The 57,671-nt window shown below is 65.6% G+C and carries 49 protein-coding genes and 1 pseudogene (1 of these 50 running past the window's edge); 23 read left to right on the top strand and 27 right to left on the bottom strand.

Translation table 11 applies throughout. From position 1 onward, the window contains the following. On the bottom strand, positions 1 to 1,240 hold the 5' portion of the coding sequence (locus A5785_RS06715; protein WP_064865634.1) for a dihydrolipoyl dehydrogenase family protein. Its footprint begins 218 nt before the window's first position; the window shows 1,240 of its 1,458 coding nt (coding positions 1–1,240); it begins with the start codon at positions 1,238 to 1,240; its stop codon lies off the left edge, out of view. A 101-nt stretch (positions 1,241 to 1,341) separates the two neighbouring features. Between A5785_RS06715 and A5785_RS06710 the strand changes: the two genes are divergently transcribed. The 3 genes from A5785_RS06710 to A5785_RS06700 all read left to right on the top strand — a co-directional run bounded on the left by A5785_RS06710 (position 1,342) and on the right by A5785_RS06700 (position 4,945). Beyond that, positions 1,342 to 2,841, top strand: coding sequence for an alpha/beta hydrolase (locus A5785_RS06710; RefSeq protein WP_064865405.1), 1,500 nt, complete (start codon positions 1,342 to 1,344; stop codon positions 2,839 to 2,841). A gap of 86 nt (positions 2,842 to 2,927) precedes the next feature. Then, positions 2,928 to 3,152: a hypothetical protein gene (locus tag A5785_RS06705; protein WP_005202113.1), complete on the top strand. Its 225-nt coding sequence runs from the start codon at positions 2,928 to 2,930 to the stop codon at positions 3,150 to 3,152. A gap of 251 nt (positions 3,153 to 3,403) precedes the next feature. Further along, positions 3,404 to 4,945, top strand: coding sequence for an alkaline phosphatase family protein (locus A5785_RS06700; protein ID WP_064865402.1), 1,542 nt, complete (start codon positions 3,404 to 3,406; stop codon positions 4,943 to 4,945). 7 nt (positions 4,946 to 4,952) lie between these two features. Here A5785_RS06700 and A5785_RS06695 read toward each other — a convergent pair whose 3' ends face one another. Both A5785_RS06695 and A5785_RS06690 read right to left on the bottom strand, forming a co-directional pair. Continuing rightward, entirely contained in the window at positions 4,953 to 6,104 is a 1,152-nt protein-coding gene (locus A5785_RS06695; protein ID WP_064865633.1) for a TDT family transporter, read from the bottom strand. Between the two features lie 244 nt (positions 6,105 to 6,348). Then, positions 6,349 to 6,669, bottom strand: a complete 321-nt coding sequence (locus A5785_RS06690; protein WP_064863761.1) for a putative quinol monooxygenase — start codon at positions 6,667 to 6,669, stop codon at positions 6,349 to 6,351. A gap of 155 nt (positions 6,670 to 6,824) precedes the next feature. Here A5785_RS06690 and A5785_RS06685 point away from each other — a divergent pair. After that, a pseudogene (locus A5785_RS06685) lies at positions 6,825 to 8,246 on the top strand (aldehyde dehydrogenase family protein); the annotation flags it as partial. Between the two features lie 105 nt (positions 8,247 to 8,351). Next, positions 8,352 to 9,584, top strand: a complete 1,233-nt coding sequence (locus tag A5785_RS06680; RefSeq protein WP_064865400.1) for an SAM-dependent methyltransferase — start codon at positions 8,352 to 8,354, stop codon at positions 9,582 to 9,584. Here the strand turns inward: A5785_RS06680 and A5785_RS06675 are convergent. The 3 genes from A5785_RS06675 to A5785_RS06665 form a co-directional block, all read right to left on the bottom strand. After that, positions 9,581 to 10,450, bottom strand: coding sequence for an alpha/beta hydrolase (locus A5785_RS06675; RefSeq protein WP_064865398.1), 870 nt, complete (start codon positions 10,448 to 10,450; stop codon positions 9,581 to 9,583). The genes A5785_RS06680 and A5785_RS06675 overlap by 4 nt on opposite strands. An 81-nt stretch (positions 10,451 to 10,531) precedes the next feature. Continuing rightward, positions 10,532 to 11,365, bottom strand: coding sequence for an SDR family NAD(P)-dependent oxidoreductase (locus tag A5785_RS06670; protein ID WP_064863757.1), 834 nt, complete (start codon positions 11,363 to 11,365; stop codon positions 10,532 to 10,534). Between the two features lie 123 nt (positions 11,366 to 11,488). After that, positions 11,489 to 12,163: a GntR family transcriptional regulator gene (locus tag A5785_RS06665; protein WP_064863756.1), complete on the bottom strand. Its 675-nt coding sequence runs from the start codon at positions 12,161 to 12,163 to the stop codon at positions 11,489 to 11,491. A gap of 142 nt (positions 12,164 to 12,305) precedes the next feature. On the opposite strand from A5785_RS06665, the gene A5785_RS06660 reads away from it, so the two are divergent. From A5785_RS06660 to A5785_RS06635, 6 genes are all read left to right on the top strand, one after another. Then, on the top strand, positions 12,306 to 13,487 hold the full coding sequence (locus tag A5785_RS06660) for an acyl-CoA dehydrogenase family protein (RefSeq protein WP_064863755.1): 1,182 nt from the start codon (positions 12,306 to 12,308) through the stop codon (positions 13,485 to 13,487). A 52-nt stretch (positions 13,488 to 13,539) separates the two neighbouring features. Next, positions 13,540 to 14,286: a 3-oxoacyl-ACP reductase FabG gene (gene fabG, locus A5785_RS06655; RefSeq protein WP_064865396.1), complete on the top strand. Its 747-nt coding sequence runs from the start codon at positions 13,540 to 13,542 to the stop codon at positions 14,284 to 14,286. Next, positions 14,283 to 15,461, top strand: a complete 1,179-nt coding sequence (locus A5785_RS06650; protein ID WP_005202135.1) for a CoA transferase — start codon at positions 14,283 to 14,285, stop codon at positions 15,459 to 15,461. Before fabG ends, A5785_RS06650 begins: the two co-directional genes overlap by 4 nt. 112 nt (positions 15,462 to 15,573) lie before the next feature. Continuing rightward, positions 15,574 to 16,548: a pirin family protein gene (locus A5785_RS06645; RefSeq protein WP_005202136.1), complete on the top strand. Its 975-nt coding sequence runs from the start codon at positions 15,574 to 15,576 to the stop codon at positions 16,546 to 16,548. Further along, a complete protein-coding gene (locus tag A5785_RS06640; protein ID WP_005202137.1) occupies positions 16,545 to 17,051 on the top strand; it encodes a MarR family winged helix-turn-helix transcriptional regulator in 507 nt (168 codons plus the stop codon). The genes A5785_RS06645 and A5785_RS06640 overlap by 4 nt, the downstream gene beginning before the upstream one ends. A gap of 7 nt (positions 17,052 to 17,058) precedes the next feature. Next, on the top strand, positions 17,059 to 17,865 hold the full coding sequence (locus tag A5785_RS06635) for a pirin family protein (RefSeq protein ID WP_005202138.1): 807 nt from the start codon (positions 17,059 to 17,061) through the stop codon (positions 17,863 to 17,865). Positions 17,866 to 17,882: 17 nt separating this feature from the next. Here the strand turns inward: A5785_RS06635 and A5785_RS06630 are convergent, their stop codons facing one another. From A5785_RS06630 to A5785_RS06615, 4 genes are all read right to left on the bottom strand, one after another. Continuing rightward, the gene (locus A5785_RS06630; RefSeq protein ID WP_064863753.1) at positions 17,883 to 18,809 is read right to left on the bottom strand and encodes an LLM class F420-dependent oxidoreductase; all 927 of its coding nucleotides are present in this window, start codon (positions 18,807 to 18,809) and stop codon (positions 17,883 to 17,885) included. 69 nt (positions 18,810 to 18,878) lie between these two features. Then, entirely contained in the window at positions 18,879 to 19,874 is a 996-nt protein-coding gene (locus A5785_RS06625) for a cation diffusion facilitator family transporter (RefSeq protein ID WP_064863752.1), read from the bottom strand. Between the two features lie 130 nt (positions 19,875 to 20,004). Then, a complete protein-coding gene (locus A5785_RS06620; protein ID WP_064863751.1) occupies positions 20,005 to 20,691 on the bottom strand; it encodes an MspA family porin in 687 nt (228 codons plus the stop codon). A gap of 36 nt (positions 20,692 to 20,727) precedes the next feature. Next, positions 20,728 to 21,417 carry an MspA family porin gene (locus A5785_RS06615; RefSeq protein WP_005202142.1) on the bottom strand — a complete coding sequence of 230 codons (690 nt, stop codon included), beginning with the start codon at positions 21,415 to 21,417 and terminating at the stop codon, positions 20,728 to 20,730. 379 nt (positions 21,418 to 21,796) lie between these two features. On the opposite strand from A5785_RS06615, the gene A5785_RS06610 reads away from it, so the two are divergent. The 6 genes from A5785_RS06610 to A5785_RS06585 all read left to right on the top strand — a co-directional run bounded on the left by A5785_RS06610 (position 21,797) and on the right by A5785_RS06585 (position 27,972). After that, positions 21,797 to 23,668 (top strand): amino acid transporter, encoded by a 1,872-nt coding sequence (locus A5785_RS06610; protein ID WP_156528011.1) that lies wholly within the window; start codon positions 21,797 to 21,799, stop codon positions 23,666 to 23,668. Positions 23,669 to 23,773: 105 nt separating this feature from the next. Beyond that, positions 23,774 to 24,718 (top strand): ABC transporter ATP-binding protein, encoded by a 945-nt coding sequence (locus A5785_RS06605; RefSeq protein WP_064863750.1) that lies wholly within the window; start codon positions 23,774 to 23,776, stop codon positions 24,716 to 24,718. A 52-nt stretch (positions 24,719 to 24,770) separates the two neighbouring features. Then, positions 24,771 to 25,577 carry an ABC transporter permease gene (locus A5785_RS06600; RefSeq protein ID WP_064865393.1) on the top strand — a complete coding sequence of 269 codons (807 nt, stop codon included), beginning with the start codon at positions 24,771 to 24,773 and terminating at the stop codon, positions 25,575 to 25,577. Between the two features lie 84 nt (positions 25,578 to 25,661). Beyond that, the gene (locus tag A5785_RS06595; protein ID WP_064863748.1) at positions 25,662 to 26,765 is read left to right on the top strand and encodes a sensor histidine kinase; all 1,104 of its coding nucleotides are present in this window, start codon (positions 25,662 to 25,664) and stop codon (positions 26,763 to 26,765) included. After that, entirely contained in the window at positions 26,762 to 27,376 is a 615-nt protein-coding gene (locus A5785_RS06590) for a response regulator transcription factor (RefSeq protein ID WP_064863747.1), read from the top strand. Before A5785_RS06595 ends, A5785_RS06590 begins: the two co-directional genes overlap by 4 nt. A 176-nt stretch (positions 27,377 to 27,552) precedes the next feature. Next, complete coding sequence (locus A5785_RS06585; protein ID WP_064863746.1) at positions 27,553 to 27,972, top strand: DUF6764 family protein; 420 nt, start codon at positions 27,553 to 27,555, stop codon at positions 27,970 to 27,972. A 46-nt stretch (positions 27,973 to 28,018) separates the two neighbouring features. Here A5785_RS06585 and A5785_RS06580 read toward each other — a convergent pair whose 3' ends face one another. Further along, positions 28,019 to 28,519: a mycothiol transferase gene (locus tag A5785_RS06580; RefSeq protein ID WP_064865391.1), complete on the bottom strand. Its 501-nt coding sequence runs from the start codon at positions 28,517 to 28,519 to the stop codon at positions 28,019 to 28,021. A 78-nt stretch (positions 28,520 to 28,597) separates the two neighbouring features. Between A5785_RS06580 and A5785_RS06575 the strand changes: the two genes are divergently transcribed. Next, a complete protein-coding gene (locus A5785_RS06575; RefSeq protein WP_267625813.1) occupies positions 28,598 to 30,085 on the top strand; it encodes an LLM class flavin-dependent oxidoreductase in 1,488 nt (495 codons plus the stop codon). Between the two features lie 21 nt (positions 30,086 to 30,106). Beyond that, a complete protein-coding gene (locus A5785_RS06570; RefSeq protein ID WP_082946538.1) occupies positions 30,107 to 31,774 on the top strand; it encodes a YibE/F family protein in 1,668 nt (555 codons plus the stop codon). A gap of 84 nt (positions 31,775 to 31,858) precedes the next feature. Here A5785_RS06570 and A5785_RS06565 read toward each other — a convergent pair whose 3' ends face one another. Further along, positions 31,859 to 32,761: a hypothetical protein gene (locus tag A5785_RS06565; RefSeq protein ID WP_197500805.1), complete on the bottom strand. Its 903-nt coding sequence runs from the start codon at positions 32,759 to 32,761 to the stop codon at positions 31,859 to 31,861. A 134-nt stretch (positions 32,762 to 32,895) separates the two neighbouring features. Beyond that, positions 32,896 to 34,746 (bottom strand): fatty acyl-AMP ligase, encoded by a 1,851-nt coding sequence (locus tag A5785_RS06560; protein ID WP_064865383.1) that lies wholly within the window; start codon positions 34,744 to 34,746, stop codon positions 32,896 to 32,898. A 389-nt stretch (positions 34,747 to 35,135) separates the two neighbouring features. Here A5785_RS06560 and gjpA point away from each other — a divergent pair, with 389 nt between their 5' ends. Next, the gene (gjpA, locus tag A5785_RS06555) at positions 35,136 to 36,806 is read left to right on the top strand and encodes an outer membrane porin GjpA (RefSeq protein ID WP_064865382.1); all 1,671 of its coding nucleotides are present in this window, start codon (positions 35,136 to 35,138) and stop codon (positions 36,804 to 36,806) included. A gap of 116 nt (positions 36,807 to 36,922) precedes the next feature. Here gjpA and A5785_RS06550 read toward each other — a convergent pair whose 3' ends face one another. The 11 genes from A5785_RS06550 to A5785_RS06500 all read right to left on the bottom strand — a co-directional run bounded on the left by A5785_RS06550 (position 36,923) and on the right by A5785_RS06500 (position 48,508). Continuing rightward, on the bottom strand, positions 36,923 to 37,819 hold the full coding sequence (locus A5785_RS06550; protein WP_064865381.1) for a hypothetical protein: 897 nt from the start codon (positions 37,817 to 37,819) through the stop codon (positions 36,923 to 36,925). After that, positions 37,809 to 38,597: a hypothetical protein gene (locus A5785_RS06545; protein WP_064865627.1), complete on the bottom strand. Its 789-nt coding sequence runs from the start codon at positions 38,595 to 38,597 to the stop codon at positions 37,809 to 37,811. The genes A5785_RS06550 and A5785_RS06545 overlap by 11 nt, the downstream gene beginning before the upstream one ends. Before the next feature lie 118 nt (positions 38,598 to 38,715). Continuing rightward, on the bottom strand, positions 38,716 to 39,948 hold the full coding sequence (locus A5785_RS06540; RefSeq protein WP_064862709.1) for an SfnB family sulfur acquisition oxidoreductase: 1,233 nt from the start codon (positions 39,946 to 39,948) through the stop codon (positions 38,716 to 38,718). Positions 39,949 to 40,079: 131 nt separating this feature from the next. Then, a complete protein-coding gene (gene sfnG / locus A5785_RS06535; RefSeq protein WP_064862711.1) occupies positions 40,080 to 41,189 on the bottom strand; it encodes a dimethylsulfone monooxygenase SfnG in 1,110 nt (369 codons plus the stop codon). A 161-nt stretch (positions 41,190 to 41,350) separates the two neighbouring features. After that, positions 41,351 to 42,034, bottom strand: a complete 684-nt coding sequence (locus tag A5785_RS06530; RefSeq protein ID WP_064865625.1) for a TetR family transcriptional regulator — start codon at positions 42,032 to 42,034, stop codon at positions 41,351 to 41,353. An 83-nt stretch (positions 42,035 to 42,117) separates the two neighbouring features. Beyond that, positions 42,118 to 43,320: an acetyl-CoA C-acyltransferase gene (locus A5785_RS06525; protein WP_064865374.1), complete on the bottom strand. Its 1,203-nt coding sequence runs from the start codon at positions 43,318 to 43,320 to the stop codon at positions 42,118 to 42,120. A gap of 69 nt (positions 43,321 to 43,389) precedes the next feature. After that, on the bottom strand, positions 43,390 to 44,373 hold the full coding sequence (locus tag A5785_RS06520) for an NADPH:quinone oxidoreductase family protein (RefSeq protein WP_064865371.1): 984 nt from the start codon (positions 44,371 to 44,373) through the stop codon (positions 43,390 to 43,392). 79 nt (positions 44,374 to 44,452) lie between these two features. Continuing rightward, entirely contained in the window at positions 44,453 to 45,577 is a 1,125-nt protein-coding gene (locus A5785_RS06515; RefSeq protein ID WP_064865367.1) for an acyl-CoA dehydrogenase family protein, read from the bottom strand. Between the two features lie 62 nt (positions 45,578 to 45,639). After that, a complete protein-coding gene (locus A5785_RS06510) occupies positions 45,640 to 46,848 on the bottom strand; it encodes an acyl-CoA dehydrogenase family protein (protein ID WP_064865364.1) in 1,209 nt (402 codons plus the stop codon). 52 nt (positions 46,849 to 46,900) lie between these two features. Next, a complete protein-coding gene (locus A5785_RS06505) occupies positions 46,901 to 47,653 on the bottom strand; it encodes an SDR family oxidoreductase (protein ID WP_064865361.1) in 753 nt (250 codons plus the stop codon). Positions 47,654 to 47,746: 93 nt separating this feature from the next. Then, on the bottom strand, positions 47,747 to 48,508 hold the full coding sequence (locus A5785_RS06500) for an SDR family oxidoreductase (RefSeq protein ID WP_064862705.1): 762 nt from the start codon (positions 48,506 to 48,508) through the stop codon (positions 47,747 to 47,749). A gap of 201 nt (positions 48,509 to 48,709) precedes the next feature. Here A5785_RS06500 and A5785_RS06495 point away from each other — a divergent pair, with 201 nt between their 5' ends. From A5785_RS06495 to A5785_RS06485, 3 genes are read left to right on the top strand one after another with little or no spacing between them, the layout of a single operon-like run. Continuing rightward, positions 48,710 to 49,186, top strand: a complete 477-nt coding sequence (locus A5785_RS06495; protein WP_064862710.1) for a MaoC family dehydratase — start codon at positions 48,710 to 48,712, stop codon at positions 49,184 to 49,186. A gap of 47 nt (positions 49,187 to 49,233) precedes the next feature. Next, positions 49,234 to 50,745, top strand: a complete 1,512-nt coding sequence (locus A5785_RS06490; RefSeq protein ID WP_064865357.1) for an AMP-binding protein — start codon at positions 49,234 to 49,236, stop codon at positions 50,743 to 50,745. Continuing rightward, entirely contained in the window at positions 50,742 to 51,749 is a 1,008-nt protein-coding gene (locus tag A5785_RS06485) for an NADP-dependent oxidoreductase (protein WP_064865354.1), read from the top strand. The genes A5785_RS06490 and A5785_RS06485 overlap by 4 nt, the downstream gene beginning before the upstream one ends. A 106-nt stretch (positions 51,750 to 51,855) precedes the next feature. Here A5785_RS06485 and A5785_RS06480 read toward each other — a convergent pair whose 3' ends face one another. The 3 genes from A5785_RS06480 to A5785_RS06470 are packed head-to-tail and all read right to left on the bottom strand — an operon-like array spanning position 51,856 to position 57,578. Beyond that, positions 51,856 to 55,140, bottom strand: a complete 3,285-nt coding sequence (locus A5785_RS06480) for an acetyl-CoA carboxylase family protein (RefSeq protein ID WP_064865351.1) — start codon at positions 55,138 to 55,140, stop codon at positions 51,856 to 51,858. Beyond that, positions 55,137 to 56,879 (bottom strand): AMP-binding protein, encoded by a 1,743-nt coding sequence (locus tag A5785_RS06475; RefSeq protein WP_005208361.1) that lies wholly within the window; start codon positions 56,877 to 56,879, stop codon positions 55,137 to 55,139. The genes A5785_RS06480 and A5785_RS06475 overlap by 4 nt, the downstream gene beginning before the upstream one ends. Before the next feature lie 60 nt (positions 56,880 to 56,939). Further along, positions 56,940 to 57,578: an HAD family hydrolase gene (locus A5785_RS06470; RefSeq protein WP_039856765.1), complete on the bottom strand. Its 639-nt coding sequence runs from the start codon at positions 57,576 to 57,578 to the stop codon at positions 56,940 to 56,942. Between the last annotated feature and the right edge of the window lie 93 nt (positions 57,579 to 57,671).

Below are 57,671 nucleotides of genomic sequence, written 5' to 3'. Positions count from 1 at the left end.
AGTTCTCGCGTGCCAGCGCCGACCCTGCGACCTCGATGTCGAGTTCGGAGGTGACAACGTCGATGCCCGCGTCGCGGGCGGCAACCTCGGTCAGCCCGACCGACCCGACCTGCGGCTCGGTGAACACCACCTGCGGCACCGCCGCGTGGTCGGCAGTGGCCAGATAGCGCTCGCCGTCGAGTGAACGACCTTCTGCGCGTGCGGCGATCACGTCACCGGCGACCCGCGCCTGATACTTGCCCATGTGCGTGAGTGACGCGCGACCGTTGACATCGCCGACCGCATACAGCCAGTCGTGCCCGCCGACATTCAGGTGATCGTCGACGTCGAGCTTGTGCTTGGGGTCGATGCCGAGTGTCTCGAGTCCGACGCCGACGGTGCGCGGTCGTCGACCTGCGGCGACAAGGATCTCGTCGACCTCGAGTCGATCGACGACGTCGCCGTCGCGGTTGGCGAGTTCGACGACGGCCGGCCCGCCGTGCACTCGCCCGTAGCCGGTGTCGTCGACCTCCGGTCGCGCCACCGACCCAAACGTCGTGCCGAAGCGGATGTCGACTCCCCTGTCTCGCAGACCCGACAAGACTCGTTCCCCGACAAAGGGTTCCATCGACGGAAGCAGCGCGTTGCCCCGCACGACCATCGTGACCACACTCCCGAGCTCCGCGAGCCACGTCGCCGCCTCGCAGGCAACGACACCCCCGCCGAGGACCGCGATGCGTGCGGGAACCTCGACGAGATTCGTCGCATCACGCGACGTCCACGGCGCAGCATCGGCGAGACCCGGGATCGGCGGGATCGACGCGTCGCTCCCCGTCGCCAGCACCACCGCCTCGGTGGCGCGCAGGCGTCGACCCTCCACCTCGACCTCCCGCTCGCCCACCAGCCTGCCGACGCCGCGCACGACGTCGATGCCCGCGCCCCGCGCCCAATCGACCTGCGACGAGTCGTCGCGGTTGTGGGTGAACGAGTCGCGCCACGCCAGCAGACGGCCGGGTTCGGGCTGATCGTCGACGATTCGCGTCCGCGAACCGGGCAGCCCCGTCGCGGCCTCGAGTGCGGCGCCCGCCCCCAACAACGCCTTGCTCGGCATGCACGCCCAGTACGAGCATTCGCCGCCGACGAGTTGACTCTCGACGAGCACTGCGCGACGAGAACTTCCGCGGATCGCGTAGTCGGCTGCGTTCTCGCCCGCCGGTCCGGCGCCGAGCACGATGACGTCGTAGGTGTCGGTGTCTGCCATGAAATCCACGGTAGCCGCGCCTGATGTTGCGGACCGGCTGTAACGCTCGCTGTCCGCGGAGCGACCACTAACACATCGGGTCCGCTCACCGCAGGAGAACCATGCCAATTTCACCCGAATCCGCTGCCGGCGATCCTCGCGATCAGTGGATTACCTACGACGCCCCCGTCGCCGACGAGTCGACGGCCCCGGGTAACCGAACTCCCGGTCCACGCCGAATGCGGCGCAGGCTCATCGGTCTCGCCACGGTGCTCACCCTGACCGCAGCCCTGCTGGGCCTGAGCGCGGTGATCGGCAAGGACGACCGCGCTTCAGCACTCGTTGGACATCCCGAGGTCCTGCGCAACGGCTGCACGTGGGACTCGTCGGGAAACTACGTCCAGAACTGCAAAGTGTGGTCGCCGTCACAAAACAAGTGGGTCGTCGTGCAGATCCGAGCGTCGAGCGGCAGCGACAAGGGCGTGTACCTCCTCGACGGCATGCGTGCCCGCGACGACCGCTCCGCGTGGACCACCGACGTGCAGGCCGCCAAGGTCTACGACGGTAAGAGCGACACGACACTGGTCATGCCCGCGGGCGGAGCGTCGTCGTTCTACACCGACTGGGACGCCGGAGCCGGCGACAAGAACGTCAAGATCAAGCAGGAGACCTTCCTGACCGACGAACTGCCCGCATACCTCGCGACCAATTTCGGTGTGAGCCGATCGAACAACGCGATCGTCGGGCTGTCGATGTCGGCCGGGCCCGCTGTCACGCTTGCCGAGCGGCATCCCGAGCAGTTCAAGGTTGTGCAGGCGATGTCGGGCTACTACCAAACCGACAATCCGATCGGCGCGCTCGGAGTGTTGGCAACACAGACACTCGTCTCCAACTACACCAACGGGATCGTCAACATGTGGGGCGCGCCGGGAAGCGCACGGTGGACCGCGAACGATCCGTCGAAGAACATCGACAAGCTCAAGCAGAACGGGCAGACGCTGATCATCTCGTCCGGGAGCGGCTTTCCGAGTCCCGCCGATATGGCGAAGCTCTCGCAGTCGGATCTGATCAACGCCATCGCGTTGGAAGTCCTGTCGGCGGTATCGACGGTGCTCATGCAGTTGCAGCTCGCACAGTCCGGGGTATCGGTGATCTCGCTTCCGAACTACGGGGTCCACGACTGGGCCAACTGGGATCGCAGCCTGGGCGCAGGCAAGAACGACGTGTTGGGCGCACTCAACAAGACACCTGCGGTGACCGCGAAGACACAGCTCGTCAGTGCTGCGGGATCGCCCGAACCCGACGGCGTGGCCAAGGCAACTGCTGCCGCGCGTGTTGCGGCGTCGCAGCAGGTGCAGACCCCGGCGGTACTCGCAGCGGTGGCGGCAGACAAGGCGTCGAGTACATCGAGCACTACGTCGACCTCGCCGTCGGAATCCGCCCGATCTGCCGGCTCCACAACCGAATCGACGACCAGCGCTCCCTCCGAGGAGACCACGACAACCACAACCCCTGCCCCGACGGGCTCCAGCACATCGAGCCCGAGCAACTCGACGCCGCCGCAGTCGACGACTTCCGACTCGACGACGACAACAACAACGACGACCACACCGTCGCCGTAACCCTGCAGGCTGGGGAAAGCCGCTATGCGCCCAGCATCGTCGTGCCCGTCCGCTGACGGATCGGCTCGAATGATCTACTCGAGGGCATGACGCCTTCACCGAGCGCCCTGGTCCTCGCCGCGGATCAGGGCGAGGTCGCAGTACTCACGCTTGCCATCGCGCTCTACTCGGCGGCCATACTCATCGCTATCGGCGTGGGTATCAACGCCGTCAACCGCAAGCGTCGACGCCTCGCCATCGCGATGGCGATATGCGTCGGGGTGCTGGTGGTTGCCGGCGTCGTCGTCGCGGTGATGAGCAGTATCCACTGACGGCTCTGCCGTCCCAATCCAACTAACGGCTCTGCCGTCCCAATCCAACTAACGGCTCTGCCGTCCCATCCAACTGACGACTCGCCGTTCACCTGCACCGACGGCCTGCCGTCCACCTCCTCGACGCCCCGCGTATGCGCGAACGCTCAACGGTATTCACTGAGGGGGCTTAGACTTCGGCGGTTACGCTCTGCCGCGGGGGGACGCAGCCCGTAGTCCCGACGGTGGAATCGATCTGATCAGGGGTGTGTATGTCAGAGATGCCGTTCGGTGGTTTAAGTCGTCGCGAGTTCTTGTCGAGAGTTGCCGCGGTCGGCGGGGGCGCACTGCTCACGTCGTGGGCCACGCCGATCATCGACAAGGCCTACGCCCAGGCCGACCCTGGGGGCACCGGGTCACTCGACGACATCGAGCACATCGTGCTGTTCATGCAGGAGAACCGCAGCTTCGATCACTACTTCGGCACCTACTCGGGTGTGCGAGGATTCGGCGAGTCGACGCCGCTGTGGCGCCAGCACGGCTGGGCACCCGGCGTCGGACCGACCAAGTCGGGATACACGATGCCGTTCCGCCTCGACACCGAGAACGACGCCAACCTCGACGGGGAGTGCATCAACGACCCCGACCACTCGTGGGCCGGGCTCCATCACGCGTGGAACGGCGGCCGCAACGACGGTTGGCTCCCCATGTCGATCGATTCGGTCGGCCCCGCCAACGCGCCTGCACTCATGGGCTACTACGAGCGTGAGGACATCCCTGTCCACCGGACGCTCGCCGAGGCATTCACCATCTGCGACGCCTACCACTGCTCGGTGCTCGGCCCCACCGACCCCAATCGCCTGTACTGGATGAGCGCAACGCTCGACCCCGAGGGCAAGCACGGTGGGCCGCTTCTCGAAACACCAACGCTCATACCCAAATTCGCCTATAGCTGGCGCACCATGCCGGAGAACCTCAGCGAGGCGGGCGTGAGTTGGAAGATCTACAACAACAAAGACCTCGGCCCGGTCTCGTCGGTTGTCCTCGACGGCATGATGGGCTGTTTCAAGCAGGCGCAGAATCCCAACTCGGAGTTGGCTCGACGCGGTATCGACCCGACCTACCCGAACGACTTCCGCGCCGACGTCGCCGCCAACCGGCTGCCCAAGGTGTCGTGGGTCGTCCCACCGGCGATATGGTGCGAACATCCCGCGTTGCCTGCGGCTTTGGGCGCTGTCGGCATCGTGCAACTCCTCGACATCCTGACGTCGAATCCCGCGGTCTGGGAGAAGACGGCTCTGATCATCAGCTACGACGAGAACGGCGGCTTCTTCGACCACGTCGTTCCCCCGACCGCACCGCCCGGCACCAAGGGCGAGTACGTCAGCGTGCCGAACATCAACAAGGTCTCGTCGTCAAAAGGCATCCGCGGGCCGATCGGACTGGGCTACCGCGTGCCGTGCTTCGTGATCTCGCCGTACAGTCGTGGCGGACTCGTCGCGCGCGAAACCTTCGACCACACTTCGCAATTGCGACTCATCGAGAAGCGCTTCGGCGTCGACGTCCCGAACCTCACCGCGTGGCGCAGGCAGACCGTCGGCGACATGACGACGGCGTTCGATTTCGCGCACCGCCCCAACTCAGCGCGGCCACGCCTCGGCGACCCGAATCCCAAGGCACAGAACGCCCTATTGAAGTGCGGCCCCAACATTGCGGCGGGCACGGCCGGGTATGGCAAGCCGTATCCGGTGCCGCCCAACAGTATGCCGCGTCAGCAGCCCGGCACGCGTAGGTCGCCGAGCGGCGTCGTCTGACCCGTTCTCACGCCGCGGCGGGCAGACGTCCGTCGAGAACCGCCGCGGCTGTGCGCGTGAACACGGTCGTCCATGCGGCGACGAGAACACCCAAGAGCATCGCCGCGGCAACGCGAAACATGGTGGCGTCCAATGCCGTTGCCAGCGCGGCCAAGCCCGTCACGCAGGTGCCGATCGGAAATGTGAAGCTCCACCATGTCAGCGCGAACGGCATGGAGCGTCGGATGTTGTGCACGGTGACAGCGGTGGCGAGCGCGAACATCACTACGCCCACGCCGGTCGCCGCGACCCCGTAACCGACACCGAAGGTCCGCAAACCCGTTACGATGGTGTGGGACTCGGAGGTGTAGCCGGCGAGCGCGGAGTCGGCATGCGCGGCAAGCGAATTCGCTGCCGTGATGGACTGGCCGATGATGCCGAGCGTGATCCAGATGGTCGGCGCGGCACACCCGGTGGGCACGGTCCCGTGAACCAGCCGGCCATAGATCATCGAGAGTGTGATCAGGCCCAGGAACAAGCTGAGTCCAAACAGCAAGTAGCACAACAGCAGAAAGCTCACTCGCCACTGCCCTGCCGGAACGTGGTCGACCAGCAGCGCACCGGCCGTCGCCGACACCATCGGCGGGACGACCGGCATCAGCCATGCTGGCAGCGCGACGAGGTCGGAGCGTCGACGATGGCGCGTCATCATGAGAAATGGCACCCCGATCGCCGTGCCGAGTCCCAGGAGGGTCCCGACCGACCACAGAGCCGCGTCGACGACAACCGCCGCGTCAGTCCCGAGGATCGACGCCCCAAGGGTGATGGTGCCCGCTCCGACGGTCAACAGCGCCATCGGGATCGCGCCGTAGAACTGAACCATCACGGGGTCGGCGGCGTAGCGTCGTGCCTGCATCGGATGCCTCACCCAATGCACACCGAACGCCGCGGTGACCACCACAAGCAGCACGGCCGCGAGCAACCAGATCGCGGTCGCGAAGCCGCGGACCGCCGACAGGCCTCCCGCAACGCTGATCGCCGACGTCGCCACGATCCCGGTACCCATCACCGCCGCAAACCAGTTGGGTGTGATGTGGGCGAACGCCTCGGCGCGACGCCTCACCGACGACCCGCTCGACGGAACGTCGGAGGCCAGCGGACGGTCGAGGATCTCGGTCATGGTCCCCAGCATCGGCCGCCGGCCGACCCGCCGGAAGACGGCTCAGCCTTGCGGGGTCACAAGCACTGTTTGTGACTGAGCACGCCCACTCGACGCGACGAAGCGCCCACTCGACGGAATACAGCGCCCACTCGGCCGCACTCCCTGCCGAGTGGGCGCTTCGTTCAGCCGACTGGGCGCTTCGTTCAGCCGACTGGGCGCCTGGTTCAGCCCACTGGGGGCTTGGCTCAGTCCACCGTGCAGGTCAGTCGACGGCCATCTCGCCGAGCTCCGACCAGCCGTCGGCGTCGACGGTGGTGTTGATGATTTCCGGTGTCGCGACGAGGAACTGCGGCAGGTCGGCGGTCGCCTTCTTGAAGTGATCGCTCGAGACGTGAGCGACGGCGGCGTCGTCGTCGAACGCCTCGATGAGGACGTATTCGTTGGGGTCGTCGAGGCTGCGTGACCACGTGAACCATTTGTTGCCGGGCTCCGACCGTGTTGCCTCGGTGAATTCGGCGACCAGGTCGGGCCACTGATCTGCGTACTCGGGCTTGATCTGCCATTTGGCGACGATGTGGATCATGCACCCAGCCTAGGTCGCCGCCACGACAACGTGGAACGGTTGCCGTGTCTCATTGTGAGAACACCGATCGTGCAAACACCGAGTGTGAGGCGGCGTGCATCACCTAACCCAAGCGGGCGTAACTTGGGTCACACAGCACCACAGGAGGAGAAGCGATGCGCGAGATCACCAAGTTCTACGTCGACGGTCAGTGGGTGGAGCCCACCGAGTTGAATCTCATCGACGTGATCAATCCGGCCACCGAGAAGGCCGCTGGCCACGTCGCCCTGGGCACCGCCGCAGACGTCGACGCCGCCGTGAACGCAGCGCGACGCGCCTTCGCCTCGTGGGGGCGCAGCTCCGTCGACGACAGGCTCGCCGTGCTCAACGCCATCATCGCGGAGTATCAGAAACGCGCAGACGACCTCGCCGACGCCGTCACCGAGGAGATGGGTGCCCCCGCGGGACTGGCGCAGGCCGCCCAGGTACCGATCGGCCTCGGACACCTCATGACCGCCGCTGCGGCGCTGCCCGAGTACCGCTTCGCGGAGGATCGCCGAACCTCTCGAATCGTCAAGGAGCCCATCGGTGTCTGCGGATTCATCACGCCCTGGAACTGGCCGCTCAATCAGGTCATGTGCAAGGTGGCACCCGCGTTGGCCACCGGCTGCACGATGGTGTTGAAGCCGTCGGAGGTCGCTCCGTTCTCGGCCGCGATCGTCGCCGAGATCTTCGACGCCGCAGGCGTTCCCGCAGGCGTCTTCAATCTGGTCAACGGTGACGGACCCGGCGTCGGGTCGGCGTTGGCGGCCCACCCCGGCATCGACATGATCTCCTTCACCGGCAGCACCCGCGCGGGCATCGAGGTCGCGCGCACCGCAGCCCCGACCGTCAAGCGCGTCGCACAGGAACTCGGCGGCAAGAGCCCCAACATCATCCTCGACGACGACGACCTCGCACAGAACGTCGCCGGTGGCGTCGCATCGGTCATGCTCAACTCCGGACAGTCGTGCAACGCACCCACCCGCATGCTCGTCCCCAACTCGCGAATCGACGACGTCGTCGAGGCCGTGAAATCGGTCGAACCCTCACTGACAGTGGGAGATCCGACCAGCAAGGTGCGTCTCGGCCCGGTCGTCTCGGAACCGCAGTTCGAGAAGATCCAGGGCCTCATCGAGCGCGCGATCGACGACGGCGCCACCCCGGTCATCGGCGGTGCCGGCAGGCCTGACGATCTGCCGACCGGCTACTACGTGCGTCCGACCGTCTTCTCCGGCGTCACCAACGACATGGAGATCGCGCGGACCGAGGTGTTCGGGCCCGTGCTGGTCGTCATCGGCTACGACGACATCGACGAAGCACTCGAGATCGCCAACGACACCGAGTACGGTCTCGCGGGCTACGTGTCGGGCAAGGATCTCGACGAGGTGCGTCGGATCGGCGAGCGTATCCGCGCCGGATCGATCTCCCTCAACGGGGCGCAACTCGATCCGTCGGCACCGTTCGGCGGCTACAAGCAGAGCGGCAACGGCCGCGAGTGGAGCGACTACGCATTCGACGAGTTCCTCGAGGTGAAGTCGCTCCTGGGCTACGACGCCCGAGCCTGCGTATCCGGATGGGTCACACGTGCCCATCCGGATACACTGCGGGCAACGAAGACTCGGTGACAGTCGCAGAGTAGGTCGACCCCGCGAGGAGCCCAGATGACCGTTGCCCGTGACATCGCCGACGTGATCGAACACCATATCGGCGGTGAGATCCCCGTGCATCTCACCGCATGGGACGGCAGCGTCGTCGGCCCGGACGACGCCCCGCACGTCGCCATCTACAGCCCCGACGCGCTGCGCCGAATCATCTGGCATCCAGGCGAACTCGGCGCAGCTCAGGCGTACGTCACCGGCGAGCTCGACGTTGTCGACGACCTCGACGACGCCCTCACCCATGTGTGGGAGGTCGCCGCCGCTCGCGGGCTCTCCGGTATCCGCCCATCACCGCGCGTACTTTTCGACGTCGCGCAACTGGCCCTCCGCTACCGACTTCTCGGCCTCCCCACAGCCCCGCCTGCCAGCCAGGCACGCGTGCGGGGACGCCTGCATTCCCGCGCTCGCGACCGCGCCGCGATCAGTCACCACTACGACCTGTCGAACGACTTCTACGAACTGATCCTCGACGAGCACATGGCGTACTCGAGCGCCTACTGGACGTCGGATCGCCCCGACTACACGCTGGCCGACGCACAGGCGGACAAACTCGATCGCGTCTGCCGCAAGGTGGGTCTGGATTCGGTTGCCGGACAGCGATTCCTGGACATCGGGTGCGGATGGGGATCGCTATCCCTGTATGCGGCAGAACATTTCGACGCACGAGTGGTCGGCGTGACCATCTCACGCGAACAGAAGGCGTTCATCGACGAGCGCATCGCGCAGCGTGGTCTGGCCGACCGCGTCGAGATCCGCGTGCAGGACTACCGCGAGATCCCCGACCCTCCGTTCGACGCCGTGGCGTCGTTGGAGATGGGCGAGCACGTCGGCGAGCAGAACTATGCGACATACGCACAGGTGTTGCGCGACAAGGTCATTCCCGGTGGACGTGTGTGCATTCAGCAGATGTCAAGGCCCGAGGGCAAGCATCCCGGCGGCGGCCCGTTCATCGAGTCGTTCATCGCACCCGACATGTACATGCGCCCCGTCGACCGAACCGTGCAGTACCTGGTCGATGCCGGACTCCGCGTCGACGACGTCGAGGAGATGGCCGAGCATTACGTTCGGACCGTCGACGTCTGGTACGACACCTTCGAGAAGAACTGGGCACGCGCCGTCGACCTGGTCGGCGATGAGATGGCCCGCGTGTGGCGGCTCTACCTCGTCGGCGGACGCATGGCCTTCCGCGACGGCCGCATGGGCGTCGAGCAGATCACGGCAACAAGGCCACGTTAGCCCTGTGCTTGCGTGACGTGCCCCTCGAGCCACCCGAGCGTCGTCGAGAGCACTTTATCCTGCTCTGGCTCGTTGAAGATCTCGTGGTAGAGATCGTCGAAGATGACGAGCGTCTTGTCGTCGGAGCCCGCGAGGCGTTCGACCATCTCGCTGCCTGCCGGGTTGGTCAGCCGGTCGGCTGAACCGTGCATCACGAGAAGTGGGATCGTCAGCGAGCCCACGCGGTCGGGGAAGCTCTGCATCGTCGACAGCATCTCCGCACCCAGCCGCGCCGGAATACGAGCGCGCGTCACGAGCGGATCGGCTTGGTACGCGGCAACGACATCGGGATCGCGAGAGACGGCCGTCGAATCCAGCGCGATGGTCGGCAGCCAGGGCGCGACCTTGCCGAGAACCTGGGAGACGGCGATGACCGGGCCCGGCATGTCGTCGCCGGGCATCACGGCGGCACCGGAGAGGATCAGTCCGTCGAGCTTGCCCTGATGGTCGAGTGCGTAGTCGAGCGCGATGCAGCCGCCCATGCTGTGTCCGAGCAGATAGGTGGGCAGTCCGTCGATCGCGGTCTGCGTGACAACGGTGTCGAGGTCGTCACTGAATTGCTTGAATGACTTGATACGCAACCGTTTTCCGCCGGACCGGCCGTGCCCGAGGTGGTCGGGTATCGCAACGGAGAAACCGGCGTCGGTGAACACCTTCGCGACGTGCGAGTACCGCCCGCCGTGCTCGCCGAGGCCATGTGCGATGACGACGAGAGCGCGCGGGTTCGCGGGCGTGAGGGTTGTGTAGAAGATCTGCTCGCCGTGCTTGCCGGAGAAGGTGCGCTCTTCGGTCGTGACGCCAGGTGTGCCGTCTACGCTGTCAGCCATTGGGCCATTATGGCTTACCGCGCGGCCGGATCAGCAAGTTCGGGCCAAGCTCCACCCGGGCACGTCAACCACCGATCCGCGTCAGACGCCGACCCCGACGAACTTCTCCGATGCCGTCCAGAGCCCGTCGATGAGGTCTTGCCGGTGTGCCTGCTTGTTCTCCCGACCGTTGGGCTTGAGCCGGTCGAAGTAGACGCCGTTGATCTCCGGGTCCGCACCACGACGTGCCAGAGCGACGAGTGGCTGCGCGCCCTGCTCAGGGGTGATGGTGCCGAACCGCTTGAGGGGTGTGCGGTAGAACAGTCCGACGAAGGCAGAGTCGCGACCGAAGCTGCTGGCGACCACACCGGGGTGTACGGCAGCCGAGACGATCCCGTCGTCACGCCACCGATCGGCGATACCCCTGGTGAACATGATGTTCTCCAATTTGCTTGTCCCGTAACACCGTAACTCGATCGTGCGTCGTCGCTCGAAGTCCAGGTCGGTGAGATCCACGCTGCCCGCAAGGTTGCCGAAGCTCGAGGTGTTGACCACCAGCGCGCCACCATCGGCGGCCAACTGCTCCTTGAGCAGGTTCGTCAGGAGAAACCCGCTGAGGTGATTGATCTGGAAGTTCGGCTCGTGTCCGTCCGCCGTCTTCTGTGCCGGCGCGAACGTGCCGCCCGCGTTGTTGAGCAGCACATCGATGGAATCGACCCGAGCGGCGATGTCGCCGGCCAGAGCGCGTACCTCGTCGAAGCGCGCATAGTCGGCGGTGAACGCGGTCGCACCCACCTCTGCCGCCACAGCCTTCGTCTTCTCCTCCGACCTCCCGACGATGATCAGGTCGACGTCGGGTCCGGCGAGCTCGCGTGCGGCGACAGCTCCTATTCCGTCGCTGGCGCCGGTGATCACGATCGTCCGTGTGTCTGCCACTGAGGTCCCCCGCTTCGTGTCATCGGGCGTCGTGCCCGAACCGTTCTCATCAGGTCTACACGGTGTCGGGTCAAGACGGCGTCGGGCCTGGTCCCCTCGCCCGCGGGGCACGCCGAGCACGCATCACTCGCGCCAGAACCCCGCTTCTTCCAGCAACTCGACGGCGCGATGACCCCCGCGCAGGAAGTGCCCCTCGATCAGCGTGCGAACGATGCCCGGCGAACGGCCACGCAGAGCGTCGAGGATCTCGCGATGATCACGCATCGACGAGGCCACCGCGTCGGGGTGCGAGTCGAAGAACCCCGACGGAATTGCCCTGCTGAGCAGCCGAAGCTCCGCGATCAGCCGCCGTGATGAGGACGCCTTGTTGATCACCCGATGGAAGTGCGAGTTCAAAGCTTCGAGTTCGATGAGATCGGCGGTCGATTCCATCTGTGCGGCAAGGTTGTCGAGAGTCTCGAAGTCGTCGACGGAGAGGTTCATCGCAGCGCGCTCGGCGGCAAGGCCCGAGATCACGCCGAGCATCCAGTAGTGGTCGCGGATGTCCTCGCGAGACAGATCGGCGACGAACGCCCCGCGCCGCGGGATCGTCTCGATGATGCCTTCGCCCGCCAACGAGATCAGCGCCTCCCGGACGGGCAGTTTGCTCATACCCAAGTGGTCGGCGAGCGCATCCTGGTCGATCTTGGCGCCCCGACGTAACTCACCGGCGAAGACGAGGCCCCTGATCGCACGGGCCGCCGCCTCCTTGCGCACCGACGTCGCCACGTCGGACTTCTCGGCGGAGTTCACGGTCATTCGTCGATGCTATCGCCCAGTCGACGTCGCAAGCGCCTCGAATTATCATCTTCGACGCTCCGCGCGGACGTAGAAAGTGTCTTAGCTGTCGATATGCAAGACCTCTTGGTGCGATCTGCTTGTATTTGATAATTTTCACCCCATGACCACCGCAACCGATCAACCGACGCCCGAGGTCGACGCCGACGATTTCGAGCAGATCCGCCAACTGGTCCACGACTTCATCCGCACCAGGGTCGTGCCCCGCGAAACCGAGATCATGCAGTCCAACGAGGTACCGGCCGATCTGCGTGCACAAGCCGCGGAGATGGGATTGTTCGGATATGCGATTCCGCAGGAATGGGGTGGCCTCGGACTCGACCTGACCCAAGATGTCGAGCTGGCAATGGAGTTCGGGTACACCAGCTTGGCGTTGCGGTCGATGTTCGGCACCAACAACGGCATCGCAGGTCAGGTGCTCGTCAACTTCGGCACCGACGAACAGAAGAAGCAATGGCTCGAGCGCATCGCGTCGGGTGAGGTGGTCGCGTCCTTCGCACTGACAGAACCGGGGGCGGGCTCCAATCCGGCGGGGTTGCGCACCAAGGCAACGCGCGACGGGCAGGAATGGGTGATCGACGGCCAGAAGCGCTTCATCACCAATGCGCCGATCGCCGACCTCTTTGTCGTCTTCGCGCGCACCCGCCCCGCCGACGAGTCGGGCACCGGGATAGCCGTATTCCTCGTTCCCGCAGACACTCCCGGCGTCGAGGTCGGTACCAAGGACGCCAAGATGGGCCAGGAGGGCGCGTGGACGGCCGACGTCACCTTCGACGGGGTGCGCGTACCTTCGTCGGCGCTTGTCGGTGGCGATGAGGAGAAGGGCTACAAGGCTGCGATGACGTCGCTGGCCCGCGGTCGTGTGCACATCGCCGCACTGTCGGTGGGGCAGGCGCAGCGCGCACTCGACGAATCGGTTGCCTATGCCGCGAACGCCACACAGGGCGGAAAGGCCATCGGCTCTTTCCAATTGGTGCAGGCGATGCTCGCAGACCAGCAGACCGGAGTGATGGCCGGACGGGCGCTGGTCCGCGAGGCCGCCGCCAAGTACGTCTCCGGAGAGGATCGACGCATCGGACCGTCGGCGGCAAAACTGTTCTGCACGGAGATGGTGGGCAAGGTCGCCGATCTCGCCGTGCAGATCCACGGCGGAACCGGCTACATGCGCGAGGTACCTGTCGAACGTATCTACCGCGACGTGCGCCTGCTCCGCCTGTACGAGGGCACCAGTGAGATCCAACGACTCATCATCGGCGGCAACCTGATTCGCGCCGCAACGACGTAAACGCGGCCACCAACCACACATCCACCCGTCCCGAGAACAGGACAACTTCGCCATGCCAGGACCGCTCCTGAACGATCAGACCGCCGTGATCACCGGCGCCGCACAGGGAATCGGCTTCGCCATCGCGCAGCTCTTCGTCGACGAAGGTGCCCGCGTCGTGATCGGCGACGTCAATGCGGAAGCCGCCGACAAGGCAGCCGCACAACTCGGCGGCTCCGAGCGTGCGATCGGCGTGCGGTGCGATGTCACCGACAGCGACGACGTCGACGCGTTACTCGCCGCAGCCGCAGACGCTTTCGGCCCCGTCGACGTCATGGTGAACAATGCCGGGATCACTCGCGACGCCACCATGCGCACCATGACCGAAGACCAGTTCGACCAGGTCATCAACGTGCATCTGAAGGGCACCTGGAACGGCACGCGCAAAGCCGCGGCGATCATGCGCGAACGCAAGAGCGGCGCCATCGTCAACCTGTCGTCGCTGTCGGGCAAGGTCGGCATTGTCGGGCAGACCAACTACTCCGCGGCCAAGGCCGGCATCGTCGGGATGACCAAGGCCGCCGCGAAAGAGATGGCGCACCACGGGGTTCGAGTCAACGCCGTCGCGCCGGGCCTCATCCGCTCGGCCATGACCGAAGCCATGCCACAGAAGGCATGGGATCAGAAGATGGCCGAGATCCCGATGGGACGCGCGGGCGAGGTCAGCGAAGTCGCCACTGTGGCACTGTTTCTCGCGAGCCACCTCTCGTCGTATATGACCGGCACCGTCATGGAGGTCACCGGCGGGCGGTTCATGTGACCACCGGGCGCAGTCAGGTGTCTCGTCCGCTGGCAGGCGTTCGCGTCGTCGAGGTGTCGAGCTTCGTCGCATCGCCCCTGTGCGGCTTGACACTTGCGCAACTCGGCGCCGAGGTGATCCGGGTCGATCCGACCGGCGGTGCCGCCGACGTCCACCGCTGGCCGCTGACCGATGACGGCACCACCTCCATCTACTGGACCGGCCTCAACCGCGGCAAGAAGTCGATCACCGCCGACCTGCGATCACCCGACGGCCAGGAGTTGATTCGACGACTCGTCGTCGAATCAGGTTGTGGCGGTGGGATTCTGGTGACCAATGCGGCAGGCCGGGACTGGATGAGCCACGAGACGCTGGCAGCGCTGCGCAGCGACGTGATCACCGTGGAGCTGTGCGGACTTTCCGACGGCTCCCCCGCAGTCGACTACACGGTCAACGCGGGCATCGGCTTTCCGATGATCACCGGTCCGCTCGATCATGCGGGTCCGGTCAACCATGTACTCCCCGCGTGGGATGTGATCTGCGGACTCTATGCCGCCGTGTCACTCACCGCCGCGGTACGCAAACGCGAACACAGCGGCGACGGTAGCCGTATTCGGCTGGCGCTCGAGGACACCGCGTTGTCGATCGCCGGAACGCTTGGCTATCTGACCGAACCGCAGGTGAATTCGACGTCGCGGCCCGCCACGGGGAACGACGTCTACGGGACGTACGGCACCGACGTCACGACCGCGGACGGAGATCGATTCATGATCGTCGCCCTCACCGCACGCCACTTTCGCGACCTGGTGCGCATCACCGGAACCGACGGCGTCGTCGGCGCACTCGAACGCTCACTCGACGTCGACTTCACCACCGAGGCCGACCGCTTCACCCATCGCGACGTGTTGAACGCGCTGTTCCGCACGTGGTTTGCCAACCAGCCGACCGAGAGAGTCGCCGAGCTCCTCGAGGAGTCGTCGGTGCTCGCACAGCGCTACCGAACATTCGACGAGGTGGTGGCGTCCGGCGCGCTCGCGGCGAACCCACTGTTCACCGATCTCGACCAGCCCGGCGTCGGCACCTACCTCGCCGCGGGACTACCTGCAGGCTTCGACGGCGAACACTTCGCGGCAGGGCCCGCGCCAACACTCGGCGCCGACACGCCCACGTGGGCCGACGACCCCGACACCCCGTGACGCCGACAACCCCGTGACACCACCGACGACGTCTCCGGAATAACACCGCACCTCGGCAGGTTGACTGAACCAGTTGCTCAGATTTGAGCAAACAGCCGACCAGGAGGTTCCGATGCCCGCCATCACCGCCGACACCACAACACTGCCCCGCCTCACCGCGCCGGCACTCGAGGCAACCGAACGACCCGTGAAGTCACTGACCCGTGGCCCACGCGGATACGAGGGCGAAGGGTTTCCCGTGGTCAGAGCCTTCGCAGGCGTTCCGGCAGCGGTCCTCGACCCATTCATCCACATGGATCAGATGGGCGAGGTCGACTACGAGCCGGGCGAACCGAAGGGCACCGACTGGCATCCGCACCGCGGCTTCGAGACCGTCACCTACATCATCGACGGCCGCTTCCAGCACCAGGACTCCACCGGTGGCGGCGGGTTGATCGAGAACGGCGCCACGCAGTGGATGACTGCCGGTGCCGGCATCCTGCACATCGAGACCCCACCGGCCGAGTTGGTCGAGTCCGGCGGCCTGTTCCACGGCATCCAGCTCTGGGTGAACCTGCCGGCCAAGGACAAGTTCCTCACACCGCGCTACCAGAACCTCGAAGCCGGGAACGTCGCGCTCGTCGCCTCGCCCGACGGTGGCGCACTCGTCCGCATCATCGCCGGTGAGCTCGACGGCCACGCCGGGCCGGGTGCCACACACACGCCGATCACGGTGGCGCACGCGACCGTCGCGCCGGGTGCATCCGTGTCGGTGCCGTGGCGTGAGGACTTCAACGCCCTCGCCTACGTCCTGTCCGGACGTGGCACCGTCGGCCCAGATGCGCGTCCGATCGAGCAGGGTCAACTCGCCGTATTCGGCAAGGGTGACCGTCTGACTGTCGCCGCCGATGCCGGACAGGACAGCAACCGCCCCGCCCTCGAGGTCCTCCTTCTCGGCGGGCAACCGATTCGCGAACCCGTCGCACACTACGGTCCGTTCGTGATGAACACCCGCGAGCAACTGATCGAAGCCATCGAAGACTTCCAGGCCGGTCGTCTCGGCGTCATTCCGCCGGATGCGATCATGCCGCACACCAGCACTCGATGACCGCCAACCCCTCGATCCAGAAGGTCGCCGCGTCGAAATCCCAGGCGTGGCGGCTCTTCATCGAGACCAGCGCCCGACTCCAGACCACGCTCGACGACGAACTCCGTGCTCACTGCCGAATGTCGTTGGCGGACTATCACGTTCTGTTGATCCTCCACGAATGCCCCGGTGGCCGTGCACGAATGCGCGACCTCTCCCACCGCATGGTGTTCTCGACGTCGCGTCTGTCCTACCAGATCGACGCGATGGTCCGACGCGGCTGGCTTCGTCGCGAGGCGGCCCCGGAGGACAAACGCGGCAGCTACGCGGTACTGACCGACGACGGACGCACGGCGTTCGCGGCGGCGGCACGCGACCACGGTGCGGCCGTCGACAGGTTGTTCACCTCCGCGCTGTCGGATTCCGAGGCAAGCGGACTCGCCGACCTCATGGAGACACTGACCAGTCACCTCGACGCCGAAACTCCCCTCACCCCAAGCACATCCGCGAACCGAGCGAAATGACGACATCATGACCGACACGCAGACCCCACAGATCACCGACGTCGCCCGCTGCCGCCTCATCCGCGCAGCCGACCGCCACATGTGGAACGACGAGGCCATCGACTCGCGGCAATCCTTTCCTGCCACGGGCAGTTTCGACCTGGCGGCCAACGCGCACGGAATGCTGCTGGTCCACAACGACGACATCGTCGACGCGGGCGCAGGCTTCGACACCCATCAGCATCGCGACGCAGAGATCGTCACGTGGGTCGTCGAAGGCGCTCTGCACCACAGAGACTCGCAGGGTAGCGAAGGTGTTCTCACACCCGGCGTCGTGCAGAGCATGTCTGCCGGATCGGGAATCCGGCATTCCGAACGCAACGCGTCGACGCGCGCCGAGAACCAGCGGCTGCGCGTCGTGCAGATGTGGATCGCACCCGAGTATTCGGGCGGCACACCGAGTTACGCGGAAGCGAGCGTCAACGAGGCGCTAGCCGACGGCGGGCTGGTCACCATCGTGTCGGGACTCGACCGCGACGCGGGCGGGCAGGCGTTGTCGGTCGGCAACAGCTACGTCGCGCTGCATGCGGCGCGCCTACTCCCCGACCGCCCGGTCACCCTGCCGTCTGCACCGTTCGGGCACCTGTTCGTGGTCTCCGGCACCGTCACGGTGTCGGGCCTGCCGAGCGACGAGACAGCCGACGACCACCTCACGCTCGATGAGGGCGACGCGCTGCGTACCGCGGGCACCGCCGCACTGACCGTCGCCGCAGACGCGCCGGCCGAGATCCTCTTCTGGGAAATGCACACGTCGTTCGACGCCGCGCGCGCCTGACCGCTCGACGAACGCGATCAGAGTTGTGGCGCAACCGCTGTGGAGATCAGCTCGAGATGCTCGAGATCGTCAAGGTCGAGCATCTGCAGATACAACCTGGTGACTCCGATGGCCCGGTAGGACTCGATCTTCTCGACGACCTGATCGGGCGTACCAGCGAGTCCGTTCTCCCGGAGCTCGCCGACCTCGCGCCCGATTGCGTCGGCACGTCGTGTGACGTCTGCATCGCTTTTGCCCACGCAGATCGTCAACGCTGCCGAATACGTGAGTTCGTCGGGTCCGCGACCCGCCGCCGTGCACGCATCGCGCACGACGTCGAATTGCGCTGCGACGACGTCGGTCTTCGCGAACGGCACGTTGAACTCGTCGGCAAACTGCGCGGCCAACGCGGGGGTGCGCTTCTTGCCCATACCGCCGATGATGATCGGGGGTCGCGGTGACTGCACCGGCTTCGGCAACGCGGGTGAGTTGCTGACCTGAAAGTGCTTGCCGCGGTAGTCGAAGAGATCGCCTACCGGCGTCGACCACAGCCCGGTGATGATCTCGAGGTTCTCGGTCAGCTTCTCGAAGCGTTCTCCGAGCGGCGGGAACGGAATCGCATACGCCTCATGCTCCTCGGCGAACCATCCTGCCCCTAGTCCGAATTCGATTCGGCCACCGCTCATTTCATCGGCCTGCGCAACCTGGATCGCAAGCTGACCGGGGTGGCGGAACGTCGCCGACGTCACCAGGGTGCCGAGACGGATCGTCGAGGTCTCCCGACCGAGCGCCGCCAACGTGAGCCACGCATCGGTCGGCCCCGGGAGCCCCTCGGTGTTCATCGCCAGGTAGTGATCGGATCGGAAGAATGCGTCGTAGCCGAGGTCTTCGCTCGCCCGCGCGACGCGGAGCAGCGTCTCGTATGTGGCGCCCTGCTGAGGTTCGGTGAAGATTCGCAAGTCCATGGAATTCAACCTACGCGTCGCGAACTCGGGTCTGTCCGGCGTGCCGTCCGCTCTGGGGACGCGTCACGCCTACGGCGTGATCTGGCCCGCGGGCACCAGCGACGGCTCGTCGACGGTCGACAGCGTGAGGACGGCCTCGACGATCGCGTCCTGCGTCTCGATCTGCGCTTCGAGCCTTCGCAACCGGAATGCGACGTCGTGCTCGGCGAGGTCGCCGGTGATATCGACGGCTGCCACCAGGTAGAACTCCATCGGGCCGACGTACTCCGCATGCAGATAGGTGACCCGATCGATGTCGGCCATGTCGAGCAGACGAACGAGGATGGCGTCGCGAATCGGCGCCATGGCCTCCTGGCCGAGGAGAAACTCGCTGTTGCGTCGGATCAGGAAGATGGCGATGAAGCCCAACAGCAGACCGACGAGGATCGATCCGAGCGCATCCCAGACTGCGTTGCCGGTGATCTGATGCAGCGCCATGCCCGCAGCAGCGATCGCGAGTCCGACGAGTGCCGCGGAGTCTTCGGCGAACACTGCTCGCAGAGTGGTATTCGACGTCCGGCTGACAAATCGAAGCGGGTGCATCGACATCCGACGTCCGCCCGCCTTGGCCTGGCGAACCGACTGTACGAACGAAATACCTTCCAGCACTGCCGAGATCGCAAGGACTATGTAGCCGACGAGATAGTTGGTGTCTTCTTCCGGGTGGACGAGCGCGGTGATGCCGTTGACCACCGACACGGCAGCGCCGACTGCGAACAATCCGAACGCCGCGAACATCGACCAGATGTAGGTTTCCCTGCCGTGCCCGAACGGGTGACTTCTTGTCCTGCCACGATTTCCGCGGCGCTCGGCGATGAGCAGAAAGATCTCGTTTCCCGAGTCCGCCCAGGAGTGCATGGCCTCAGCCGTCATCGACGCCGATCCCGTGACGATCGCAGCAATCGTCTTGGCAATGGCGACCGCAACATTCGCGACGAATGCGATGACGACGGTCGTCATCGAATCCTGATCGTTGATGGGGGTGACGAGTTGCTCATCGGTCCGCGGCACTTCCGTGTCAGCCATGATCCGATCGTCTCACGGCATGCGGGTGCCGACACTCGATCCGGACACGCCCTCGCCGAGAAAATGACCGCGCGGCGCACCCAGCCGAAGGTGCACCGCGCGGTCGTCGAATCCAGACTCGGGTGAGAGGTTATCCGAGGCTGAAGGGCTTTCCGTAGAACGTCACGATCTGTTCTGCGTTGGGTGTGTTTACATACACGTCGGCAAACGAGCGAGCCTGCGCATAGCCTGCGCAGCCGTTGATCCCGATCTGCTCGTCGGTGTAGCTGAGCTTCGCGTGGTTGGTGGCCTTGTACCCGACCTTGTTGCTCAGCTTCTGGTTGCCGAAGTCGTCGGCGGACTCGACCGTGTTCACGTAGTAGGCGATCGCCTGGCCCGGACCGACCGACAGCGAGGTTCCGGCACCGGCCGTTGCCGAAGTGATTGAGGGCGGGCTATCGATATTCGCACCCGGCTTGCCGGATGCAGCACCGTTGCCGCTACCACTGACACCGGAGATGTTGACCTGGCAGCCAACGATGTAACCCGCCCTGATCTTGATGTTCTTGGCGTCCTTGCTGGTCTTGACTGCGTAGGTAGCCGACACCCATGCGTTGCGGTGTAGCGGAGTTCCGCCGAGGGACGGGTTGATGTTGGCCCTCTCGTTACTCCTCGTCACCGACACGACGGTGCCGTCGCCCAGGGTCTGCTGGTCGGTCTGCGAAGGGAGCGCGACGTGGACGTCCGCGTGTGCGATGGCCGGTGCCATCAGTGCGGCGACTGTTGTCAATGCCGCGGGCGCGCCGATCGTGACGAGCCGCTTCAAGCTGATATTCATTTCTTCCTCGTATGTCGTCAGTCGTTCAGGGAGGTGTCAGCCGATGGAGAAGGGCTTGCCATAGAGATTGATCTTCTGATGATCGCTACCCGTGGTCTCGACGACCACGTACGAGCGAGCCTGCGCGTAGCCTGCGCAGTTGTTGATGTTCAGCTGCGTGCGGTCCCAGTTGAAGTAGTACGTGCCCTTTTTCTCGATGTCCTTGTAATCGAGCTGAGCGAACACCACCTGGCCGGGCGTCAGCGGAATGCTGAGGCTGCCCGAACCCGATACCGCGCCGGCGCTGAGCAGGTTGAGTGTTCCGGTGGCGCCGACCGTCATCGATCCGACGTTCACCTGGCAACCGACGATGTAGCCCACCGAGAGCGTCGCCGCGGCGCCGTCCGTCGACACGCCGCCGGTGCCCGGGTAGGTGGCCTCGCCGTTCGAACCGACACCGTTGTTCGGCCCAGCCTTGGAGTCCTTCAAGCCCGGCGCCTTGAGAACAACGCTTCCGCTCACCCACGCGGTGCGGCCAAGGCCGTTTGCCGCAAGAGACGGCGAGATCTGTGCAGATTCAGAGGTGCGGGTCAGTGTCAGCCCGTCGCCGTTGGCCGTTCCTCCCGGCAAACGAACGAAGGCGTCGCCGTGTGCGGGAGCCGCGGCCAGGCCGACGGCGGTCGCGACGGCACCGATGGCCAGTGCGCCGACGGCACCCCGTCGCATCCGTGACTCGTTGGTGGTCATGTAGTCCCCTCAAGATGAATTCATTGCTCGGCTCGCTCGCTCCGCGCGCTGCGCCGGTCGTCGCCCCAGCGGCAACTCCGCGCGAACTGTACTGAGATGACGGAGAACAAAACGTGAACAAAGTGCGGCCACACGGCGGCGCGTTGACCAATTTGTGATCTTCGAATCCGTTGCACGACAGGATGTTTCGTTTTGTACCGTTTGCACTGCCAAATATCGGACATAAGCGACGCTTGCTGATCGTCCTCAAATGAGTGCAAGCTTCGCGATACCAAATCGAGGTTCGTCCGGTTAGTGTTTGCGAGTGAGCTCCGACGTTTCCGACCACCGAATGCGGCAGTGGCTGCTCTCCGATATCTCACCGGAGCCCGCAGGCCTCATGGGACCGCACCGCATTCCGAGCGAAGAATCGCACACACACCGGTGGTGGCAGGTGATGTGCCTGACCGGCGTCGACTATTTCTCGACGCTCGGCTACCAGCCGGGCATCGCTGCGCTCGCAGCGGGACCCGTCGCCCCTGTCGCGACATTGGTGCTGGTCGCGCTGACGCTCTTCGGCGCGCTTCCCGTCTATCGGTATGTCGCCGCGAAATCGCCCAAGGGCGAGGGCTCGATCGCGATGCTCGAACGGCTGCTCCCCAAGTGGGGCGGAAAGATCTTCGTTCTCGTCCTCCTCGGCTTCGCGGCAACCGACTTCCTGATCACGATGACGTTGTCGGCCGCGGACGCGACCGCCCACTTCGTCGAGAATCCCCTTGTGCCACGGGGCTTCTCCAACCACACGGTCCTGATCACACTGATCCTGCTCGCGCTGCTCGCCGCGGTGTTCCTGCGCGGCTTCACCGAGGCGATCACCATCGCGGTCGTCTTGGTCGTCGTGTATCTGAGTCTCAACGTTGTCGTGATCGCGACCGCGCTGTGGCACATCGTCGAAGCTCCACATCTCGTCATCGACTGGCAGTCGGCGATGTTCACCGAGCACGGCAATCCGTGGATGGTGGCCGCGATCGCCGTTCTCGTGTTTCCCAAGCTGGCGCTGGGATTGTCGGGCTTCGAGACGGGCGTCGCGGTCATGCCGCAGGTCGACGGCTCACCGGCCGATCCACCCGATCATCCGATCACCCGCATCCGTGGCACTCGACGCCTCCTCACCACATCGGCACTGATCATGAGTGTCTTCCTCATCTCGAGCAGTCTGGTGTGCACCATCCTCATACCCGAGAACGAGTTCCAGCCCGGCGGCAAGGCCAACGGTCGTGCGCTCGCCTACCTCGGACACGACTACCTCGGCAGCGGTTTCGGCACCGTCTACGACATCAGCACCATCCTCATCCTCTGGTTCGCCGGGGCGTCGGCGATGGCCGGTCTGCTCAACCTGGTGCCGCGCTACCTGCCGCGCTACGGCATGGCTCCGGACTGGGCGCGCGCCACCCGCCCGCTGGTCGTCGTCTTCGCACTCATCGCCTTCGGCGTCACCATCTATTTCGACGCCAACGTCGACAAACAGGGCGGCGCATACGCCACCGGCGTACTGGTTCTGATGACGTCCGCTGCCATCGCGGTCACACTCTCGGTGCGCAAACGCAGGATTCGACGACTGACGCTGATGTTCACCACGATTTCGGTGATCTTCATCTACACCACCGTCGCGAATATCATCGAACGCCCCGAGGGTGTGCAGGTGGCAGCATTCTTCATCGCGGCCATCCTGATCGTGTCGTTTGCTTCCCGAATCAACCGATCGTTCGAATTGCGAAGTGGCATCATCACTTTCGACGAGACAGCACAACGCATCATCGACGAGGCAGCGGCCTCCGGGGAGATACAGATCGTCACCCACGACCCCGACGAACGGTCGCTGCACGAATACCACGACAAAGAACTGCAGCAACGCGCCGAAAGCCACATTCCCGACGCCGATCAGATCGTGTTCCTCGAAGTCAACGTGACCGACTCGTCGGAATTCGCCACCGACCTCCTGATCCACGGACGCTACCGCGAAGGTGGATACCGGATCCTCTGGGTTGATTCGGCGGCGGTGCCCAATACGATCGCGGCCACGTTGTTGGCCATCCGCGAACGGACCGGAATCGTTCCCAACGTGTACTTCGAGTGGAGCGAGACCAACCCGCTGCTCAACCTCCTCCGGTTCTTGTTCATCGGTGAAGGCGAGGTTGCGGCGGTCACGCGAGAGGTCGTCCGACGGGCCGAGCCGGAAATCAGCCAACGACCGGTCGTACACGTCGGCTGACTCCCCGACACCAACATCTCAGTGCCCGGCCCATGACGATTGTCATGGGCGAAACATGACATCTGCTCTGTGTGTGGACGCCCGCGCGGGGCGACTCTTGATGTCATGAACAACACCGACCCCACCGCGATTCGCACATCGGCGCCAACACACACCGTGCCGGCACTCGTCATCGACGGTGTCACGAAGACCTTCCGCAGCGGCAACGGTTCTCAGGTCACCGCCGTCGACGACCTCAGCCTGACGATCCGCCAGGGCGAGGTCGTGGCCTTCCTCGGGCCGAACGGCGCAGGCAAGACCACGACACTCGACATGGTTCTCGGCCTGACACAACCGGATTCGGGCACCGTCGAGGTCTATGGCTTGTCGGCCAGGAAGGCCGCACGGACAGGTAGGGTCGCCGCGGTTCTGCAGAGCGGCGGTCTGCTCCCCGATTTCACGGTCGAAGAGACCATGCGCATCGTCGCGGATCTACACGGGCGCACGCGCGACGTCGAATCAGCAATGGCTCGCGCCGGCATCTCGGACATCGCCGGGCGCAAGGTTTCCCGGTGCTCGGGTGGCGAGCAGCAACGCCTCAAGTTCGCGTTGGCGACGCTGCCCGACCCAGACCTCATCGTGCTCGACGAGCCGACCGCCGGAATGGATGTGGAGTCACGACGCACCTTCTGGTCGGCGATTCGTGCGGATGCCGGTGCCGGTCGCACCGTCGTCTTCGCCACTCACTACCTCGAGGAGGCCGACGACTTCGCCGACCGCATCGTGATGGTCTCGCACGGACGCGTCGTTGCCGACGGTTCGACCGCCGAGATCCGCAATGTCGCCAGCCGACGGGTGGTGTCGGCAATCGTCGACGACACCGGTATCGCCGCAGTGGGTGCGGCCATTCCCGATCTTGAGGTGGTCGAGCGTCGAGGCGGACGAATCTATCTGTCCGCCAGCGATTCCGATGCACTCGCGAGGTTTCTGCTGACCGCGACCGACGCTCGTGAGCTCGAGGTCGCGACCCACAACCTCGAAGACGCTTTCATCGCGCTCACCACCGACTGACCACCACGAACCTCACAGCCGCCCAACCCCAGCACACCGAAAGGCTCCCACCATGAACGTGCATACTGCCGACGCACCGAGAACGACCGGATCGGACTCCCTTCGCGGGTTCTTCGCCTCACCCACCTATCTCCGGCTCGACATCCGTCGCGTCATGCGCAATCGTCGCGCGATGATCTTCACCGTCGCGATGCCAGCCCTGCTCTACCTGGTCTTCGGTGCAACCCAGAAGACAAGCGATGCAGTGGGATCCGGCAACGTCGCCTTCTACGTCCTCATCGGCATGGCCGTCTACGGAGCGATCCTGGCCGCAGCCACGAACGCCGCATCGGTCGCGATCGAACAGCAAGCCGGGTGGACCAGAACGCTCATGATGACGCCGCTACAACCCGCGGGCTACGTGGCGACGAAAATCGGTGTGGCCCTTGCGATGGGTGCACTGCCCATCGCGGTGCTCTGCATCGCGGGCATCGCCACCGGCGCACACGCACCCTTCGGTGTCTGGATCGCGTGCCTGCTGCTCGGGTGGATCGGGGCGTCGGTGTTCGCGGCGTTCGGCCTGGCGGTCGGCAGCCTGATGCGGTCCGACGGTGCGATGCAGGTGATGGGTGGCGTACTGGCACTCCTCGCCTTCGCGGGCAACGTCTTCGTCCCACTCAAGGGAACCATGCTGACCATCTCCCAGTTCACGCCGATGTTCGGGGTCGTGACGTTGGCCCGCTACCCCCTCGACCACGGGGTGACCGTCTACGGCACGCACATCGGACTCTGGGTCGCCATCGCCAATCTGGTCTTCTGGGCCGCAGTGTTCTCGATCGCCGCCGCGGTCTTCTACAGTCGCAGTACACAGCGCCAGTGAGTCAGCGGGCCAGGGAGCCAGTGAGCCAGTAAGCCGACGACGGAACAGCAGGAGAACATCGCCCATGACGGTCGAGAGTGCGTGATGGCACAGCGGTTTGGCCTCAAGGCTGACGCGGTGGCACCCTGGCGCAATCTGCGCTGGGTGTTCACCGCTGTCTGGCTGATCTTTCTCGCCTACCCGATCGGCGCGGTGGCCACCTCCGATCACTCGCCCGCGACAAAGGCGATCGGATTCGCCCTCCTGACGCTGTTCGCGCTGTCCTACCTGTGGGCCAGCGTGTACCTGCTCACCGGCCGCTCAGCGACCGATCTGCGTGGCGTGCCCTTGTTCGTGCTGCTCGCGCTCCTGATGGTGGGGTTACTGCCGATCATCGGCGAGAACGCCTTCGGTGCAGCGCCATTCCTGATGGTCGTCGCCGCCTTCTGTTTTCCGACGCGGTGGGCGCTGATCTGCGTCGGCACCGTCGTCGTTGCGTCGGTTGCCGTCCCCCGTCTCTTCGGGTGGCACACCGATGCCAGCATCGTGCTCGTCCTGCTGGCCGTCGGACTGACCATGCTCGGATTTCGAGCCGTCGCGGTGCGCGAAGGAGAGCGCGAACGCGAGGAGGAACGTCGACGAGAACTCGACGCACGGCTGGCCGTCGTCGCAGAACGCGAGCGTGTGGCGCGCGACGTCCATGACATCCTCGGCCATTCGCTCACGGTCATCAGTGTGAAAACCGAACTCGCACAGCGGCTCGTCGAACTCGATCCGGAACGCGCGCAACGAGAACTGGGTGAGATCAATCAGTTGACACGCGATGCGCTCGCACAGGTGCGCACAACCGTCGGTCGCATGCGCACACCCGATCTGCCCGACACCATCGCCGGGGTCGACAGCGCGTTGCACGCGGCGGGCATCGCGGCCACGTTGCCAGAGCCGACCGTCGACACCGAACACGCCGAACTCTTCGCCTGGGTGCTGCGCGAGGCCGTCACCAATGTCGTCAGACACAGCGGAGCACAGCACTGCGAGGTGCTGATCGACGAATCGTCGATGTCCGTTCACGACGACGGTGCAGGCCTGGGCGACGCCGAGCACGGCAACGGGCTGCGCGGACTGCGCGAGCGCGTCGAATCTGCCGGCGGCACAGTACACTTCGACTCCGATCCAACGGGAACGACAGTGCGGGTACATATCTCATGACCGACTCGATCCGACTACTCCTCGCCGACGACCAGGCGCTCGTTCGGGGCGCGCTCGCCGCACTGCTCGACCTCGAACCCGATCTCGAGGTCGTCGCCCAGGTCGGCCGAGGCGACGAGGTGGTCGACGCCGCCCGCGAATCCGGCGCGCAGGTCTGCCTGCTCGACATCGAAATGCCCGGAGCCGACGGCATCGAGGCCGCTGCCGCGATTCGGACACACCTCCCGGACGTGCGCTCGTTGATCGTCACGACGTTCGGCCGCCCGGGCTACCTCCGTCGCGCGATCGACGCGGGAGCATCGGGATTCGTCGTGAAGGACACTCCCGCAGCCCAACTCGCCGATGCCGTCCGACGCGTGCATGCGGGACTGCGCGTCGTCGATCCGACGCTCGCGACGGAAAGCCTTGCCAGTGGCGACAATCCGTTGACGTCGCGCGAAACAGACGTGCTGCGTGCCGCGCTGTCCGGCGCGACGGTGGCGACGATCGCGGCGCAGGTCCACCTGTCCGCGGGCACCGTGCGCAACCACCTGTCGTCGGCCATCGGGAAAACCGGTGCGAGCACGCGCGGCGAGGCCGCGCATATCGCGCGTGATCGCGGCTGGATCTGACGTCTTCTGCGCGCAGAAAGTTGCACCCCACGGGCACCTCGCATGTACCGGTACGTACGAAGGCACCGAGAGGCGTAGCTTTCTGCGCGACGGTTCCCATCCGCGGTCCACACCTGCTCCGAATCGCTGGTGCTCATCCACCGACACACCGAACACTGGCAAGCAAAGAGCTTCACATGCGGAATACGGCCCGAATCGCATTGGGTGCACTGGTCGCAACGGCAGGCGCGGGAGCGATCGCATTCGCCGCGGCACCCGACGCCGCTGCCGCACCCACGATCTGTCCGGCTCTCCCAGGACAGAGCTCGACAATGCCTGGCTGCACAGCAGATTCCGGCCCCACAGGACTGAGCCTGGCGGTCGTCGACAGCGGCGGCACCGCGTCGTCCAAGGCAGACAACTACGCCGGTCCCGCAGCAATTGCGGTGGGGCCCAAGGCATCAGTGACGATGACGGGTATCAAACCGGGACTCGCGATCGGCATCGCCGGACCGGGTGCCACCGTCGTCGTCGACGGCAAGAACGGACCCACCTGCACCGGCGGCACCTCGTTCGCAGGTGACTTCCAAACCCTCAAAGGCTGCTGGAAGCCCTGAGACAGAACGCTTTTGACTCACCTATGACCGCCAACGCCCGGCGATGTTACAGGTGTAGCCCACGGAGATAGGAAGCCTGCCCGAGGTGCTTCGCGTCGTCGTCGACGATGCTGACCAATCGGACGCCGAGCGTCACGGGAGGATCCCATCGCGCGTCCACGATCCGGTCGAGGTCGGCGTCGTCGAGCGTCGTGAGGTAGGCGACCGATGCGTCGTGTGTGGCGTCGTAGTAGCCGAGCAACTGGTCGGGTTCGGCTACTACGCGTCGCGCATCCTCGGGCGACTGCCCGTAGCCGGTGGCCTCCTTGTCGAATGGCAGGGCGAAACTCTCGTACCAGCCATCTCTGATCCAGACCTGGTCGAAGTCGGCGACATCGGCGATCTGCGCGTCCTGGACTCGGGTGAGGTGCCAGATCAGCCAGGCAATGGTGTTGGCTCCCGGTGCCACCGTGAGACCCAGTCGCTCTTCGTCGATCCCGTCGAGGACACCGTGTACCCCGTCCTTGATGCGACCCAATCCGTCGAGGAGAACTTCCGAGGCGTTCATGCCAACCATTCGTACCCCTTTGGCCCGCGGTGCGCACAAACCTGGCGTGACCCGACGTGAGGCCGGACGATCAGCCGAGTGTCTGACAGCCATCACGTTTCCGCCCCCACCTCGCGGGCAAGCACGCCGCGACCCATCCGCTTCAACGCATTCGACATGAATTGCGTCGCCCACCAATCGCCGGGTCTGTGGCGTCACCCCGCGGATCGATCGTGGGACTACAACGCGCTCGACTACTGGGTCGAGTTGGCCCGCCTCCTGGAAACGGGCGGATTCGACGGCCTGTTCATCGCCGACGTACTCGGCACCTACGACGTCTACGCGGGCACGGACGAAGCCGCGATCAGGCAGGGCGCGCAGATTCCCGTCAACGACCCGCTGCTGCTGGTGTCGGCAATGGCTCACGCGACGGAGCACCTCGGCTTCGGGATCACCACGGGCACCGGATTCGAGCATCCGTATCCGTTCGCGCGCCGATTGTCGACGCTGGACCATCTGACCAAGGGCCGGATCGGCTGGAACGTGGTGACCGGCTACCTGCCGTCGGCCGCGCGCAACATGGGCGACGACGATCAGCTCGCGCACGACGACCGCTACGACCACGCCGACGAATACCTGACGGTGCTCTACAAGCTCTGGGAAGGCTCGTGGGAGCGCGACGCGGTACTCCGCGACCGCACCTCCGGCGTGTTCGCCGACCCGTCGAAAGTGCACCACGTCGGACACCGCGGTAAGCATTTCACCGTGCCGGGCATTCACCTGTCCGAGCCGTCGCCGCAGGGCTCGCCGGTCATCTACCAGGCGGGGGCCTCACCTCGCGGCCGACGCTTCGCCGCCCAGAACGCCGAAGCCATCTTCGTCGCGGCTCCCACCAAGCAGATCCTCCGCGACACCGTCGCCAAGATCCGCGACGAACTCGTCCTCGCAGGTCGTGATCCCTACGACGCACGGATCTACACGCTCCTGACGATCATCACCGACGCCACGCCGGAAGCCGCACGCGCGAAGGCGGCCGAGTATCAGCGACTGGCCAGTGACGAGGGCTCACTGGTGTTCATGTCGGGCTGGATGGGCATCGACCTCGCGTCGTATGACCTCGACGAACCGATCGGCAACGTGGCGAGCAACGCGATCCAGTCCGCGGTGGCCGCCTTCCAGCAGGCATCCGATACCGGCGAGCAGTGGCGGGTGCGCGACATCGCGGCGTGGGGCGGCATCGGCGGAATGGGTCCGGTGCTGATCGGGTCGGGCGACGAGGTTGCATCGGCCCTCTTGGACTGGGCCGCCGAGACCGACGTCGACGGCTTCAACCTCGCGTATGCGGTGACGCCCGGCACCTTCTCCGACGTCATCACCCACGTGGTGCCCGCTCTGGAGCGGCGAGGCGCCTACGAGCGGGAGTACGTGCCGGGTACGTTGCGCAACAAGCTGTTCGGACGCGGTGACCTGCTTCCGGAGAACCACCGCGGAGCGTCGTACCGCGTCGGGGGCACGGGATCGACCATCGACGACTCGGTCCGTGACGTGGCGGCACGAGTCGACGCCGTCGGCGCCACACCGAGCTGACTCGCCGCCTATTGTGGCGGGGTGAGTCGCGATCCCGGACCCCACCGCACACACGTCGGACACTCGCACAGCCATTCGCTGTCGGAGATCCCGGCGGCCTTGTCTCCGTTCGCGAAACGATTCGTCGTCGTCACGCTGACGATCGCCGGAATCGCCGTCATCGTCGGCATGGTGCTGCTGTGGCCGTCGGGCGGGAGCCATCCGATTCCGCCGCAGTTCCGAGGCGCAGACGGCGGAGCGATCACGACGGTGTCGGGCAAAGTGGTCGGGCAATCGCGTGGCCCCTGCCTCAACCAACTCGTCGGAACGGCGCAGGATTCGCCCGATTTCGGCACAACGCCGACACCGAACGGCCCGTGCATCGAGAACACCGTCAAGCTCGAATCGGGAAGCGACTCAGGCAAATACACATTGCTCGAGATCCCGACGAATCGGGCGCAGGCCGGCAGCGGCCCGGACAGCGTCGCACCCGACCCCTCAACCCTCGACGAACCGCAGGCGGGCCAACCGTCGCTCTCGCCCGGCGACGCCATCCGGCTGAGCACGGTACCGGGCCCCGACGGCGCTCCGCGCTACACGTTCTTCGATTTCTCACGCGGGATACCGACACTGATCTGGGCGGTGCTCTTCGTCGGCGCGGTGGTCCTGGTTGCGGCCTGGCGTGGCTTGCGGTCGATCATCGGTCTCGTCTTCGCCTTCGCTGTCCTCGGCATCTTCACCCTGCCCGCGATTCTCGACGGTGAGTCGCCCGTCGCGGTGGCTGTGGTGTCCTCGGCCGCGATCCTGTTCGTCGTCTTGTATCTGGCGCACGGCATCAGCCTTCGGACGAGCTCGGCGCTCCTGGGCACGTTGAGCTCACTCGTGCTCGCAGGCGTGCTGAGCTGGCTGGCGATCAGGACCATGCACCTCACCGGATTGTCGGGCGACCAGACCACCAACCTGCAGGTCTACCAGGGCAGCATCTCGATCAGCGGCCTGCTGCTCGCCGGATTCATCATCGGCACCCTCGGCGTTCTCAACGACGTCACGATCACCCAGGCATCAGCGGCATTCGAACTCGCGGGCGCGGGAGAGCCGACGAGGCTCGCGACCTTCCGGGCCGCGATGCGCGTCGGCCGAGACCACATCGCGAGCACCGTCTACACCCTCGTCTTCGCGTACGCGGGCAGCGCGCTACCGCTGCTCCTACTGTTCTCGGTTGCGCGACAACCTTTCTCGTCGCTGCTGACCACCGACGCGGTCGCCGTCGAACTCGCCCGATCGTTCGTCGGCGGCATCGCCATCGCGCTGTCGGTGCCACTGACCACAGCGATCGCCGCCGCCCTCACCCATCCGACGCCGCGCGCGGTGGAGCCGGAGGTACACACGAAATCCCGCGCGGTGGAGCCGGAAGTAATCCCGACGCGCCGCGCTGCAGAACCCGAGACGCGCATTGCGCGTCGGGCTGCAGAACCCGAGCCGCGCTCGACGCCACGTTCGGCGGAGCCGGCTCGCACGACGTCCGGCGCGCCAGACGCCTCGGTGCGCGCAACCCGTCGTATCGAGAACGGGCGGCCCGTCAACGAGCGTCCCCCAACCGAGTCGGCACCCCGTGCCGCACCCCGCGAGGCACAGGAGCAACCGAGCCGCCACGACCGCGGCGTCGACCCTTCACCTCCGCGCACGGGTCGCCACTCCATGCCCGACTGACCCCTGCCGACCGGGCGCCTCAGACTGCCGACCGGGCGCCTCAGACCGCCGACTGTGCGCTCGAGACCGCCGACTGTGCGCCGTTCAGAGGGCGGGACACTTCCCCGCCGGAATCAACGTGAAGTTCCGGCCGAGCCAGTCGCCGACCTTGGTCAGCATCTTTGTGCCGTCCTCGAATGTTCCGCTGGTCGGACGAGCAGCCATCGAGACCGCGACCTCCCCCTGATCGGTCGCGATGAGGCCGAGCTGGCGCACCAGGTAACCGGGTGCCGCATCGGTGGCAGGCCCCCAGCCACCCTTCACCGCGGTGACCGCGTGCTGCTTGGGACCGAGATCAGCGATGCCCCACCGTTGATTCGGCGCCACCGAACCCATGTGGTCGAGGATGTTCTTGGTGTTCGGCATGCACGGCAGGTGCGCCCCAAAACGCGCCTGATCAGCCAGCGCCCACTGCGTATAGCCCGGATACGAACGTGGAGTGTCGATCTCCGAACTCACCCGAGTCGTCACATCATGGCCTTCGCGCAGCACCGCGGTCACCGCGTCGACCGACGCCCTGCCACCTCCGAGCGATCCCCAGAGGTCGCCAGCGGCGTCGTTGTCGGAGAAGGTGATCGCCTTGTCCTCCTTGGCGAGGATCGATGCACCGTTCTTGCGCTCGGCCGCCAGTGCGACGGGGACCTTGAAGGTCGACCACGCCCGCCCCGTCTTGAGCGACCCGAATGACTGTGCGGCGTCGGACCCGACGGGCACCAACGACACACCGATTTGGCCGGGAATCGACTTACGAATCGACTTCTGCGCAACCGCCCAGCTATCCGCGAGCCTCTTCGCCGGAGGCACCGGCGGACGCAACCACGTCGCAATCGGCTCGGGTAGTGGCGGCGGCCGGAACTGGGCAGGAGCCGCATGCGCGCTTCCTGCGCCGAGGACGATCGCCGTCACCGCGACGGCGATCAGCACGCAGAGTCGTTTGGAAATAGTCACATCTGTCCCTCTAGTCACTTGAGTAACAGACGTTACGGCTCGGCCGCGGCCGAAGCGACCCCGAGGGCGTCACAACTCGGTCACGCCCGGCCCGCGCTGAGGAACACCACCGTGCACGGGGCGTGGCGTGGCTGTCAGGAGGGCTGCCCGGCGCCCCTGCCCGACGCGACCGCGAGCCGCACCAGTTCGGCACCGGCAACAGCCCGCTCGAGTTCTTTCGCTCGCGCCACGTCGTCGGCGGCCGAGGGTGTCTGCCACACAGCGACCGGAGACAGAGCATCGTCGAGGAACAACTCGCGACACCGCCCACGTTGAATCTTGCCGCTCGACGTCGTCGGAATCGACTGCGGCTCGACGAGAAACACCGAATGAGGATCGACGCCGTATCGATCGGCAACCACAACACGCACGCTCTCGATGATCTCGGCGAGGGCGTCCGCATCGAGTGCGCCCACACCACCGTGGTCGATGTCCACCTCCTGGAGGATGACCAGTCGTTCGACCGCGCGCAATCCCGGCGTGAACGCGAACGCCGCGCCACGACCGGATATCAGGGATGCGTGGCAACCCTGCACGGTGAGTTCGATGTCGTTGGGATAGTGATTGCCACCGCGGATGACGACGAGGTCTTTGCACCGACCGGTGACGAACAACTCGCCGTCACGCAGAAACCCGAGGTCGCCGGTGCGCAGGAACGGCCCTGCCCCGGTGTCGGTGGTCGACGCGCCGAAAGTGTGCTCCGTCTCCTCGGGTCGGCGCCAATATCCCGCCCCGACACTCGTTCCCGCACACCAGATCTCGCCGACGTTTCCCTCTCCGCACTGCACGCGCGTCACCGGGTCGACGATCACCACCTCGCCGGCGCGTGGCTCGCCACACCCGACAACCGTCATCGCTCCCGCCGGGTCGTCGCGCTCGACGACTCTGTCTTCGGCGAGCGCCTCACGATCGAGATGCACCGCGCGAGGCTGCGCCGAACCGGGCCGACCGGAAACGAGAAGCGTCGCTTCAGCCAAGCCGTAGACCGCAGAAAATGCCTCGCGTGCGAATCCCGCGGGCGCGAAGGCTTCCGCGAACCGCTGTAGCGTTGCCTCCTGTACGGGTTCAGCGCCATTCATCGCGGTGTGCAGCCTCGAAAGATCAAGTGCTGCACGTTCTTCAGAGGTGCTGTGCTCGACGCACAACTCGTAGGCGAAATTGGGCGCCACAGTGTAGGTCGCGGCACACGAGGAGAGTAGTTCCATCCATGCCATCGGCCGTTTGATGAACGCCGTCGGCGACATGAAATGTGCTGTGCAGCCGAGATAGATCATGGACAGCACCCCACCGATCAACCCCATGTCGTGATGAGACGGGAGCCAAAAGGCGCCGACGTCGGAGTCTGTGCCACCCCACGACGATCGGATCGCCTCCATGTTCCGCATCAGGTTGTCATGTTTGAGGACAACGCCTTTCGGCGTCGTGGTCGATCCGGACGTGTACTGGATCATCGCGACTGTCGTCGCGTCGATGTTCGGCGCGACCCAGTCGTCGGCATCCGCCGAGACCACATCCATCAGACCCCAGGTGAGATCGCCGCCCTCGCCGAGCGTGTCGAGCATCGTCTTGATGGCCGGCTGCGTCTCCGACACTCCCAGCGCGAAACGTGCACGCGCATCCGGTACGACCGAAGACAGTCGCGGAGCCAATCGCTCGTGCACCGGAACCGCGACCGCGCCGGCATAGACACATCCGAAAAAGCCTGCGATATGGTCCAATCCAGGTCGACAGAGCGCCAGTACGCGCTCGCCTGCCGCACCCTTGCTCTGCAACTCGGCAGCGATCGCGCGCGCCCTGCTATCCAGATCACGGTAGGTCAGCACACTCGCATTCTCGCCGTCGCCGTTGTACGAGAAGGCGAATGCCACCTTGTCGGCGTACCGGTCTGCCCGCTGCCGGAGCAGTTCGAGCAGAGTGTCTTCGGTGAGTTTTGCGTGCTTGGACATCGGCCACCTTCATTGATCGTGATCTCGGCGCCGCGTCGAGTCCGCGGCCCCGTAAGACGACGACCCGTCATTCGCGTTCTGTCCGGGTCGTCGGGCGCGAGGGACGTTACCCGAGCAAGCGATTGCCGGATGCCGTTTTTCTCAGGTTCCACGCCCACTACGGCACCGAAACCTACTCGTCGGTACCGCGCTATCGCGAATCTTTGACTAACTATCGCAAGCAGTTGCGGCGCGCTGACCTGGTTATTTAATGATCCAACGACACCAAACGAGTCCAGTTAATGGTTCGTGTACGAAAGCAAATTTGCCGAAACGGCCCTCTCTCAGGCCGCTCTGGCTCTACGTTCAGACTGCACTCAAGTTCTTGCACATGTCCCTGAGGAGAGTCCGTGCAGCGTTCCGCTCCCATCGCCCTGCAAGGCGATATCGAAGTTCCGAAGAAAGCCCCCCGTGCGTGGGTTGCCGCTGGTGTCGCCATCGCAGGCGCGAGCGTCATGGCCGTCGCGCCCGGCGTTCATTCCGAGGTACCGACCGCGTACAAGGCCACCGAGGCCACCGTCCGTCTCGCAGCAGACTGGAAGCCACTCGAGCCGTACATCGACGCCTTCAACGAGGCATCGAAAAATGCTGCGACTCTTGCCCATAACTACTTCCTGGCTCCCGGGCTGCCCCTTCAGCAGATCATTTCCAATCAGTCGAAGTATCTCAACGAAGTTCTGAACGATCCGTCCAAAGCCGACGACGCCCTGAAGAAGATGCGGGCCAACCTCGAAGCCGTCATCACCGGTGTCACCGGTATCGGCGCGAGCGACGACACGCTCGCGCAGACGAAGGATCACACGGTCGACGGCCTGCACGGGCTGGTGCTGCAGTTGCTACCGCAGTTTCTTCCCGAGGGCGGACCGATCGATCCGGCGACGATCACCGCGATCATGAACGTGTTGGCGTCGCCGATGAGTGGCGTGCTCATCGGTCTGGTCGGCCCCGTGATCAGCCCGGCCGTCGCCGTACTCAACAGCGGAATCGCCATCGCGGCCGCGATCCAAGCGGACAATCCCGATGCGGTCTTTTCCGATGTGTTCTCCGCTCCGGCCAACGTCGTTGGAGCGGTTTTCAACGGTGCCACACTCGATCTCACCGCTCTGACTCCGATCATCAACGAGACCGGCCTACTCGGTAGCACGACACTGAACTCACTCGACATCGCCTTCGGCGGCCTGTTCACCCCTGGTTCGGTCGGACGCGGGTCCTATGACGGCCCCAATGGCACGTCGATCACCGCCCCAGGCGGGTCGATCCTGAACAGCGTCGGCATGAACGTCACTACAGATGCGTTGGGTTTCCCCCTCACCCTCGGCATTCCTGGCCAAGCTGTCGGCCCCATCGGCGCAATGGAGGGACTGTCACAGACCGTGGGAGTGCTCCTCGGCGACGGCTGGGATGGCAAGAGCGGCAAGCCGGTTCCGCCGCTTGCCGGTGTGGAGTTCCCGACGATCAGCGACAAAGCCTCAGACAATTGGGCCGCGGCCATCCAGAAGCTGGCCGACACATTGCTGGGTAAGAAGGACTCGGAGACAACCCCTTCGCCCGACACCGCCAAGACCGCAGCCGCCGTCGCCACAGCCGGCGTCGCGGTGGAGTCGGCAAAGGCGGAATCGGCGAAGGTCGACGTCGCGGAGACAGAGTCGAGCTCAACACAGGCCAGTCCGTCCGCGGAGGCCCAGAGTCGCTCCACGGCACAGGAATCCACCGCAGCGAGCCCAACCGTCCAGCCGTCCGTCAGCCAACCGTCGAGCCCGGCGACACCCACGACCTCGGCCACAGAGTCGTCGACCGCACCGGCTGCGTCTGCCGACAGTTCCTCGACGTCTACGGATTCGACGCAGGGTTCGGCGTCGACCGGATCGTCGACGCCGAAGACCGACGCCGACACCCAGAGCGCTGCGGACTCCAAGTCGGGTGCATCGTCGTCTGCCAACTCGGGCGAATCGACTGGCGCGTCAAAGACGTCGAGCGGTTCGACATCTTCTGCTGGTACCGGGTCTTCCGGTACCGACTGACACCCGTCACCGCACCGACATCGTCACGGCAGAGCGCCGGATCCGTCACCGGGTCCGGCGCTCTGCTCGTTGTCGTACCGCCGAAGAATGGATGCGAACGGCCTGCACCAGGGCAATCAGCAGGTACCGCGGGGAAGCCGAGCGGCGTTTCGGTTGAGCCAATTACCGATTGTGTTGAGCGCGGCGATGCCTCCCGACATCGAGCCACCCGCGGCGCTCATGGCGACGGCGGTCTGACGTCCGTCGGAGTACGTGATGAGTCCGATCTGCCTGACCAGGTACGAGCCATCGACACCCGGACCCCAACCGCCCTTCACGGCAGTCGATTTCGGCGTCGACATCACCTCGATGCCCCACTGCTGGTTGCCTGCGACCTGCCCCATCAGCGACACGACATGCGCTGTTCCCGGCATGCATGGCAGATGGGCGGTGAACGTGGCAGCGGCAGGCAACGTCCACACGGTCTGCCCGAAGACCGTGAAGCCGGCGCGCAATCTCTGTGCGGGCACGGTCGACTGAGTGTCGCCGCCCTCACGCAGGACCGCGGTGACCTTACGAGCGGCGACAGCATCGCTCCCCAGCGACGACCACAGCGACTCGGCAGAAGCGTTGTCGGAGTTGATGATCGCGTTCGATTCAGCGGCCGACGGACCGTTCTCGCGCTCGGCCGCGACAGCAAGCGGAACCTTGATCGTCGACCATGCCACCTGGGGTGTGTTGTCGCCCAACACAATCGGATCACTGCCGCCTCGGCCAACGGGGGCCAATGCAACTCCGACGGGTACTCCGACCTGCGCGGCGAGCGCTGCGAACCCGCGTGCCAGCGGGTTCGCGACAGGAGCACTCGACGGCACCGACGCAGACGTCTGCGACGTCGTCGAACCGGTCACCGTCACCGTGACCGGAGTGATCTGGTTGTCACCGCGACCCGTCGTCGAACAGCTCGAAACGCCAAGAGCGCACACGGTGACCAGTCCGACGACACCGACCAGACCGCGCAGGTCAGTAGACATAGACCACCGCGTCGTTGCCGCCGCGACAGGCGACGACACCACCTTCCGGACCGCAGGACATGACGTAGCTCATTCCCGTGACCGGGCTGTAGGCGCTGATCACCCGCGACTGTCCCTTAACCCCGGTGCGCAGATACTCGTCCCGGACTGCCTGCGCGAACGAGCAACTCGTCACCGACGTACCCGCCGACACTCCGGCGCCGCAACTGACCGCTCCCGGCGGCGGGGTCGCAGGCGGCGCGACCGTCACGGTGGAGGTCGGCGCCGGATTAACCGTCTGCGTGACTGTGGGCGTCGACTGCGTGTCGGTCGACGAATCCGAGCTCCGATTGAGCAGGAAGTACGCGCCGACGATGAGCAGGCCGATGATCACCAGAGCGGCAACGCAGATCAGCACGATCATCAACGACTTGTCCCGACCCTGCGAACGTCCAGGCGGCGGATACTGCTGCGGGTAGGCCGACTGGGGGTAAGCGGGCGGGGGGTACGACATCGGTGCGGGGGCCGATGGATACGCGGGACCAGGCTGGGTCGGTTCGGAACGGGGCGGCTCCGGATAGGAGTAGTCGGCGTACATCGGCGGCTGATAGGCGCTCGGGTCGGCATCCTGTGACGTCCCCGGGTAGCCCGACGGATCCGTATACGCATTCGTGGACTTCCGGTAGTCGCCGGAGTCGTAGCCGCCGGTGGGGTCGTGGCCGGTGGGGTCGTAGCGTGAATCACCGCCCCCGGGATACTCACCCCCGGGACCTGACTGATCGTGCGGTGTCGGAGTCACACTGGCCACGTCCGATTCGTGAACATAGAGAAGAGAATATCCGGGATGGCAGATGATGCACGCCGGATCAGCGTAGCTACACCCCTCATTCAGATGACGTGGCCCCAGATGTCCACACTCAGATCACACCGTGAATCGGAGGGCTCTCCCCACGCAACACCCAGCGACCGATGTGCTGGTACTTCCAGCGCACCGGATCGTGCAGCGTGTGTGTCCTGGCGTTTCGCCAGAACCGATCGAGCGAGAGCTCGGCGGAGGCGCTGCGCGTGCCCGCAACCTCGAACAACGCAGAACTCACCGAATTCGACGCACGGTCGGCGACGGCCTTGGCGACAGCGACGGCAATCGACGCCTGAGCGGTGAGCGCTGGATCGTCGACGTCCTCGGCCGTCGCCGCGTCGACAGCTCTACTCGCCGCATCGAGCGTCGCTTCTGCCGCCGCGACCTCGACGCCGAGCTCACCGAAGCGTTGCACCGTCAACGGGTCGGCGTCTGCGCGTTCGACTCCTGCCTCGAACCACGGCCGCGACTTCGTGCGCACGAAGTCGGCGGCCGCGTCGAGTGCGCCGCGCGCGATACCGACGTCGATCGCGACGTGCAGTAGCTGGGCGAATGCGCCGTAGCCGGTCGGTTGAGCGACCGCCGGTGCGCGAGCCACGAGGTCGCCCGGGTCGACGTTGACCCCGGCGAACCTGACGGTCCCCGAGCCGGTCGTGCGCTGACCGAGGCCATTCCAGTCGTCGACGATCTCGACCCCAGGAGCGTCGGCCGCCACGAATGCGACGTACTCCCCCGGCTCGAACCCGCCTGCGGCTTCTTCGGTTTCGGACTCCGCGGTTTCGGCCCCTTCGGGCAAGCGCGTCAGTACGGCCAGGGTGTGCGCGAACAACGACCCTGTCGCATAGAACTTTTCGCCGTCGAGCACGAAGCGGTCGCCTTGCCGACGCAGCGTGGTGTTGATGTCCGCGACGGTCTTGCCACCCCGCTCCGACTGTGCGTTCGCGACACGGCCACCCTGCAGAACGTGACCGAAGATGCGCTGCGCCAACGCATCCGGCGCGGCCAGGCGGAGCAGGTTCAGATAGACGAAGTGGCTGTGCGGAATCTGCGCGATGTTGGGGTCTGCGGCCGCGAGTAGTCGGGCGACATCCGCGACGACGCTCGGCGCCAAGTCGGGACCGCCGAACCGCTGTGGGACGGTGATCGCGAGAAGCCCCGACGCGGACAGCTCGTCGATCTCCGCGTACGGGAGTCGGCGATCGCGGTCGCGCACCGCGGCGTCGACCTCGATCCGCGCCGCGACCTCGCGTGCCCTCGCCAGCGCCTCCGCGGCGCTGGTCGGTACGACCACTGGATTCGCAGTCGGTACGACCACTGGATTCGCAGTCGGTACGGCGACTGGATCCGCAGTCGGTACGGTCTCTGCCGGCCGAGCAGTCAAACCTTCTGTCGCCGTTGATGTGTGGGGGTCTGTCGACACCGTCAGACCGTCGCGCTGCTTTCGGCGAGCTCGAGTTCGCGCACCAGCGGCAGCACACGCTCGCCGAAGTACTCGATCTCCTCCTGGAAGTGCAGGAATCCACCGAGAACGAGGTCGACGCCGAGCTTCTTGTACGCGACGATCCGCTCGGCGACCTGCTCCGGTGTACCGATCAGTTGCGTGCGGAAGCCGTCGTTGTACTGCACGAGATCCTCGAACGACGAGTCGGCCCACATGCCCTTCTTGTCGCCGGTCGAGCTGCCCGCCTGCTGTACCGCACTCCGAAAGCCTTCCACCGCAGGCTTGTTCGCCTTCTCGACGATCTCGCGCAGGGTGTCACGCGCCTCCGCTTCGGTGTCTCGCGCGATGATGAATCCGTTGAGTCCGAAGCGCACTTCGCGGTTGTGCGCGCGGGCCACGGCACGCAGATCGTCGAGCTGCTCGGTGACACCGTCGAAATCTTTGCCGTTGGAGAAGTACCAGTCGGAGTAGCGGCCACCATTATTGCGTGCCGCCGTGGAGTTACCGCCTTGGAACAGTTCGGGATTGGGCCGCTCCGGAGTGTTGAGCGGCTTGGGCTTGAGGGTGAAGTCGTGGATGCGGTAGAAGTCTCCGCGGTAGTCGACGTTGTCCTCGGTCCAGATCTTGCGGATCACCTCGAGGAATTCGCCGCTGCGTCGGTAGCGCTCGTCGTGCTCGAGCCACGGCTCACCGAGGTGGGTGAACTCGTCCTTGAACCAACCACTCACCACGTTGATCGCAAAACGCCCGCCCGACAAGATGTCTGCGGTCGCACCGAACTTGGCGAGCACTGCGGGATGCCACAGTCCGGGGTGAATGGCCGCGATCAGCTTCAGGCGTTCGGTCGCGCCGAGGAGCGCGAGGCTGAACGACGTCGACTCGTGCTGGAACTCGGCCCCGTAGCTCGCCTCGTACCGCACCTGGCTGAGCGCATACTCGAATCCGTTGTTCTCGGCGGTCTGCGCGAGACGCTTGTTGTACTCGAAGTCCCACCCGGTCCGCTGCTCGATGTCGCTCGTCACGAGCCCACCGGACACGTTCGGGACCCAATACGCGAACTTGATCTCGTCGGCGATCTTCTCGGTGGACATGACACTCCTGTTGCTCGGCGGACGTCCGCTCTCGGACACAATCGGAGTTCAGTGTCATCGACGACGCCACACCCGCCCACAGTTGTAATCGGCATGGATTCAAGTCGACGACATGCGCCGACCTGTTCCCTGCGCGACGACCCCTTTCCGGAGTCGGATGGTCAGCGGTCGTCGGACGGCTCCCACTGCGCCATACCGAGGAACACGATGACCAACTGGCGCTGAGTGCGGTCGATGATCGCCGACTCCGCGCCTCGGCCGCGGTGCTCGCCGTCGAGGATGTCGGCGACGGCGGTCAGCATGATGCTCACGATGAGTTCCGCGGCGAGCTCGAGGTCGTCGGCGGTCCAGTCGGCGAGGTCGGGTATCCGCGACAGGTCGATGGCCAATTCTTTCGAGAACAACCGCAACTCGGTGTCGATGGCCCGCCTGATCTCCGCCAAACCGCCGTGCTGTTCGCGGATCAGGAAACGAAACGCCGGCTCGTTGTCGTGCACGTGCTGCAGCAGGATGTCGAGTGAGTTCTTCGCGGTCGGCAGTGCCTGCCTGGCGGCGAGGTCGCGACGCCCTTCGCGCAACGTGCGGCGCAGCACTCGCATCGAGTCCTCGACAAGCGTGACGCCAAGGTCTTCCATCGAGGCGAAGTGCCGGTAGAACGCGGTCGGGACGATGCCTGCACCCCGCGCGACCTCTCGCAGGCTGATACTTCCGAAGCTGCGTTCGGCGACGAGATCGAGGGTTGTACTGATCAACGCCTGCCGGGTGCGGTTCTTGCGGTCGGCGCGAGTCTCGGCGTCAGCCTCCCGACCGCCATGGGCGGAGCCGGAGCGTCGAGTCCTGGTCACCTGCCCGAGCTTATCTTGCCGCAGGTCAGGCCGACCCACCGCCGTCGCTCACGCCGACGCACCGCCACCCGGTCGGCGACCACTCAGCCGGCGACCTCGAAGAGCCCGGCGGCGCCCATACCTCCGCCGATACACATCGTCACCACGCAATAGCGGACGCCGCGTCGTCGACCCTCGATCAACGCATGCCCGACGCAGCGCGCACCCGTCATGCCGTAGGGATGACCCACCGAGATACCGCCGCCGTCGACGTTGAACCTCTCCGGATCGATACCGAGTTCGTCCCGGCAGTAGACGGCCTGGGACGCAAAAGCCTCGTTGAGCTCCCACAGACCGATGTCGTCGACGGTCAGCCCATGCTGCTTGAGCAGTTTCGGCACCGCGAGCACCGGCCCGATTCCCATCTCGTCGGGTGCGCATCCCGCAACGGCCATGCCCCGGTAGACACCGAGCGGTTCCAGTCCACGTCGTGACGCTTCGCGGGCTTCCATCAACACCGACGCCGACGCGCCGTCGGACAACTGCGACGCATTGCCGGCCGTGACGGTCGACGTCGCGGTGACCGCTCCGTCGGGAAGCACCGCGCGCAGACCGGCGAGCGACTCCCTGGTCGTCGACGGACGGTTGCCCTCGTCGCGATCGAGCATGACCTCCTGCTCCGACGTCTCACCCGTTTCCTTGTCGACGACCAGCTTGATGGTCCGCAGCGGCACGATCTCGTCGTCGAACCGGCCGGCCTCCTGCGCTGCCGCTGTCCGCTGCTGGGAGATCAGAGCCAGCTCGTCCTGGCGCTCCCGACTGACGCCGTACCGTTCTGCGACGATCTCCGCGGTCTGCAGCATCGGCATGTAGATGTCACCGACGTTGGAAACGAGCCACGGGTCCTGAGCCCGGTAGTTGTTCGCATGGTCGTTCTGCACCAACGAAATCGACTCGACGCCGCCGCCGATGGCGATCTCCATACCGTCGTCGACGATCTGCTTGGCGGCCGTCGCAATGGCCATCAGGCCGGACGCGCACTGCCGGTCGACGCTCATGCCCGACACCGAGTTGGGCAGTCCCGCACGCAGCAGCGCCTGGCGGGCGATGTTGAACCCGGTCGAGCCCTGCTGCATGGCGGCACCGAGCACGACGTCCTCGACCTCGCCTCCCTCAATGCCTGCCCGCGACACCGCATGGGCGATGGCGTGCCCGGCGAGCTCTTGTGCCTGGGTGTTGTTGAACGCTCCTCGGTACGCCTTGCCGATCGGGGTGCGTGCGGTGGAGACGATGACTGCTTCGCGCATGAGTGTCTGTTCTTTCTGGTGCTGGTACTGTCGCGTGCTGGTGTTTTCGCGTAGAGGGGTATGGCGGGATCAGGGAATGAACACGAGGCGACCGACGGTCGTGCCCTCGCCGAGACGACCGACACCGTCGGCAACGTCGGACAGCGCAAGTCGTTCGCCCACAAGAGGTTTGACAAGACCCTTGTCGGCCAACCGGGTCAGTTCGGCGTGGCACTCGTCGATGACCGCCGGGTTCTTGGTCTGATAGAGACCCCAGTGCAGCCCGACGATCGAGTAGTTCTTGATCAACGCATGGTTGAGTGCCGGTTGCGGAATGGTGCCACCCGCGAAGCCGATCACCACGATGCGCCCCTCAAATGCGATGCACTTGGTCGATCCGGCGTACGCGTCGCCGCCCACCGGGTCGAAGACGATGTCGGCGCCGTGGCCTCCGGTGAACTCCTTGACCGCGGACACGAAGTCCTCGGAGCGTCGATCGACGACCAGATCTGCACCGAGTTCCTTGGCGTACAACGCCTTTTCGGGTCCACCCACGACACCGATGACCTGCGCACCCGCAGCCTTACCCAATTGCACTGCCGCACTGCCGACGCCTCCTGCGGCCGCGTGCACGAGCAGGTAGTCGCCCTCGGCGATCTGCGTCCGACGGTGCAGCGCGAACCATGCGGTCTGATAGCCGATGCTCAACGCGGCGGCCTCGGCGTCGTCGAGTGCATCGGGAGCGTGAAAGACGTTGGCCTGATTCATCAGCGCATACTCGGCGAACGCCCCGCCCGGCAGAATCGGGTTTCCGACGACCCGCTCGCCGACGACGGCACGATCGACTCCCTCACCGATGGCGACAACCTCACCACACAGTTCGACGCCGGGCGTGAAGGGCAGCGGCGGCTTGATCTGGTACTTGCCCTGGCACAGCAGGACGTCGGGGAAGTTGGCAGGCGTGGCAAGCACTTTCACCAGAACCTCGCCGGGACCGGCGGTGGGTGTGTCGACCTCTTCGAGGGTCAGGACGTCGCGGGGATCACCGAGTTCGTTGACGCGCCAGGCTTTCATGGATGTATCTCCTTCTATGGACTTCGAATGATGTTGTGGGATGGGCGGTGCCGAGGGCCGCGCCTGCGGCACGTAGGAATCAGCCTGCGAGGTCGATCAATTCGGCGAGGCGTCGGCGATGCCAGTAGCCGGTTCCGAATGCGAGTTGATCGGCCTTGGCCCGCTTGAGGTAGAAATGCGCGGGGTACTCCCAGGTCATCCCGATACCGCCGTGGAGCTGCACACATTCCTCCGCAGCGCGTACGGCGACGTCTCCGCAGTACGACGCCGCCATGTGCGCCGCGATGGTCGCATCGAGATCGCCGTGCGCCGCGGTATCCGCGGCATAGCGGGCGGCCGCGCGTGCCGAACTGACTTCGAGCCAGAGGTCTGCCAGTCGGTGTTTGATCGCCTGGTACGAGCCGATCACCCTGCCGAACTGTCGACGCTCCTTGACATACGCGAGCGTCGTGTCGAGGCACCACTGCGCCACGCCGTACTGTTCGGAGGCCAGTAGTGCCACCGCGGTGGTGACGGCCGCCGTCAGCGCGGTTGCAGCGTCGGCGGTGTCGACTCGATTGGCGCGGACCCCGACCAGCTCGACGTCCGCGAGCGGACGCGTCATATCCAGCGACACAACGGGTTCGACGACGACTCTGGTGGCATCGGCGGCCACCACATGCAGCTCCAGCCCGTCCGGTCCGTTGACAGGGGTGACGAGCAGATCCGCCTGTGCCGCACCGGCTACCGTCTCGACCCTGCCGTGCAGGACGCCGTCGACAGCATCGACCGACGCCGCAACGGCACCCGGCGTCGTCGAGAACGGAATCAACAGTGCGCCCGTCTGCTCTCCCCCGGCGAGAGCACTGACCGTGTCTACGTCGCCCGCGTGCAGGAGCGCCTCGGTCGCGAGCACCGCGCTCGTCAGGAACGGGGTGGGCGCCACGGCGCGACCGATCTCCTCGAAGACCACAGCGGCCTCCCGCTCGGTCGCCCCTGCGCCGCCGAGGCGTTCGGGCACAAGCAATCCCGCGACGCCGATCTCACCGGCAAGCGACCTCCAGAGCGCAGCAGTGTCAATGGCCGGCTCGTCGTAGCTCGCCGACAGCGCAGCAGGGTCGAGTCGGTCGTCGAAGAGCCTGCGCACCGCGGCACGCAGCGCCTCCTCGGTATCGCCATAGGCAAGGTCCGGCTGCCCGGACTGCGGTGCAGTCGTCGGTTGCACAGACTGCGGTGCAGTCGTCGGCGCGGCGCCAGATGCAGTAGCAGTTGCGGTTGTGGTTGTGGTCACCGTGGTAGGTCCTTCCATGCGATTCCCTTGTCGACGCGGTGTTCCGGCGGCAGGCCGAGCACGCGCTCGGCCACGACGTTGCGCAGGATCTCCGACGTTCCGCCCTCGATCGAGTTGCCCTTCGCCCGCAGATACCGGTATCCCGGTCCGCGACCGGTGAAGTCGACGGTCTCCGGGCGCCGCAGCGTCCAGTCGTCGTAGCGCAGCCCTTCGTCGCCTGCCAACTCGAGTTCGAGTCCGGAGATCGCTTGTGCCTGACGGGCAAAGGCCAGCTTCATCGCGGAGCCCTCGGGCCCTGGTTGGCCCGCCGCGAGCTGTTGGCGAAGGCGTTCACCGGCGAGGCGGGTGACCTCTGCGTCGATCCACAGTTGCATCACCCGATCCAATGCCGCAGGCTCACGGTCGGCCGGATTCTGGCGCCACCACTGCACGAGCTTGCCGATCATCCCGCCCTCGCGGGGAGCACCGGAGCCGATGGCAACCCGCTCATTGTTGAGAGTCGTTGTGGCAACCCGCCATCCGTTGCCGACGTCGCTGATGCGGTCGGCGTCGGACACACGGACGTCGGTGAGGAAGACCTCGTTGAACTCCGCTTCTCCGGTGATCTGCCGCAGCGGCCGGATCTCGATACCCGGCGCACTCATGTCGACGATGAAGTACGTCAGCCCGGAGTGTTTGACGGCGCCGGGGTCGGTGCGCGCCACCAGGATTGCGCGTTGGGCGTTGTGCGCACCCGATGTCCACACCTTCTGACCGTTGACCACCCACGAGTCGTCGTCACGTACCGCACGCGTTGCCACGCCCGCGAGGTCCGAGCCCGCTCCCGGCTCGCTGAACAACTGGCAGTAGATGTGTTCACCGGTGTAGAGCGGACGTAGGAATCGCGCGCGCTGTTCCTCGGTGCCGAGTGCGGCGATTGTCGGTGCCGCCATTCCCAGTCCGATTCCGTTGCGACCGCGCGCGGGCCCCGGAGCCCCGGCCGCGTCGAGCGCGGCATCCACGCCGGCCTGATAGGTCTGCGCAATTCCGAGTCCACCGTGGCCGACCGGGAAGTGCACCCAGGCGAGTCCGGCATCGAAACGGGCACCGAGGAAATCACTGTCGGATGTCTCGGTCGGCGGGTGGGTGGCGAGCAGCCGTGCCACCCGCGCGTCGAGGTCGGTGGTGATGTCGTCAGATACGGGCGCTGAAGCATCCTGGAGCACTGGGCATCGATCCTTTCGGGTAGCGGTGGAGTGATCGGCGAGGCGCGTGCCGTCAGTCCTTCGGTCCGCCGGCCACATAGACGACCTGGCCGGAGACGAATCCCGCACCCTCGGACACGAAGAACGAGGCAGTGTGGGCGATGTCCTCCGGCTTTCCGGTTCGTGCGACGGGAATCGCTGCGGCACTTGCCTTCTTGAGCTCGTCGAAGTCGACGCCCATCCGCGCGGCGGTCGCGGCTGTCATGTCCGTCTCGATGAATCCCGGTGCGATGGCGTTGGCCGTCACGCCAAACTTGCCCAGTTCGATCGCGAGCGTCTTGGTGAAGCCCTGCATACCCGCCTTGGCCGCGGAGTAGTTGGCCTGACCACGATTTCCGAGTGCCGACGTGCTCGACAGGTTCACGATCCGACCCCATCCGGCGTCGACCATGTGCTTCTGCGCGGCCTTGCTGACGTTGAAGGCGCCGCGCAGATGCACCGCCATGACCGTGTCCCAGTCGTCGACGCTCATCTTGAACAGGAGGTTGTCGCGCAGCACGCCCGCATTGTTGACGACGACCGTCGGCGCGCCGAGCTCGGCGACAACCTTCTCGACGGCAGCGCCGACAGATGCCTCGTCGGAGACGTCGGCACCCACGGCGATCGCCTTGCCTCCGCCCGCGGTGATGGCGGCCACGGTGTCGGCGCATACTGCGGCGTCGAGATCGAGCACCGCGACGGCAAGTCCGTCGTCGGCAAGCCGTTTCGCGATCGCGGCGCCGATTCCGCGCGCTGCTCCGGTGACGATCGCTACCTTCTGGGTCATGGTGTTTCCTCCGTTGTTCGGTACTGGGTTCTTCGACTGTGCTGGAAGTGAATGTGGTTGTGAGCGCCGATGTGTGGTCGTGCCGCGGGCGGACTAGCGGTACTGCGAGGCGTCGCCGAGTCGTTGGCCGCCGTCGATTACCATCACCTCGCCGGTCATCCACGACGACGCGTCGGAGGCGAGAAAGACGATGGCCGACGCGATGTCCTCGGGCTCGCCGATTCGGCCGAGCGGCGTGGCAGCGGCAACCTGCGGCTCGTGCTCTCGCCACAGCGCCTCGGCGAGCTTGGTGCGGACGACGCCGGGCGCGACGCCGTTCACCCGGATGCGCGGAGACAATTCGAGCGACAGTTGCTCGGTGAGGTAGATCAGCGCCGATTTCGTGGTGTTGTACACACCGATGTTCGCCTCATGGACCATCCCGCCGATCGACGCGGTGTTGATGATCGATCCCCCGTGCTCACCCATCCACGCCTGCACGGCGAGCTTCGTCCACAGCAGGGGCGCCCAGAGGTTCACGTCGACGGTCTTGGCGAATCGTGCGTGGTCCTGGGTGATGAGCGGGCCTGCGGCGGGGTTGGTCCCGGCGTTGTTGACCAGGATGTCGATGCTGCCGAACCGCTCCAGCGTGAGTTCGACGCAGCGTTGCGCGGCATCTTCGTCGACAGCGTGGGCCGCGACGCCGAGCGCGCGAGGTCCGATCTGAGCGGCCGCCGCGTCGGCCGACTCCTGCTTGCGCGAGGTGACGACCACGTTGGCGCCGGCGTCAGCCAGTGCAACCGCGGCGGCGAGGCCGATACCGCGCGAGGCTCCGGACACCAGTGCCGTCCGTCCGGTGAGGTCGTGAGATGTCATGGCGCAGAGATCCTTTCGGTGGTGAGCAGGCCGACGTCCCCTCGGGTCGTCGTCGACGTCGTCGTTGAGAATGTGCTCGCGAGGCAGAGCGCCCCCTCACAAACTGACCCATAACGTGATCGCAGTCTCGACAACCATCTATAGTTGAAGGTGATTTCAGATTCAACATCGCCCCGAGGCGATCCGATCACAGGAGGAACCTTGACCACCGCAACACAGCCCGTCCGCCCGACCACGGCCGCCGATCTCACCGAGCTGGTCGGAACCGAACTGGGGCCGACGCCGTGGTACGCCGTGGAGCAGCACCGGGTGAATGCCTTCGCCGACGCCACCGACGACCACCAGTGGATTCACCTCGACACCGAGCGCGCCGCCGCCAGCGACCTCGGCGGGACGATCGCACACGGCCTGCTCACCCTGTCCCTCGGACCGCACCTGTCGAGCCAGTTGATCAAGTTCGACGGTTTCGCGCACAGCCTCAACTACGGCTACAACAAGGTCCGTTTCCCCGCTCCCGTACCCGTCGGTTCGCGCGTGCGTATGCGCGTCACCGTCGTGTCCGCCGACGAGGTATCCGGTGGCATCCAGGTCGTGACGTCGCAGGTCATGGAGCGTGAGGGCTCCGACAAGCCGGTGATGGTCGCCGAGTCGATCGCCCGGGTCGTCGCCGCTTCCTGACGGGCGAGACGACGTGTCCACCCACTTTGATCTGAAAGGCAACTCCCATGGTCAATCTCATCGATCCCGTCGCGCGTCACGCGACGACACGGCCCGATGCGACAGCTCTTCTCGGTGACTCGACGTCACTGACCTACGGAGAGTTCTATGACGCGGCGTTGGCCTATGCCGGGGCGCTGCGCGATGCGGGCATCCGACGCGGAGATCGTGTGCTGCTCGCGGCACCGTCGGTCCCCGAGTTCGCGATTGCCTACATGGGCATTCAGGCACTCGGGGCCACCGTGATCACCGTCAACACGATGTCCACGGCCGCCGAGGTCGGCTACTTCCTCAGCAACTCGCAGGCATCACTGGCCATCGGGCACGTCACGCTCGGCCCAGCGGTCGCCGATGCCGCGGCGCAGGCCGGTGTTCCCTCGTGGCAACTCGACACCGCTGCGGCGAGTCCGGGCAACGCGTCCGCGACACCGCTCGAGGCCCCCGTCGACCGTGCACCCGACGAGACCGCCGCCCTGCTCTACACCTCTGGCACCACAGGAAAGCCCAAAGGCGCCGAGCTGACGGTCAAGAACCTGCTGTCGGCCGGAGAGGTGGCAGGAGAGGTCAGCAGGGGCACCGCAGAGGACAGGTTGGGTACCGGACTGCCGCTGTTCCACGTCTTCGGTCAGGCGTCGGTGATGATGGCGGCCTTCACCACGGGCGCATCGATGTCGCTGCTGAGCCGGTTCACCCCGCGCGCAATGATTGACATGCTCGCCCGCGATCGGCTGACAGTGATGTGCGGCGTCCCGACCATGTGGAACGCAATGCTGCACGAGGCGACGGAAGCGGACGGCGAAGGTTTTGCACATCTGCGCGTTGCCGTTTCCGGCGGAGCGTCGCTGCCCGGGGAGATCGCACGCGCCTTCGAGGAGCGCTTCGGGTGCACCCTGCTCGAGGGCTACGGGTTGACCGAGACCACCGCGATGGCGACGTTCAACGACATCGACCGCGGCGGAAAGATCGGTAGCACCGGCGCCGTGGTGCCGCGCATGCACGTCGAGGTACGCGACGCCGACGGAGCCGTGTGCGCACCGGGCGTCGTCGGTGAGGTGTTCATCGCGGGCGACATGGTGTTCAAGGGTTACTGGCGCAATGACGAGGCGACCGCCGCGGCACTGTCGCACAACGGTTGGTTCCGCACAGGCGATCTCGGCGAGATCGACGTCGACGGTGATCTACGGATCGTCGACCGCGTGAAGGATCTGATCATCCGTGGTGGCTACAACGTCTATCCCGGCGAGGTCGAGGAGATCCTCTACCAGCACCCGGATGTGGTCGAAGCGGCAGTCGTCGGCGTCCCCGACAGCCACTACGGCGAAGAAGTCGCGGCGGTCGTCGTACTGACGGCGGGAGCAACAACCAGGCACGAGGATATCGAGTCGTGGTGTCGAGAGCGCTTGTCCGCCTACAAGATTCCCCGCATGGTCTTGTTCGTCGACGAGCTACCCAAGGGATCTACCGGAAAGATCCTCAAACGCAACATTGATCGCACGTCCCTGAGGAGGGCCACCGCATGAGTGCAGTCAACCGCCAGATCAGACTCGCGGCTCGACCCACGGGTGAGATCGACGAGAACACTTTCACCGTCACCGAGGAACCGATCCCACAACCGTCGGCGGGCGAGTTCGTTGTCGCCGTCGACTATGTCTCGGTCGACCCCGCCATGCGCGGTTGGCTCGACGACGTGCCGTCGTACATCCCCCCGGTGGGTATCGGCGAGGTCATGCGCGCACACGCCGTCGGCACCGTCGTGGTCTCGGAGAATGACAGGTACCCCGTGGACACCGTGGTGTCCGGACCGTTCGGTGCGCAGGAGTACGCCGTGTCCGACGGCCACGACATCATGGTCGTCGATACCGATCTCGCGCCCGCACCGACCTGGCTCGGCGCGCTCGGATTCCCCGGGATGACAGCGTATTTCGGGCTGCTCGACGTCGCACAGACGAAGCCTGGCGACACCGTGCTGATCTCGGGCGCGGCGGGTGCCGTCGGCAGCATCGCCGGGCAGATCGCAAAACTGATGGGCTGCAGGGTGATCGGGGTGGCCGGTGGCGAGCGCAAGTGCTCATGGCTGACCGACGAACTCGGATTCGACGCCGCCATCGACTACAAGCAGGGTTCCATCGGCAGACCGCTGCGTGCGGCCGCTCCCACGGGCATCGACGTGTACTTCGACAATGTTGGTGGCGATGTGCTCAATTCGGCTCTGGCACAGTTGCGTACACACGCACGCGTGGCGATCTGCGGAGCGATCTCGGGGTACAACGCCACGACGCCCCCGCCCGGGCCGTCGCGCTACCTATCGCTGTTGATCAACCGCGCGTCGATGGCCGGATTCATCATCTTCGACTACCGGCGTCGCTACCCGGAGGCTCAGGCCGCATTGCAAGCCTGGATTCGGTCGGGTCAGATCACCGCGGCCGAGCAGGTCGAGAAGGGCGACATCACGGCGTTCGGCGACACTCTCGCCATGCTGTTCTCCGGAGCCAACACGGGCAAGCTGGTGTTGCAGATCCGTTAGCCCGATCGGGCCCCAAGGGACGTAACCCTTTCGTACGAAACCCAGAGCGGGGGAGGAGATTTCCTCCCCCGCTCTGGGTTTCTCACGCTGTTCTGTTGTTCCGCTCTTACTGGTGTCGCTGACGACCGAGCTGACGAATCCACGCCCGTGAGTCGGCGGGATCGATCACATCGTCGAGTTCGAAGGTCGTGGCGGAGTGCAGCGCCTTGCCGTGCTCGTACGCTTTCGCCACCAACTCGGCGAACAACGCGTCCCGCTCGGCAGGATCATCGATCGCCTCGAGCTCCTTTCGGAATCCGAGTCGTACCGAACCCTCCAGTCCCATCGGTCCGATCTCGCCCGTCGGCCACGCGACGGTGAACTGCGGTGCGTGGAACGAGCCGCCCGCCATTGCCATCGCACCGAGACCGTAGCCCTTGCGCAGGATGATCGTTCCCAACGGCACAGTCAGCCGCGCGCCGGCGACGAACAACCGTGAGAACCGGCGCACGGTTGCATGCTCCTCCGAATCCGGCCCCACCATGAATCCCGGTGTGTCACAGAGGGTCACCACTGGGAGCCTGTGTGCTTCGCACATTTCCAGGAAGTCGGCAGTCTTGTCGGCGGCCTCCGCGTCGATCGCGCCACCGAGGTGCGCACTCGAGTTCGCGACCACTCCGTATGCCACGCCTTCGACTCGGATCAGCGCGGTGACGACTCCCATGCCGTAGTCGGCCCGCACCTCGAGCGTTGAGGCGGGATCCGCAATGGAGTCGATCGCCTCGCGAACGTCGTAGGCGCGCAGGCGATTCTCGGGTACCACGTGTCGGGAGAGCCTGGTGTCCGGCGCGTCCCAGTCGACGACGTCGCCCTGGAAGTACGCGAGGTATCGCCGTGCCAGATCGACGGCGTCGGCTTCGTCGCGCGCCGCGATATGCACGACGCCGTTGCGACGCTGAAGCTCGACCGGCCCGATGTCCTCGGGACGGAACACGCCGAGACCACCGCCCTCGACCATCGCCGGACCGCCCATGCCTATGTTGGCTTCGGGTGTGGCGATGAGGACGTCACACGCTCCGGCGAGTGCGGCATTGCCCGCGAAACACCGACCCGAGACAACAGCGATCGTCGGCACCCGGCCGCGCAACGAGGCCATTTCTCGGAACGTGTTGAGCTCCAGGCCCGCCGCACCGTTGGCATCGGTATCACCCGGCCGGCCTCCACCGCCCTCGGCGAAAAGCACCAGCGGAACATTCTTGCGCTTGGCCAACTCGATCAGCCGATCGGTCTTGGCGTGGTTACGCAGTCCCTGCGTGCCCGCCAGCACCGTGTAGTCGTACGAGATAACCACAGCTTCAGCAGCTTTGGCACCGAACCGGTCGGCACCGATCGTCGCCACGCCGCCAACCAGTCCGTCGGCGGGAGTGTTCGCAACGAGGTCTTCTTCGGTGCGGCGCGTGCGCTGAGCGGCAAGTGCCAACGCCCCGTATTCGACAAAGCTGTCGTCATCGACGAGGTCGGTGATGTTCTCGCGAGCGGTACGTCGACCGATTCGGTGGCGCTTGGCAACCGCGTCGGGACGCGCGGCGTCGAGCGTCACCTCGTGCCGCGCGTTGATCTCGGCGAGATCGGGCCGGATGTGGCCCGGGTCGATCTCGGCGCGAGTCTCGACATCTGCATCACCGCCAGCAGCTCCGACGACCGCCAACGGTCGACCGGTTGCGACGGCCTGACCCGGTTCGACCAGCGCCCGGATCAGTGTTGCCGCGGTGGGCACCGACACGGTGTGCTGCATCTTCATCGCTTCCAGCACGACGAGTGCCGTACCGGGCGCTGCGGCGACGCCCGCCTCCGCCACCTCGACGACCACCCCGGACATCGGGGCCACCAGCACGTCCTCGCCGTCGGCGAGTTCGACGTCGAGGACCGGCGCCTCGGCGTCGTCGGCGATCGGCTTGGCCGCGCCTGCGGTGTCGAATTCGGTTGCACGCGCGACGAGTTCGTCGATGTGCTCGCCGAGGTACCCCGTCGTGACCGAGCCTGCGCCGAATGCCTTGTCGCCGAGTATCGCGCGTAGCAGGCCGACGTTGGTCGCGACGCCGTCGATGACGAATTCGCCCAACGCATCGGCGGTCTTGCGCGTCGCGATGGTGAAATCACCCCGCGCTGTGTGGCCGATCACCTTGGCGAGCAACGAATCGTAGCGCGGGCTCGTTGTGAGGCCCGGCCGCCCGAACGTGTCCACCCGGACCCCGGGTCCCGTTGGCGCTAAGAACGACCGCAACGTGCCCGATTGCGGCACCGTCGTGCCATCCGGGGTTGTGGTCTCCATGTTCACGCGCGCCTGGATCGCGACACCCGCCGTATCCACGGGTGTTCCGGTCACGGCTTCACCGTCGGAGGTGATGCCCGCGGGTAGCCCCAACTCTCCGAAGCGCCGGTCTGCGGCGATGGCCAACCCGATCTCGACGAGGTCGCAACCGGTCACCTCTTCGGTGATGGTGTGCTCCACCTGAATTCGCGGATTGACCTCGAGGAAGACGAATCGATCTCCCGCGACGAGGAACTCGACCGTCGCCAGCCCGCGATATCCGTTGGCGGCACACAGCCGTGCCGCGCACGCGTGCAGCCCGGCACGCATCTCGTCGGAGACGTGTTGTGCCGGTGCGATCTCGATGAGCTTTTGATGTCTGCGCTGCACACTGCAGTCGCGATCACCGAGCGCCAGTGCCGTAGTTCCAGATGTCGTTGTCCCCGAGCTGGACTCAGCCGAGATGATCTGCACCTCGATGTGCCGCGCCGAGCCGCACAGCTCCTCGGCAAACAGGTCCGCGTTGCCGAATCCCGCCAGTGCCTCGGCGGCACACGTCTTCATCGCGTCGCCGATCTGGTCGGCCGAGGTGACCTCGCGCATGCCGCGACCGCCACCGCCTGCCACCGCTTTGATCATCACGCCCGACGGGTGCGCGGCGAGCAGTTGGGCGACCTGCGCCTCGTCGACCCCGCTCTCGGTGGCGTCGAGGACCGGCACCTCTGCGGCGATCGCTGCTCGTCGTGCCGACGCCTTGTCGCCGAACGTCTCGAGGGCTTGTGCCGACGGACCAACGAACCGCAGACCGGCGACAGCACAGGCGCGCGCCAAACGTGGCTCCTCGCTGAGGAATCCGTATCCGGGATGGACAAAGGTGGCGCCGGTGCGCTGCGCGGCGTCGACGATCGCGTCGACGTCGAGGTACGCCTGCGGTCCGACGCCCTCGAGCGCGAGGGCCTCGTCGGCGGCACTGACGTGTGGTGCCTCGGCGTCGTCCGCGGCATACACCGCGACGACGCGATGCCCGGTCTCGCGGGCGGTGCGGATGATACGGAGAGCGATCTCCCCACGGTTGGCGACGAGTACGGTTGCTGAACTCATGCTTTTCCTACCTTCGCGAAGAGGTCGCCCTTGCGTACCTTGCCCGTTGCGGTCATCGGAAGTTGTTCGATGATCTCGATCTCCGGCACCTTGTAACCTGCCATGTTCTGTCGCGCCCAGGCGATGATGTCGTCGGCCGAGAGCTCTTCGCCGTCGCGCAGTTGCACGAAGGCGAAGGCGATCTGACCTCGTCGTCGATCCGGTTTGGGTACCACCGCAGCTTTGTCGACGGCCGGATGAAGCATCAGCAGCGACTCGACCTCCGAGGGGAAGACGCTCATGCCGTTGGTCTTGATCATCTCCTTGTTGCGCGCCAGGTAGTGCAGCGCGCCGCGCTCACTGAACTTGCCGAAATCGCCTGTCTGGAGCCAACCGTCGCGCAAGGCGTCGGCGGTCGCCTCGGGATTGCGATGGTAGCCGCCCATCACCGACGGACTGCGCACGATGATCTGGCCCTCGCTGCCAATCGGGACCGGATTGCCGTCGGCGTCGACGATCAGGATGTCCGTGCCGGGAACGGGTACCCCGCAGAACACCGGGTCGCCCAACAGGTCGTAGTCTCCGGCGGAGTAGCCGAGTGTGATGGTGTCCGCGGTGTGCGTTTCGGTCATCCCGTAGCTGCCTTCGCGCAACGTGTTCCCCGTCGCCTCACGCCAGCGAGCGCGGACCGTCGGGTCGAGTTTCGACACAAAAGACACTGCGAGCGGATTGGTCAACGAGGTGAGGTCGTGCGTCGAGAAGTCTTCGCGCTCCATCAATTCGATGTAGTTGTCGACGGTGCCGATCATCGAATCCACGCGATAGTTCTCGATGCCGTCGAGTACGACGCCCGCATCCCATCGCGTCAGCAAGACGACGGTGTCGCCGTTCACCAGTGGGACCAGGATTCCGGTGTCCTCCCCGGCGATCCAGAACACCGGCATGAAGACCAGCGACGCACCATGTACAGCCCCGACCCGACGGCCATGCGCCGCAGTCGCCGTGACCGCGGTGTAGAGCATGTGCCCCTGAGTGTGCCGGCATCCCTTGGGCATTCCGGTCGTCCCGCCCGTATAGTTCAGCGCGGCAAGACGATCCGGGTCGACCGGTGGAAAGTCGGTAGGCGCGGGCGTCCCGACGATCCGAGCCCAGTCCGTTGACTCCCCGGTCCGCTCGAACGGTGCGGCGGGGCTGTCCGCGAGCAGCATGTCGGAGAGATCTGTTGTCGCGATGACGCGCACCTGCGTGCGATCACGAACCGTCTCGACGAGGGCGGCGAGCGTTGGCTGGGTGATCACCACGCTCACCTCGGCGTCGGCGAGTTCGTGAGCGAGTTCGTGCTCGCGGAGCATCGGATTCACGGGCACATGAACGGCACCGAGTTTCAGTATCGCCATCATCGCGATGTGGAACTGCGGACAGTTGCCCAGGTACAGGCCGACGCTGTCGCCGACGCCAATCCCCTGTGCGCGGAGCCAGCCCGCCACACTGTCGGAAAGTGCGTCGTATTCGGCATAGGTGATCTCGCGGCCATAGAAGGCGATCGCCACTGCAGCTGGGGTCTCACGTGCCCAGTGCCGCAGGTAACCGACGATGCCCTGCGCCTCGACCGAGGATTCGACGGTCCGCGGTACGTCGACGGGCCAGTTCTCCTGCTGGATCCGGCTGACCTCGGCCAACGCGGTCTCGAGCGCGTTGGCGGCGCATGTAGACGGGGAGGTGGTGCTTGACGGCGAGGTAGTCGTCGATGAGGCGTTCACAGTGCTTCTCCTCGGTTCTCGATCATTCGTCCACGCGGGTGGACATCTGCGGTACGGATCTCACGCGGTTGCGGGTAGTCCGAACGTTTCGGTCAGTTGCCTCGCCGTGTCGGCGCCGTCGGTATGGAGGATGCCCGCGATCCCGAGCTTCGCTGCACCGTCGAGGTTCTGTTGGAGGTCGTCGATCATCACCGAATCCTGCGGCGCCACACCGAGCCGTTCGCACGCGATCTCGAAGATCCGACGCGATGGCTTGCGTATACCCACCTCAGCGGAGATGACGACAACATCCGCGAGCTCGCTGAGCTCGAAGCCCGCATAGGTGTCTCGTCCGAACGCGTTGGACACCAGGGCAACTGGAACCGACGCGGCGCGCAGCCGACCCAGCATGGCAATCGTCTCGTCGTCACGCTCGAGTCGATGCTGCATCCTCGCGGAGAGTCCATCGGACGGCACGCTTACGCCGTGTGCCCCGAGTCGGGCGGCGAAACCCTTGTCGAAGGTTTCGGCGTCGATCCGTCCTGCCTCATGATCTGCGAGCAGCGTGCGGGATTGCCCGTCGTGTCCGAGTAGACGCAGCGGCAGCTCACGGTCGCCGATCTCCGCGCCGAAGGCCCGGAAGGCGTCGAGCACGCTGGTGGTCACCACTCCCCCGAAATCGATGAGCACAGCTGATCGCGTAGTGGAACTTGATCGCATAGTTGAACTTGACCTCATATTCAATTTGTAACACACAACACGTTGCAAATGGGAGAGCTGCCCACCTCTGTGAGGCTGTCTCTTATACACATC

The organism is Gordonia sp. 852002-50395_SCH5434458, from assembly GCF_001665905.1.
Classification (GTDB): domain Bacteria; phylum Actinomycetota; class Actinomycetes; order Mycobacteriales; family Mycobacteriaceae; genus Gordonia; species Gordonia jacobaea.
This window is presented reverse-complemented; position numbering and strand designations above follow the sequence as displayed.

Excerpts from the sequence above, each read along its gene's own strand:
- sfnG (WP_064862711.1), bottom strand. The coding sequence starts at position 41,189 with ATGTCCACCGAGAAGATCGCCGACGAGATCAAGTTCGCGTATTGGGTC.
- A5785_RS06600 (WP_064865393.1), top strand. The coding sequence starts at position 24,771 with ATGAACGTGCATACTGCCGACGCACCGAGAACGACCGGATCGGACTCC.
- A5785_RS06695 (WP_064865633.1), bottom strand. The coding sequence starts at position 6,104 with ATGACCGAGATCCTCGACCGTCCGCTGGCCTCCGACGTTCCGTCGAGC.
- A5785_RS06705 (WP_005202113.1), top strand. The coding sequence starts at position 2,928 with ATGACGCCTTCACCGAGCGCCCTGGTCCTCGCCGCGGATCAGGGCGAG.
- A5785_RS06710 (WP_064865405.1), top strand. The coding sequence starts at position 1,342 with ATGCCAATTTCACCCGAATCCGCTGCCGGCGATCCTCGCGATCAGTGG.
- A5785_RS06550 (WP_064865381.1), bottom strand. The coding sequence starts at position 37,819 with ATGTCTACTGACCTGCGCGGTCTGGTCGGTGTCGTCGGACTGGTCACC.
- A5785_RS06610 (WP_156528011.1), top strand. The coding sequence starts at position 21,797 with ATGGGACCGCACCGCATTCCGAGCGAAGAATCGCACACACACCGGTGG.
- A5785_RS06500 (WP_064862705.1), bottom strand. The coding sequence starts at position 48,508 with ATGACATCTCACGACCTCACCGGACGGACGGCACTGGTGTCCGGAGCC.
- A5785_RS06645 (WP_005202136.1), top strand. The coding sequence starts at position 15,574 with ATGCCCGCCATCACCGCCGACACCACAACACTGCCCCGCCTCACCGCG.
- A5785_RS06640 (WP_005202137.1), top strand. The coding sequence starts at position 16,545 with ATGACCGCCAACCCCTCGATCCAGAAGGTCGCCGCGTCGAAATCCCAG.
- A5785_RS06585 (WP_064863746.1), top strand. The coding sequence starts at position 27,553 with ATGCGGAATACGGCCCGAATCGCATTGGGTGCACTGGTCGCAACGGCA.
- A5785_RS06520 (WP_064865371.1), bottom strand. The coding sequence starts at position 44,373 with ATGAAAGCCTGGCGCGTCAACGAACTCGGTGATCCCCGCGACGTCCTG.
- A5785_RS06700 (WP_064865402.1), top strand. The coding sequence starts at position 3,404 with ATGTCAGAGATGCCGTTCGGTGGTTTAAGTCGTCGCGAGTTCTTGTCG.
- A5785_RS06620 (WP_064863751.1), bottom strand. The coding sequence starts at position 20,691 with ATGAATATCAGCTTGAAGCGGCTCGTCACGATCGGCGCGCCCGCGGCA.
- A5785_RS06480 (WP_064865351.1), bottom strand. The coding sequence starts at position 55,140 with ATGAGTTCAGCAACCGTACTCGTCGCCAACCGTGGGGAGATCGCTCTC.
- A5785_RS06525 (WP_064865374.1), bottom strand. The coding sequence starts at position 43,320 with ATGCGCGAAGCAGTCATCGTCTCCACCGCACGCACCCCGATCGGCAAG.
- A5785_RS06490 (WP_064865357.1), top strand. The coding sequence starts at position 49,234 with ATGGTCAATCTCATCGATCCCGTCGCGCGTCACGCGACGACACGGCCC.
- A5785_RS06595 (WP_064863748.1), top strand. The coding sequence starts at position 25,662 with ATGGCACAGCGGTTTGGCCTCAAGGCTGACGCGGTGGCACCCTGGCGC.
- A5785_RS06580 (WP_064865391.1), bottom strand. The coding sequence starts at position 28,519 with ATGAACGCCTCGGAAGTTCTCCTCGACGGATTGGGTCGCATCAAGGAC.
- A5785_RS06485 (WP_064865354.1), top strand. The coding sequence starts at position 50,742 with ATGAGTGCAGTCAACCGCCAGATCAGACTCGCGGCTCGACCCACGGGT.
- A5785_RS06470 (WP_039856765.1), bottom strand. The coding sequence starts at position 57,578 with ATGCGATCAAGTTCCACTACGCGATCAGCTGTGCTCATCGATTTCGGG.
- A5785_RS06665 (WP_064863756.1), bottom strand. The coding sequence starts at position 12,163 with ATGACCGTGAACTCCGCCGAGAAGTCCGACGTGGCGACGTCGGTGCGC.
- A5785_RS06505 (WP_064865361.1), bottom strand. The coding sequence starts at position 47,653 with ATGACCCAGAAGGTAGCGATCGTCACCGGAGCAGCGCGCGGAATCGGC.
- A5785_RS06605 (WP_064863750.1), top strand. The coding sequence starts at position 23,774 with ATGAACAACACCGACCCCACCGCGATTCGCACATCGGCGCCAACACAC.
- fabG (WP_064865396.1), top strand. The coding sequence starts at position 13,540 with ATGCCAGGACCGCTCCTGAACGATCAGACCGCCGTGATCACCGGCGCC.
- A5785_RS06675 (WP_064865398.1), bottom strand. The coding sequence starts at position 10,450 with ATGGCTGACAGCGTAGACGGCACACCTGGCGTCACGACCGAAGAGCGC.
- A5785_RS06660 (WP_064863755.1), top strand. The coding sequence starts at position 12,306 with ATGACCACCGCAACCGATCAACCGACGCCCGAGGTCGACGCCGACGAT.
- A5785_RS06590 (WP_064863747.1), top strand. The coding sequence starts at position 26,762 with ATGACCGACTCGATCCGACTACTCCTCGCCGACGACCAGGCGCTCGTT.
- A5785_RS06680 (WP_064865400.1), top strand. The coding sequence starts at position 8,352 with ATGACCGTTGCCCGTGACATCGCCGACGTGATCGAACACCATATCGGC.
- A5785_RS06615 (WP_005202142.1), bottom strand. The coding sequence starts at position 21,417 with ATGACCACCAACGAGTCACGGATGCGACGGGGTGCCGTCGGCGCACTG.
- A5785_RS06690 (WP_064863761.1), bottom strand. The coding sequence starts at position 6,669 with ATGATCCACATCGTCGCCAAATGGCAGATCAAGCCCGAGTACGCAGAT.
- A5785_RS06630 (WP_064863753.1), bottom strand. The coding sequence starts at position 18,809 with ATGGACTTGCGAATCTTCACCGAACCTCAGCAGGGCGCCACATACGAG.
- A5785_RS06625 (WP_064863752.1), bottom strand. The coding sequence starts at position 19,874 with ATGGCTGACACGGAAGTGCCGCGGACCGATGAGCAACTCGTCACCCCC.
- A5785_RS06560 (WP_064865383.1), bottom strand. The coding sequence starts at position 34,746 with ATGTCCAAGCACGCAAAACTCACCGAAGACACTCTGCTCGAACTGCTC.
- A5785_RS06635 (WP_005202138.1), top strand. The coding sequence starts at position 17,059 with ATGACCGACACGCAGACCCCACAGATCACCGACGTCGCCCGCTGCCGC.